Genomic DNA, 56,920 nt, shown 5'->3' on the forward strand with positions numbered 1-56,920 from the left:
ATCACCGACCGCGCAGATGTACACAGGGGGACGTTCTACGCTCATTTTCCGGACAAATTCGCGCTGCTGGAGCAGTCCATTCGTGATAAATTTCGCCATATACTAGAGCGTGAACTTCCAACGGATGCAGGTTGGAATCCCGAGCATTTGCTCATGCTGGTCCGAATAGTACTGGATCACGTTCGCTCACTATACGGTCGGTGCAGCCCGATCGATACGGTAAACCCGCTATTCGAGAGCTCGGTACGTGACGAGCTCTCCGAATTGCTGCAACGCTGGCTACAAAAGCTTCGGGCGGACCAGGCTGAGTGGACAATCCATGTCGACACGATGGCTCTCATGACAAGTTGGTCGATATTCGGCGCCGCGGTACAATGGAGCAAATCTTGTGAAGATATAAGTGTGGACGAAATGACTCACCGCGTCGTAGCCGTGCTGACAGAAGGCGCAGGCCGATTTGCGAATAATGATAAGAAATTGTAATCGCTAGAAAACTGCATGAATGTAATCAGCAGCGTTTTGGAATACTGCGCTTTCAATGAAAAGCGACTGCCGATCAGATTACATGAGCATCCATCAATACTTTTACATAAAAAAAGTAGCCGTTAAGTTAGCGACTACTTTTTTATGTTGCATTAAGCTATTGTCTCCCGTTAACGTAATGTCAGAATCAAATAGTACACTTAATAAACATTGAGTCTGAAAGGTTTGGATTTAATTTCAAAATCAAATTCTTTACCATCTTTATTAATTCTGAATTTTGCTTTTGAAATTACTTCATAGCTTCCTTTCTTTAATAAAAGCTCATTATATTTTGGGGAAACATGTTCACCTTCATCATAGCTATATAAGCCTTTTGGCTTCAAAGTGGTTACATAGCCGATAGAATCTACAAATCGCTCCTTTACATCTTGATGGACAAGCTTACCCTTCGTATCATAAACCTCATAAGTGAACATATCTGCTCCGTGCTCTAACTTCCAAGAACTATTTGAATTATTGCTTAAAGAACTACTAACATCAAAAACCTTATCGTCTTTTAAATCCTTAGGTATATCTACTTTTATACAGAACATCTTGGCTTTTGGTACTGCCTTAGCGTCACTTTGACATCCAACAATTGTAATAAGCATAACTAACAAAACAAGTAGAGCGGAATGTTTCAGAATACAACCCTCCTTCTTGTGGCTATAACATTTTAAATATAGAGACGCATATGGAAATATTTTGTTGCGTATTCGTAACTGCCTTAGTTGAGAAACGCCAGCAGCCGGTCATTATTGACCGGCTACTGCGATGTTCTGATTGAGCTATCGTTCCCCGTTAGCTTAATCTCCAGTTAGCACGAAGAACAAACATACAAAAAAATGTTGGATAATATCTAATTTATGTACCTTCTATTCTAACTAAATATCTAACAGGGATGTTCTCTATGTCAAATAGAAAATATCCCTGTTTTACCATTCTTTCTAGTGCATACGGAGAATGCGCCCAATAATAGGAGTAAAGAATCCCGTATAGATTTTTACCCTCTATGCAATCTGCATAATAACAAGATGTGCAGAATCCGACCTGGTCCCTCCAGCTAATGGGGTAATTGTGAGTGCCGCAGCATTACCTGCAGGATTCCGAACTGTGATCACTGAATTAATGACCGTTGTTTGCACAAGCGCCATTCCTACGATTTGAGAAGTTCCAGTTGCACGCCCAACCACCGTATAAGCTAGGTCAGCGCCATTTAACGTTAAAAGCAATTGACCCGCTTCGTTTACGTTTACCTGAAACAAAACCTGATATGTGCCAATTGCCGCCAAGTTAAATGAGCTCGCATTTAAACGGGTAATTGCTGTCCCGCTAATTGGACCATCTTGCGGAAAACTAACGTCCGTATTAGGAGCCACAGTTGCTGCATTATCAGGAGGCATTAAGGCAAAGAAGTCCGCAAAGCCTAATACTCCACCTGTCGGCCCTACAGGTCCTGCTGGACCAGCTGGTCCAGTTGCTCCTGTTAGACCCGTCACTCCAGCTGCGCCAATAGCTCCTGCAAGCCCCGCCAATCCTTGGGGTCCAAGCGCGCCAATCGCTCCTGCAAGGCCTGCTGCTCCTTGGGGTCCAAGCGCTCCTGCAAGTCCTTCAGGTCCTAGTGAACCGATCGCTCCTACAAGGCCTGCTACTCCTTGGGGTCCAAGTGCTCCTGCGAGTCCTTGGGGTCCAAGTGAGCCAATCGCTCCTGCAAGGCCTGCTGCTCCTTGGGGTCCAAGTGCTCCTGCTAATCCTTCAGGTCCAAGTGCGCCGATTGCTCCCACAAGTCCTGTTAATCCTTGGGGTCCAAGTGCTCCCGCAAGTCCTTGAGGTCCAGCCGTTACAATTGCTTCAGCAAGTTCACTTAATAATTGCTGTCCGTTAAGCGGGGGACACTTTATACAAATATGCTTTTTATGCGGATGACGTTTCTTTTTCTTCCCTTTTGGATGGCATACAATAATGGGTTTCCTTTTGCACCGTTTTTTTGTATCGGGACAACTCAACCATGACACCTCCTATAAAGATTGTACAGTGTACGTGAGTTGTTTTTTTTCAGCATGGACTAATAGCTAACTATGGGCTAGACTAGAAACTATTTATAGAAAAATGGGTTAATGATAGGGAGGTTCATGTAACTATCCTGCCTCTATGGAGAATTGCTTTTCTCTTAAATACTCACGTTTTCTTAGATTTTGACCGAATTTAAGATTCAACAATCAACATTTCACTGGAACGAAGTTGTAGACAAAGAAATTTATGGGGCAATTAAAGTGCAAAAAGGCCTCCACTTAGACCACTCGCTTTAAAAAGTGGATGTTGTGGTAAAGTATGGTTGCACCTTTGGATCTCCACATGAGCTCATGGCGGCTACCCTCCCACATCTCGCAGAGTCTACGCTCCCACATTCCTTCATTCAACCTGTCCATGAGGTGGAGGTCAGATATGCTGCCCGGCAGGATCTTCGTCCGTAGGTTTAGTGCCGTTCCGACTCATCCGTGCTTCTTGTTATCTATCGTCTTGGCTTAGGTCATGCTAGTTGGAAAAGTTCGTTTAAGCTGCTTGCGTTAATTCTACACATCGAGGGATATCCTGCATCATTTTATCTTCACTGAACTCATGTCCCTTTTTCAATATGCCGAATAAGATGCGAATGAGTTTGTTGCATAACGCGATGAGTGACTGCATCTTCTTCAACGGGTTTTTAGCTCGTTTGGTGTAATACTCATGCAACGCTCGGAAGGCTGCATTCTTAGCGACTAACGGCATTATTACCCGAAAAAGCAAGGCTCGAAGACGCTTCCGGCCTCTCTTGGTTATCCGGGTCTGTCCGGTATGTGTGCCGGATGAATTGGTTTTCAAATTCAATCCAGCGAGCTTCGTGATCTGCTTAGGATGACGGTACTTGCGAATGTCCCCCACCTCTGCGAGAAAGCCTGCAATGGTGTCCCTACCAATTCCTTTCATAGCCAACACTTGCTGTACGTGAGGGATCTGCAACAGCAACTCATCTAACTTTGCTCCTAAATCTTCGAGTTTGTTTTGAAGCCATTCGTACTGAGTCAGCAGTAGCTTCAGCTCCATTTTAGCTAGCTCTGAGCCTTGTTGAATACCGACGGAACACATGGCTGCTTCCTTCAACTTCTTAATTCTACCCAGGCCTAGACCTCGCTTCGCAGCTTCTCTCAAGTGCTGCAGCAGCTCCTCATCGGAAATAGAAATCAGCTCATGCGGCAGTAAATTAAGACTTAACATTTGGACGGCGGACTTGCATTCCCAATCTTTGAAGACCGTTAGAAACTCAGGGAAATACCGATCTAGCCAATTATGGACACGCGCTTGCACAACGCATAGATCAGTCGTCAGATGATCGCGAATTTTCATAGCTTCCCGCAATTCGGCATATACTCCCTGGGGAAGGCTAGGTACGGCGTATCTTCCGTCTTTGACTAGCTGTGCAATAACTTTTGCATCCTTGATGTCATTCTTCGTTGGCGAGTTGTCGTCGAGTTCTTTGCTCTTCTTGACGTGCAGTGGATTCACCACACCGTACATAATCTCTTTATTTCGTAGGAATTGAGCAAGGTTCAACCAATAATGACCGGTTGGTTCCATGCCTACAATAACATCTTGGAAGCCTCGTTCCTTTGAGATTTTATGGAACCAGCTAACAAACAACTTAAATCCTTCGTGGTTGTTTTCAAACGTGATCGGCTTCCCGAACTCAACTCCGCGGTAGTCTTGTGCTCGAGCGACGTGTTTGAATTTAGCAATGTCTACACCGACAATTAAGGTAGTAGAAGTAATTTGATTAATGCGTTCATTTTGAGTAGAATTCATCTTGTAGTCTCCTTGATTTGTATTGGGATCCGTTCGCTGGCCAGCATCTGGGACCCATATACATCATATCAGGGAGTCTTTTTGTTCCTCAAATCTCGTATTTCTTCATAATAGGAATAGCTGCCCGTTACTTTAATGAAAACGGCAGCTGACCATCATGTCAGCTGCCGTTGCGTTGTCTTGAACTATCGTTCCCCGCGTAAACGTTTCCTCCACCATAAAGTAAACGATATCATAAGAGCAATTAACCCGGATATTATAGCAGGGAATCGAATGCTGTAACTAAACGGGTCAATAATTGCGAGATAAATGCTAACCAAACCTAAAGAGTTTAGAATCGTTTGCAAAGGTCCATCTCGCTTCCAAAAAACACTGAAGAAATAAATTTGAAATAAAACAAAAATTACATTCCCGAAAATGTTCCCCTACTCCTTCTAAGTAAAATCGACAATCGTGCCTTATAGTCAATATATCTTAGATTAGCATAACTCAACACTTGTAAACATCGGATAATCATTCCATTAAACTGCCCGTTAGCTTAATGAAGTACTGACTGTCGACACTTTATCTTCTCAGCACAAATTGCTCACACAACCCTTAATAGGGTGCTTTTCTTGTCGTTATTCCAGTATAAAGAGATTTTCACGTTTATAAAAAACGACAAGAAATGAAAAAGAACCTTGATTTATCAAGGTTCTAAATCGGGATTATTATGTCGTTGTACTAGCGATATCGATCATTGATTGTCGGATTGAGCTCGAATGGTATATTCTTGTATCAATGTGTATGCTCGCAAGCGAGTTCATAAGGAGGCCTTGTCCATTGAAAATAAAAGTGCTGATCGCGGACGATAATTCGTTTATCCGTGAAGGAATGAAGATTATCCTCACCACGTTCGACGAGTTCGAGGTTGTGGCCACCGTTGGAGACGGAGCGGAGGCAGTCGATTATTGCCGCTCGCACGAAGTGGATGTCGCCCTTCTCGACGTGCGAATGCCGAATATGAACGGCGTCGAGGCAACCCGTCTCCTGACGGAACAGACGAATGCCAAGCCGCTTATCCTTACAACATTCGATGACGATGAATACATTCTCGAAGCGGTTAGGTCGGGCGCCAGAGGGTACCTCCTCAAGAATAACGATCCTGAGAAAATCCGGGACGCCATAAAGAGTGTTTACAATGATCATCACGTTCTCCAGGACGCCGTTCTGAACAAGATCAAATCCAATCTGTTGACGGGCGCGCAAGCGAATCCTCCGGCAACCCGCGAAACAGATAACAATCATGCTGCCGGCTCCGGTTCGGATCGGATTAACCGCAGCTTGTTCACGGAACGGGAGCTCGACATCATGGCGCAGATCGCTAAAGGGTTGTCTAACAAGGAAATCTCAAAAAAGTTATTCATCTCCGAAGGCACGACAGCCAATTACATCACATCCATCCTGAACAAGACGGGTCTTGAACACAGGACGCAAATCGCGATCTATTATTTGACGGGCGAAGTCAAGCCCTCGGAAGATTAAGGAGACGCAGCATGGAATTTTGGATCATCGGCAACAAGGCCGTGTTGCTTGTCTACGTCATCTTCGTCTCGTATTCGGTCGTGCGTGGAGCATCTCCTTGGGAAATACTAGCCTACTTGTCCTACCTGTGCGTGAACATGGCCATTCCGATTCTGAGAAAGCAAAGACGGCTTCAATTGCTCGGATCGGCCCTTTCGGCCGTACTTGTCGTTGTGTTCGCCTTTCGTCTGAATACGGTTTTTATTCTGCTGCTGCCCGTCAATCTTTATGAGATTGTACTGATGTCGGGAGGAAGGAACCGATTCGCCCTGCTGCTTGGACTTGTGCCGCTGTTTCTCATCCCGGAAGATGAGAGCCTGATTTATCTTCTGGCAGCTTCCTTAAGCCTTCTTTTCTACTATAGCTTGCGGGTTCATACGGAGAAGCTCGAGAAGATCGGCGGGGAGAGAGAAACGCTTCGCCTCGATCTGCAGCATTTGAAGCAGTCCCTTAGTATAAATAAGGAGTATATTCGCCAATCCCAGTATACAAGTAAGCTGGAAGAGCGCAATCGGCTGTCGCAGCAGATACACGACGAAGTCGGCCATGCGATGGCGGGTGCCCTCATTCAGATGGAAGCTTCCAGGCGCCTGTTCGGTACGAATCCGGATAAGGCAGCCGAGCTTCTTGGGAACGCGATTACGATCTCCAAAGAAGGGCTGGAGCGGATCCGCCTTACGCTTAAAGACATGAAGCCCCGGTCGGAAGAGCTTGGCATCCACCGGCTTAGGCTGTTTGCGGACGAGTTGTCCGCCAATCACTCGGTGAACGCCACCGTCACGCATGAGGGAGATCTGGATTTGGTCACGCCACTTCAATGGAAGATTATCCATGAGAACGCGACGGAGGCGGTGACGAATTCGCTGAAGTACGGAGAGGCCACCGCCATCGAATTCGAAATTCGCGTGCTGAACCGCATGATCCAGTCCGTCATCGCCGACAACGGCAAGGGTACTGAGAAAATTGTCAAAGGATTGGGCATCGTTGGCATGGAGGAGAGAGCCGCGTCCGCGGGAGGGACCGTCATTGTTGACGGCACAAAGGGCTTCCGCGTGACCACTCTCCTGCCCTTCCAGAAAGGCGGATGAAAGAACTCACGCTTCAACCATGAGATTTCTCATATACAAAGGATGAACTTATGCACTGACATGAGGTCATCCTTTTTTATTAAAATAAAGCCATAAACATTACCGAAAACGGAGTGATACGGATGAACGTATTGGAAATCCGCAACTTGACCAAAACATTCGGCGACTTCATCGCCGTCGATAACATGAATCTCAGCGTTAACGAAGGTGAAATCTTCGGCTTCCTCGGAGCGAACGGCGCAGGCAAGAGCACGACGATCAACATGATCTCCTCTCTGCTGCGGATCACGAAGGGCGAGATCAAGCTTCTCGGCAAAGACATCGTAAAGGATAACAAATTCACCAAAATGAACATCGGCATCGTACCGCAGGATCTCGCGATCTACGAAGAGATGACCGCCTACGAGAATGTTAGCTTCTTCGCCGGATTGTACGGTCTCCGCGGCGCACTGCTTAAGGAACGCACGGAGGAGGCGCTGGAGTTCGTCGGTCTCGGCGATAAGCGCAAGGCTCTGCCGAAGAGCTTCTCCGGAGGCATGAAGCGGCGCCTCAACATCGCCTGCGCCATCGCTCACCACCCAAAGCTGATTATTATGGACGAACCAACGGTAGGTATCGATCCACAGTCGCGCAACTACATTCTAAACTCAGTCAAAAAGCTGAATCAGATGGGCTGCTCGGTCATCTATACGAGTCACTATATGGAAGAGGTTGAAGAGATCTGTACCCGGATCGCGATCGTCGATCACGGAAAGATTATCGCTGAAGGCACGAAGGAGCAGCTCAAGTCGATCATCACCGATACGAAGGAAACTTGGATCGGCGTGAAGAACGCCGAGCGCCTTGATCTGAACGCACTGAAGCAAATCTCCGGCGTCAATTCCGTTCGGTTGGAGGAACAGACGGTCAAGATCGTATCAAAAGGCGAAATCAATAATCTCAACGGGGTTATCCAACTGTTAATTCGAGATCAAGTCGAAATTAGTTCGGTCGAAGAGCAAGCCCCGAATCTGGAGACAGTGTTCCTGACCTTGACCGGCCGGAACCTGAGAGACTAAAGGAGGACGAAGAACGTGAACGTGCTGAACATAGCGTTATTCGAGTTCAAGAAGGACTTGCGGGATAAACGTACGCTTCTCCTGATGCTTGCCTTTCCGATCGTACTCATCCTGATCCTCGGAACAGCTCTCACTAACGCCTTTAATAACGGAGTAGAACTCGATGATATGAATCTGCTGGTTAAAAATACCGCGCAGAGCGCTCAGCTGCAAAGCTATTGGAACGGATTCGCTCAATCGATCGGCAAAGAAGGCGTCGAGTTTACGCCCGCCGAGGGCGGTGTCGACGGCAAGAAAGCCGTTCAGGATAATAAATATACGGCGTATGCGGAGATCGACGACAACGGCATTCACTTCTATGGGAGCAGCCGTCAGACAATCTCAAGCAATATTTTACAAGGCATGCTAACCTCGTTTGCCGACAAATACAACTTGGCCGCGGCAGCTTTGAAAAACAGTCCCGAAGCGGCGGATGCCATCATCGCTGGAGAAGCTTCGGCCGGTTCGTTCATCCAGGAATCCTCGCTTATTCCAGACCGTAAGCCAGGCTCCATCGATTATTACGCAATCGTAGAATCAACCATGATCGCTTTCTATGCCTGCATGTCGGCTAGCTGGCTCATTCGCGGTGAAGTGAAGCGGAAGACAGCGCTGCGACTGGCCGCAGCCCCCGTCGGGAAACTGGAAATTTTCGCGGGTAAGGTAATCGCTAGCACCCTAATTAACTTCTTGTGTATCCTTGTAGTTGTCCTTTTCAGCAAATACGTATTTAACGCCAATTGGGGTAACCACCTGGGCTCCGTGTTCCTCCTGCTGTTCACCGAAGTTCTGCTGGCGGTCAGCTTCGGCCTTGGCATCGCCTTTCTATTCAAAGACGATGCGGTCAACGCAGTGATGATGATCTTCGTTCAGTTGGCATCCATGTTCGGCGGCGCCTACTTCCCTGTCGACGAAGCATCCGGCGTCTTTGCCGGAATTGCGAACGTCTCGCCGCTTCGATGGGCGAACGAAGCATTGATGAAGCTGATCTATAACGACGACTTGCAGGCTGTATTCCCAGTCATGGGGCTTAATACCGCGATTGCGGCAGCATTCCTCGCATTCGTCGCCATTACGATGCGCAAACGGGAGGCGTTCTGATATGAATAACATCCTTTGGATCGTGCGCAAGCAGCTCCTCTCGACCTTCCGCAAGAGATCGAGTTGGATCGTTTACTTCGGATTGCCGGTCGCCGCCATCCTGCTCTCCATGCTAATCTACGGAAGCTCCAGCGGCGGCACCCTAAAGGTCGGTATCCTCAACCAAGAAGGCGACAAAACGTTGACGCAGGATGCGATCCATTTCGTGGAAGGGCTGAACAACGTAAAGATCACGATGGTTGACCAAGCGTCCATGAACAAGGATATCGCTTCCGGCAAGCTGGACAGCGGTCTTATCTTCGAGGAAGGATTCGCGGGCAGCGTCCGGAACGGTCAACCTGCTCATCTTCGGATTGTCTCCGCAAAAGGCGCGGAAGTGACGTCTTACGTGAAGGCATTGCTTGAAGGCTACGTCGGCAATGTCGCCTCCATTGGCCAGTCGACGAAGAACGACGCGGATGCGTTCGACGCCATCTATGCGGATTACAAAAAGTCCAGCTTCAAGTTCGAGTCTGAATCGCTTGAAGATACAGCGAAGTATAAGGACATGACGTATCAAACGATTGGCTTCCTGCTGATGTTCCTTCTCTTCTCCGCAGTCAACATGAGCAACCTTATTCTTAAGGAGAGAGAAAATCGCACCTTTCTCCGTCTGCTGTCCTCGCCGCTCTCGGCCCGAGGATTCGTACTAGGAAACGTGCTGGTTACCTTCATTATCCAAGTATTGCAGATCGTCGTTACCCTGTTGGTCCTAAAGTACGCCATCGGTATCGATTCCGGGATGCCGTTCGGAGAAATGCTAGGCATACTCCTTCTTTTCTCGCTTGTCGCTATCGCCCTTGCCCTGCTGCTCACAGCGTTCTCAAAAAACAGCAAAGGCGCCAGCGCGTTGCAGACGCTAATCATTACGCCAACCTGTCTTCTTGCCGGCTGCTTCTTCCCATCGGAGATTATGCCGGATACCGTTCAGAAAATCTCGAGTTTCCTCCCGCAGCACTGGCTTCTGGATACCATTACGAAGCTGCAGGACGGTCAAGCGATCGGAAGTCTCGCGCTCAACTTGTTCATTCTCCTCGCCTTCGCCGTCGTGTTTACATTGATCGCCATATACCGTTTCAACCGTAACAACGATGTAAAGCAGTTTATCTAAACTCGCAAAAGCGCCCTCTCCCGTTGAAGGAGGGCGCTTTTTTCAGCGTTCTTGTCTATCGGTTAACGGTTGAATGCCGAGAAAGGAATAACGAACCTAGGAAAGCCCTGCGCAGCGCCCAATAACTCGCCTTCGGTGAAGTAAATGACCACTCCGTTATGACTTAAGTAAAAGTCACGATTTGCCTCAATCGTTTTAAAAGGCGTGATCACGTCAAGCTTACGGTCTTTGATTTGTTTTTTAATCTGATCGTTAATGATCGTCACATAGTTTGCCTTACCTTCAGTCACGTCCTTCAAGGAAAGCTCGTTGCCCGTATTCAGATCGAACGTATGAGGGACGAGATTATGGAGGTCATGCGCTCCGCCTGAATCGATGCCGTAATACGTGTAAAGACTTAGTTTTCCTTTCTCGTTATACGTAACTTCGAATTCTCCCTTAAGATTGCTGTTGCTGATAACATCATATTCGTTATGCTGGCTCGCTAAGGCTATAGTCTTCTCAGCCTCTTGCTTCAACAGCGCATTGATTTTGGTCTGTACTTCCGTATTTCCCATGCCGGAGATCACAGGGTAATAAACGAATCGCTTCTTGCCGCCGCTATTATCGCTTAAAGAGTGGGCCTCGATCGTCAGCTTATTCTCAGCAATGGCTTTAATGCCGATTTGCTTGGAAGCCGAGGTGTACGTCACTTCATAGCCCAAGCGTTCTAACAAGAAGCGCAGTGGAAGATATGTCGTATTATCCTGTACAATCACTTGCTGGCCATTAATGAGTTGACCGTTTAACGTCACGGTTTTGTTTTTTAGATCCAGCTTCATGATCCGGTTATGTCCGGTAACAGTAACCGATTGAGTCGTTTTATCGAAATTTGTTCCTAGTCCCAACGCCGTATTTAAGTTTCGCAATGCAATAAAAGTGGAGCCGTTGCTATTGATGGTACCGATGCTGCTCTTAACTCCCTCAATGCTAAAAGACTGATTTGTGATGCTGAATTTTGCGTTGGCAGCAGCCACTTTCGCTTGACCCGCTGGCAGAGATAGGGAGATCGGGGAAACGAGTAAAGCTGCAGCAAGGGCTAGCCCGAGTTTTTTTTGTTGTTTGAATTTCATGTATAACATCCCTTTCATAGAGGGGCATTACCCCTTTATTAATGTTCTTGCAAGTTGAAGTATAAAAGGTTCCTGTGTCCAACATGTGTATTTGAAATGGATATCAGGAGGAGTTTTGTGGACATCGGAAATAATAGTTCATTAATAATAAGGACAAACGAAAAAGAACCTTGATTTATCAAGGTTCCTAATCAGTATTATTTAAACCTGCACTTGCTCGCGCTTGCGGAACTGCTCCGGGGGCATGCCGGCATATTGCTTGAACAGTCTGCTGAAATGAGCCAGATGCTTGAAGCCAAGCCGGAAGCATACCTCCGTAACCGACAGCTCCGGCTGCATCAGGAACAGGATTTTCGCCTCGTTGATCCTTCTTGTATAAATGTAATGAAAGATCGTGACGCCGGTCACTTCTTTGAACAGCTTGGAAAGGTACGACTTGCTTAAATGCAGCCGTTCTTCCAGCAGCTCCATATTCAGGTCCTCGGTATAATTCTCCTCCAGCACCGAAATAATGCGCTGCACCGTCGCTTCCTTCTCGGAGCTGTATTCCTGCCTGTTGCGGTTTAGAAGCGGCTGCTCGCAATGATCAAGGATCATATAGAGCAGATCCACAAACGCAAGCCGGAACCGGTTGTCGCCAACCGCATCGCCGCGTTTTTGATATTCGTCCATCTTGGCCAGAATCCGCTCAACCTCCGCTTTATCCTCTCCCCGAAGCCGCAGCCGGTAATTGTTCAGCTGCTGAAACGGCTGAAGAATGTTGCGGGCATGCGGCAATTCGAGATAGGGCTGCAAGAGCGTTGGTTCAAAGTGGATGATGGACCGGATGTATTCAACCGACGGATCCGCCTTGGCGCAATGCAGCGTCATGCCGTACATGATAATCAAATCGCCTGGAGCAAGCTCATAAATCTGGTCGCCGATCAGATAGTTGCATTTGCCGCCATGGAAATAATAAACCTCGTAATGCATATGGGAGTGAAAAAACGGCTCGATCGGCTGGTCTGACCAGTAAAGCAAATCGAGCATACTAAGCCTCGGCTTGCAGCAGCTCACGCATATATTGAACAAAATGCTTCAACATTTGCTGAGTCTCAGGGAATTGTCCGCTGAAATCCTCAACGCCGAGATAACCGTCGTAACCTACCGCTTTCAAGTCGGCAATAACCTGCTTCCAAGGCACAACGCCTTCCTTGACGCCGCTCCATTCCGACTTCCACTTCACGCTTCCGTCATCAGCCGTGCCGTCCGTTGCGAAGGCAGCGTTCTTCACGTGGACATGGGCGAGGTAAGGACCAAGAATCTCCATCCCCATCCGGTAGTTCTCAAAGCCTTCATGCACCATATTGCCCGGATCGTACAATACGCCGATAAAGGATGGGTCAAGGCCTTCGACAAGGCGGTAAGCGGCCGATGCGCTTGGCGCGATTGTCTGATGGTGAGTTTCTACAAGGCCTTTAATGCCGTATTGGCGGCATAAGCCTTCCGCATCCTTCAAATATTGACGCGTCAAGGCGAACAGCTCGCCGAATGGACGGGAACGATCGTAACCCGGAACGCCAAGGCGAATAAATTGCGCCCCTACACGCTTTGCTTTACGGAGTACATCCTCCGTTGCCTCCAGATCGCCTGCCGTCAAATAAGGCGTTACGCTAATCGAGCTTAAGCCATGCGCAGCCGCGGCTTCGCGGAATTGATCCGCCATTTCTTCGCCGCCGGAAGGAAGCAGCGTGCAGAGGTTATTGCCCCAGAAGGACGGCTTTTGCTCGGACGCATTCTCGGGAGCTTCCTTGTAACGCCATTCAATGCCGTCGATGCCGGCCTCGCTTGCTACGCGTACCAGTTCCTCGGGAGATAGCTCCGGCGTTGCTACTGTAAAGATGGACAGCTTCATATCGGAATCCTTCTTTCGCTTTTAGTTGTTCTATTCGACTTTAACTGCTTGTCTCTGCGCTTCGAGGCATAGCTCGGCCGCCTTAAAAGTATGCTCCTGCGGCATCGCGAGATCCGTGCCGTTCAAGATATCAAGGATTAGTGCGCCAAAGTAAGGGAAGCCGACTTGATCCTTCACTTCGATTTTATGCTCGCCTTCGCCGTTCACGAGGAACAGATGATCACCCGTATTGCTTCTTGCGATATCCACGTATTTGCGGAGCTCAATGTATCCGTTTGTGCCGAGAATCATCGTTCTGCCGTCTCCCCATGTAGATAGGCCGTCCGGCGTGAACCAGTCTACGCGGAAGTAGTTGGTTGCCCCGTTATCGCCGATAAGAGTAGCATCCCCGTAATCCTCAAGCTCCGGATACTGCTTGTTATTATAGTTAGCTACCTTGCTGCTTTGTACTTTAGCATCCTTAGCGCCAGTGTAATACAGGAACTGTTCGATCTGATGGCTGCCGATATCGCAAAGGATGCCGCCGTATTTTTCCTTTTGGAAAAACCACTCCGGGCGCATATGCGCGTTCAGGCGGTGCGGCCCTAAGCCGATCACCTGCAGAACGCGGCCAATCGCGCCGTCTTTAATAAGCTGCCCCGCGAATTCCGCGCTTTCCACGTGAAGGCGCTCGCTGTAATAAACTGAATATTTTTTGCCCGTCTCGGAAGCGGTCTTCTTGGCATCGGCCAATTGATCCAGCGTTGTGAACGGAGCCTTGTCGGTAAAATAATGCTTGCCATGCTGCATAACCTTCACGCCAAGCGGCCCCCGCTCGTTCGTTACGGCTGCCGCCGCAACCAGCTGCACTTCCGGATCCTGAAGAATTTGCTCCTGCGAAAGAGCAATTTGCACTTCCGGATACGCGCGGCAGAATACTTCTACCTTGGCGGGATCCGGATCGTATACCCATTTCAAAGTGCCGCCCGCTTCGCGGAGGCCGTTGCACATTCCGTATATGTGTCCATGGTCAAGCGACATCGCGGCAAAGATAAACTCGCCTTGCGAAACGACTGGACGCGGCTTTCCTTGCGGCGCGTAATTCATTCCGTTTGCTTTCGACATTGTTAAGCCTCCTGATTAGTGCGTGCCGGTAACATCCAGCGTATGGTATTCGTTCGCGTTTTTCTTCGAATCGGATTTGGCGATTTGCTCCTGAAGCTTGTCATAGAACAGATCCTCGTCAATCGGCAGGTCAACCCAATTATCCGTCCAAGTGGACAGCAGCATCGCGTTCGAGATCATGAGGCCCTTGATGCCTTCTTCGCCCGGCGCGATAAGAGCAGTTCCCTTATTGATGGCATCCGCCCAGTTTTGCGTAATTTCCTGATGGCTGCCGCCGCTGCCGGTAATCGGGATTTCGAATTTCCAGCATTCCGGCTGGCCAAAGCCGCCTGTGTAAGTCTCGTTGAATTCGGATTCCAATACGCGCAGACGATGGAAGGTCAGCTTGTTGTCTTCAATTACGATTTTGCCGCGGTCGCCCGAAATCTCAAAACGGTTCGTACCCGGCGATTCAAACGTCGAAGTTACGAATACGCCCGTAGCGCCGTTCTCGTATTCGACATAAGCCGTAACGTCGTTCTCGACTTCGATGTCGCGGTGCTTGCCGAACTGGCAAAATGCGCGGACGCGTTTGGGCATAAGGCCCGTTGTCCACTGCCACAGGTCCAGCTGATGCGGATCCTGGTTAATCAGAACGCCGCCGCCTTCGCCGGCCCAAGTCGCGCGCCAGCCGCCGGAGTTATAGTAGCTTTGCGAACGGTACCAGTCCGTAATAATCCAGTTCGTGCGGCGAATCTCGCCCAGCTCGCCGGAAGCAATAAGCTCTCTCAGCTTCGCGTACAACGGATTCGTGCGCTGGTTGTACATGATGCCGAATACTTTATCGCTCTTCGCGGCAGCTTCGTTCATCTCCCGTACGGTACGAGTATAGACGCCTGCTGGTTTTTCAATCAATACATGAAGTCCTGCGTTTAAAGCAGCGATTGCCTGCTCCGGGTGATCGTAATGCGGCGTACAGATAATTACGCCGTCAACCGTGCCCGATTCGAACATTTCCTGCGGGCTCAAAAACCCTTGAATATGCTCGCCCCACTCTGCTTTTACCTCCGCCAGACGCTCCGGACGAACGTCGGATACTGCTGTCAATTCTGCGCCTTTAACGCCGCCTGTAATCAAATAACGGGCATGCCCCGTTCCCATGTTTCCTAATCCAACGATACCAATACGTACCATGATTACACCCTCTCCATACTTGATGAAATAAGGAATCTCTTTCTCCATTCTAGCACGGGCCATTGTGAAAGCGCTTGATTCTAATGAGCCAATAATGGCGTTCATTTAACTGTGGTTGTTGTGAAGGGCGAACCGGGTGGTGGCGCGGAGAGATGCTGTGGCTTCTCTTGTGCTTCTGAATGAGGTTGAGCTGTGACTTGGAGTACAGCTTGACTCTGGTTGAACCGTATTTAACCGTAGAGTCGCACTGCGAGAAAGCTTGGGCTTCGGCCGCTGTTGTTTTTGAATCTCCTGAATTTGATTGTAGGTGTCGAGATTCAAAAACAAAGGCGGACGCTTACGCTCCTCAGCCTCAAGCTCTCTCTCCGCGCTCTCACCCGGTTCTTGTAAAGGGATAATTATAAGCCGCCTCATTCCACGGCGGCTTTTCTTTTTAAGAGCTCAAAAAATGGGTATGGCCTATCCACACGAATAGCCTCTTATAGGAATATGATTGTTTAGATACGAACCTCCCAGGTTACGAGAGCTTACAAGGAGATGTGTTGAATGACGCAACGCCGGGCGAAAGGTTCCGCACCCGTTCAGCTATATTCCGGTCACGCATACCGGTTTCTTGAAAAACTCGGCTGCAAGCCGAACGATCAATTGCATTTCTTATTGGTCTCCGACTCCAAAGGCAAAAACCGGGGTTATAGCTTTGCTACCGAGCTTCCCGCAATAACCTTGCGTAAGCCTTTTCGATCCCTGGAAAAGCTGGCCCCCCGAATCAAGCTCTTTTCAAGGAGAAACAAACTAGTAAACGTATTGTGGCTTAACAAGAAAGGCTATGCCGTATTTGTGGAGATAAACGGCCGGGAATCGGCGAAGGACAGCCCGTTCAACGCGATCAGGGCACAGTTCATCGATGTAGACTTAAACAAAATTTCAGCGCGCTGCAAAACTAAGGAACAAATCCAGCAAAAGATCGACGCTATTCTCTCCGACCCTTCGGAACAGCTTCAATCCATTACGCTCACGCAAAATAAAAACGGCCAATATCAGCTTTTAGCCCAGCGGACTAGACAAAGAGTAGCCGAGTTGAAAAAACAATTCTTGAACAAACACGGGGAGCAAATCAAGGATACGATGATCGTCGAAACGAAAAACGGTTATCACATCTACTGGATCATGCAAGACGGAAACATAAACAAATTCGTTCCTATTCAAAAAGCGCTAGCCCAAACCTTCGATTCCGATCCGATGATCACCAACTTATCAAGGGTTATGCGCATACCCGGTTTCTACCATATGAAAAATCCCGAAAGCCCCTACATGGTCAAGGTCATCCAATGGGGCAGGGAAAAGCCGTTCACGCAAGAGGAGCTCATTAAACGGTTGGAGTTAAAACCCGCGGTTACGTCGAAGCTCAAGCAAAAGCGCCGCAAGCTCCATGCCCGTAAAACTTCATAAGGCAGAAAACAGTAACCCCTGGCCGCTTCCGGCCAGGGGTTACTCGCGGTTACTCGGTCAATAACCGGCTTTGCAAATTATTAGTCCTTCAATAAGCCTCTGCGGTACATGATCGTCAGGAGTCTAAAGAAATCGCGGGAGCTTCGGTCCGCGGGGGCATCGATAAGTCCCAGCTCAATAGCCCGGTCTACCGCTGGCTTTGCCCAGGAAGGAACCTTCATGTCATGCTGGGCCTCAAGCTCCTCTACACGGTTCACCAATGCTTCGAACTGCTTTCTTTCCGCTTCAGTCATCGGTACATCATCCTTCCCCAAGTGAGCATTCAGCTGATTCCGGACTCCGTCAAGAAAGTTCTCCCAGCCGTTCTTCCGGGCCCGTATAATATGCGGGCAGTTTTTCCCGCTCCAGTGGTTATGCTGGACAACGGCTACGATCGGAAGCTTCAGCTTATACAGCAGATCCCCCACCAGCCTTGAGGCACGGGCCTCGGCTTCCGCGCGATTGCCATCCTCGTTTTCGCAAATTTCAATGCCGATGGCGCTAAGGTTCCCCTCTCCGCGGCTTCCGTCACCCGCATGCCAGCCATGCTCCGTAATCGGCAAATGCTGAACAACCCGCGTATCGTCGACGGTAAAATGCCAGGATACCGGCAAGGCCTCGGCAGCCTCGCCTTTCAAATATTTTGCGTGCATAAGCGCATTCGCGCCTTTTCCCGGATTCGCCGTATCATGCACGGTAATAAAATAAGGGCCGTTAATCGGAGTGCCTGGACGATTATTTCGGCCGGCAGGAATCATATCGACTAGTATCGTCTCGAACATGCGCCTCACTCCTTTGCAGCTAATCTTCCGTATCGTTACATTTATACTAAGAAGAGGCTCAAAAGGTTTGTGTGCCGAAGGATAAAAAAATAAGCCAGGCCAATAGGCCTGACTGCATATATGTATGTGCGTTTTTTACAAGTGGTTCGTTTTTCGTCTTAAAAGACCAAGCAAGCCCCGCTTTCGCTTCTCTTGCTTCTCCTCGAGTATCCTTTTTACGCCATGAAGCAGCAGCTTAGATCTCATTTCGTCCTCGTGGCTGATTTTTCTCATTTCCGCAAAAAACTCTTTGTTCATCCGCTACCCTCTCCGCCGCTATCATCTAGCTGTGTCTAAAGTCCTATATTTATTGTAATACCGCACCGGAGATCTGTCAAAATTTGTCGCATTTAGACGTAAAAATCCCACATATTCCCTTTTATCAAAGGAACATGCGGGACGTTATGCTTATTCAAATCAACAAGCTATTCAAGACAAGACTGAAATTAGAAGCTAGCTGCCACTTTCTCAGCTGTTGCAACGCCTTCGGCAATAATCGATTCCGCTCTGTCGCTGAATTGGTTGTGGCCTTCAACGATAACCGTCTCGAAGTTTGTTACGCCGAAGAAGCCCATAATGTTTTTCACATAGTTCAGGGACATTTCCGCTGCCGCGAATGGACCTTCGGAATATACGCCGCCGCGTGCGTTCAGCAATGCCACTTTTTTGTCGCCTTGCAGACCAACAGGGCCTTCAGCTGTATATTTGAATGTTTTGCCTGCACGGTTCAGATAATCAATGTAAGTGTGCAGAACAGCCGGAATCGTGAAGTTCCACAGCGGGAAGCCGAATACCACTTTATCGGCAGCGATAAATTGATCCAGGTATTTGTCCGCAATGCTTACGGCTGTTTGCTCTTCCGGAGTCAGTTCAAGACCTTGAGCCGCTTTGAAGCCGCCGTTGATCAGGTTCGCGTTCAGGTAAGGAAGCTCCTCTTTGAACAGATCCAGCTCAATTACAGTGTCTTGCGGGTGATTTGCTTTATAGCTAGCGAGGAACGCGTCATACAGCTTTACGCTGACAGCGATATCTCCACGGTCATTTGCTTTTACGAACAGTACAGTACTCATCTTTTTAATTCCCTCCATAAAATAATGTGTAGTAACTTTTTGTAACTGTCTTTATTTTATAGAGTTTTACTTTCTCCAACATCGGCTAATAGGCGGAAAAATGAAGCGGGACTGGTCTTACGACTATAGGCTGAGACCCGCTTAAGCCATCTGCCCCTTATTCTGAAAGAGCGGCGCCGCAAACAGGGCGGCCTGCGTGCGGTCCGATAAATCCAGCTTGCTTAAAATGCTGCTGACATGCGTTTTCACCGTTTTTTCGGCAACGATCAGCGTCTGGGCAATATCTTTATTGCTAAGTCCTTTTGTCAACAGCTCCAGCACTTCAAGCTCCCTTGGCGTCAAAGCTTCCAGCGACTTGTCTTTACTCGAATGCTGGATAACCGGCTCCGGTCTTGGCTCCGGTTCCGTGCGGCTTAACAGGGCACGCGAAATATCCGGATGCAGCTGTATATTTCCCTTATAGGCGCTTCGGATAGCCTCGGCAAGCTGATCCGGTTCCACGTCCTTCAGCATGTAGCCTATAGCCCCTGTTTGCAAGGCGGGGACGATATGACTCTGATCGGCAAAGCTGGTCAACACCAGAACTTTGATATGCGGATGCTGTTCCTTGATCAAGGCGCTGGCTTCGATTCCGTCCATAATCGGCATATTCAAATCCATCAGGACGATATCCGGCTGAAGCTCGCCGGCTTTCTCGACCGCTTCCTTGCCGTTATGAGCCTCTCCGACCAATTCGAAATCCGGCTGCATCGCAAGAAAAAACGATATTCCTTTTAAAACAATCTGATGATCGTCCGCGAGTAAAATTTTGATTTTCATATTAAGTAGTCACCGCTGCTTCCCTTCTCTTCCATGCAATGCGCCTGTACCGATTCAAGCGGAATCGTCGCTCGGACAATGGTTGGTTTGCCCCGTCCGCTCGTAATCGACAGCGAACCGCCAAGCGTCTCCGCCCGCTCCCTCATGGAGCGCATCCCCATGGTCTGGCGGCCTTTTTTCCGGTCAACCTGAAAGCCTGTACCTTCGTCCCTTACCTCCAGAACGGCTGCCCCGTCCTGCTGTTTGTTAAGCCGGATATAGGCCGTCTGCCTGCCGGAATGCTTCCGGACATTGTTCAAGGCTTCCTGGCCAATCCGCCAGAACGCTTCCTCAATCGCGCGCGGCAGCTCCTGCACCCCGTCCGTCCGGTCATAGATCGTCAGGTTGAGGCCTTGCCCGTATTGCTTAAGCGCCGGCAGCAGTCCGTTCTCGAGACCCGCCGGATGCAGCTGCCAGATCAGCGTTCGCATCTCCTTCAGCGCCTCCTGCGACAGCTGCTGAATCTCGCTAAGCGAACGCTGTACGACGGGATCGCGCCCGGCAAGGACGTTCTCCGCCCCTTTGGCCAGGAAGGACAGGGAGAAGACCTTTTGCACGACGGAATCATGAAGGTCACGCGCCATCCGGTTCCGTTCCTCCATCCGGGCCAGCTCGCTCCGGTGCTCGTAAATGCGGAGATTTTCCACGCATAACGTAAAATGATCTCCCAGCGAGTACATAAAGTCCTCGTTCAGGTCGTCGAATTGCCGCTGATCCGGACTGCTGATAAATATGACGCCAATCGTCCGGTTGCGCACGCGAAGCGGAATTGCCGCCGCCGACCGGAACGGAGGAATGCCAACCGAATCCAATTCATTGCCTTCCATGCAGGAAGACTCGATAACAATCCGATTATCCCGGAGCGCGGCCTCAATCGGACCGGCAGCTTCAACCGCAAGCGTCTGCCATTCCTTCATTACTTTCCCGTCGGAATACAAAGCCCGAAGCGATAGCTGCTGTCCGTCATACATCAATAAGGAGACATTCGGCCACCCGAATTCGTCTCCGATATATTGAACGGCCTTGATAGGCAGCTGATTAACGTCCTGAACGCCGTTAATACGCTGGATGACATCGCCCAGCTTGGCGTACAGCATCGCATTGCGCTCTTGCGTCTGGTACAGGCGAATCCGGTTAATCGCCGTTCCGATCTGCAGAGCAACAGCCTGCAGAAGCGCAAGCTCCTCCTCGCTGAAATGCTCCTTGCCCGCCTGCGCGACATTCAGCAGCCCGAACCGGTCCTTGCCGGCTTTAAGAGGGACGGTTGCATGATGGGTAATGCCTTCCGTGTCCCCAAGCTGATGGCTTACCGCATACGTAATGCGTTTGCATTCAATAATATTAACGGCATGGGTAAGCTTGCGCTGGCGGTAGCGCTCCACGCACCAGCAGTCCTCCCCGCACATAAGCGCGTAATTGCCGGCGGTTAAGGCGGGAGGCAGGTTATGATGGGCCGCGCAAGTATTCCCCGGAATATCGTCATCGATCAGGAAAATCCATCCCGTCGTAAAATCCGTTACTTCAAGCAGCTTCGCAAGCACATCGCTGAGCATCTGATCCATATCGTTGGTCGTATTGAGCATCTCCGCGATTTCCTTAAGCGCAGCGAGCTCGCTGACCCGAACTTCCCTTGACATCCGGCTTCCCTCCTTCTCTGCCACCATTATACACTTACTGTTCCCCATGCCTCCAGCAGAGCATCCCGAAAGAGTTGGTCCAGCTGTTCGCCCTTCAAACCTTCCGCCGTGTTCAAATCTTTAGCCGTCTGTGCGAAATAAGCGATCTGCTCTTCCAAATAATCATTGAGCTGCCCGATGCGGGGCTCCGTACGAAGCTCTTCTCCCGCGCGTTTCCGGACTAGAAGGCGTTCAATAATGCCATAGAGCGCACTATCGGCAGGAATTAAATCCTCAACAAGCTCCTCGAAGAGCATCGGCGGCATCGCGTTATATTTCTCAATCCAGCCGCAAGCCAGCAAGGGACGGAGTACGTAAAAATATTTTTTCGCCCGTACTGTCTCACCCTGCAAATATTCGCGGTAGTTGCCCTTGGCCATATGAAGATAATGATACATGCAGGACTTAGGCGAAAAAGTAGCGCCTGACAAGGTGCGGATACGCTCGGCGGTGGAATAAGGCTCCCTGTACTTCATTGGCGATTGCAGCCACTCCAGCAGGGGAGGGTTGGACTTATTAAACAGCGCCAGCGCTTTGCGGAGATCCCAGCCGTTAATGTCCAGCATCTCGCTGATCGGGCGTTCAATCACGTCCCGGCGCTCGCGGATCGACAGATACCATTCCACCGGCCGCACGTACAGGAAGCGGACATCGTAATCGCTGTCCTTCGACGGGAAGCCCCAAGCTCTGGATCCGGACTCGCAGGCGTACAGGATGCGGATATTTTCTTCCGCTTCCATACGCGCCAGCTCGGCTTCTATCTTCAACCGGTATTGCTCATTCATCCTGTTCGCGCCTCCCTATCCTGAACGTTTGCCGCCAAGCAGCTGGTTTAACTGCTCGACCAGATTGCCGCCGCCCGTGAGCGATACGCTGCCGACGTTATCGCAAATTTTTTCCAGGAACTCAAGCTCCTTCAAACGGTACAGCGTGGCGTTCTCGTCCATCAGCTTTGCCGTATTTAGAAGGCTTCTCGTGGAAGCCGTCTCTTCCCGGCGGGTGATGAGGTTAGCTTGCGCTTTTTTCTCGGCCAGAAGCACGGTGTTCATGATGTCTTTCACTTCGCCCGGCAAAATGATATCCTTCACGCCGGCGTTCAGGAACGATACCCCATACTCCCCGCTCCGTGCCGCCAATCGTTCGAGCACAAAAGCACCAATCTCCTGCTTCGTGCGAAGCAGCTCATCCAGCTTCATCGTCCCTACGTATTCCCGCAAAATTAATTGGAGCTGGATGTAGAGCTGCTCTTCAAAGCCCTTGATCTGCAGTGCCTTCAATGGATTATGAAGTACGTATTGGCTGACGAAATTAAGGCGAAGCGTCACTTTATCCTCCGTCATCATTTCCTGCCCGATCAGGTCGAGCTGCTGCCGGCGCATATCCATCGTCTGAATGACAACCGAAACCGGCGTGCGCCAGAACCGGTATTTGCCCGGACCAAGCTCGCGCTGCAGCATGTTATCGTAGAACAGGAAGCCCTTCTCGTGGCCGGCAACTTCAAACGTGTGGTACAAGCCGTTCAGCTTCATCAGATCAGCGGCGTTTAAGGAAGCAGGCAGCTCGAGGCTCCGCGTACTTAATCGGTTGAACGTATGCTTGATGGCCGATTTCCAGTACGCATGCTTACCGGCTTTTAACACGCTGCCGCATCTGCCGTCCTCGTAGTGAAGCACGTATTCGTCATCGGCAACATCAACGACATGGAGCTCCTCAAGCAGCTTGTCGTCATGCAGGAACAAGGCGAGTTCCTTGCCCGGCACCATAAACGGCTTGGTGATATCCATGACGGTTACCGTCGTTTTCGAAAACAATGGAAAGCGGTGTTTGCCAGGTCCCAGCAGCCTTACATAGCTTCCGTCCTTAAACAGCAGCCCGCGTTGATCGTTTTGAATCGTAATTTTGTTTATATATGTAGTCATAGGTATATAACCTCCTTTAATTTAGCGTTGTTTGGCGAAAATGCTCCCTTACCCGCGGCGGAGACCCGCTTAAGAACGGCATCATACCTGCCAGCCGGCCTGCTCCTCCGGCAGCGCAGCAGACTCTTCTTGCTCCCGGTCTGTCTGCAGTGCATTTGGCAGCGGCCTTTCGCGCAGGCTTCTTCCCGTCCGGTATCCGCGGACTGCATAGCTGCGGCGTACGGTGCAGCTGTATAAGCCTGCTGAGCATTTTCCCAAAGCAACTTGAATAATTGGATTGGACTCGATTTGCAGTCGAGTTAAGCTCCACCATGATCGTCTCCGTGAGGACGATGGAGGATTCGAACCTCCACTTGGCGCAAAGTACGTACCAAGTCCGACAGCATACCGCGTACAAAGACTGTACCGGCACTGCGGGAATCCTACCGAAATCCCTGCCCGGTTCGGCCCGGCCGTTGCTTTACATCCTCATTATCTTCGACTTCCCGTTTCCGGAACATGGTAAAAGTATGGCGAAACAAAAAAAGTCCTGTTCAGTTAGTCAGGTAACGTTGCACGAAATACAGTATATTCGCCCATTTGAGCGACGACGAACGCATTATATTGCACAGATTGCAGGATACTGCGCCGATAAGGGGCGAGGGATCAGATCCTGATCAAATCCAACGTACGCCGCATGAAGTACCTGCCATAAAATAAATTGCCACCTATCCTCTTTTACCGGCCCAAGTTACAATAAAGGCAACTACCTCTTCGACAATGAAAGGGGCTTATGAACCGTGGCAAAAGAAAGCTTCGATAAAGAAATCCAGTTTCTGAGGATGCTCGTGCTGACAAGCGGCGCCTATAGCCGGCAGCAATTCGCCGATCGGCTTGGCATCTCCGTACATACCTTCGACAAGACCATCCGGCGCCTCAAGGACATTGCCGGATCCGTCCAGCAAGCCGACGAGCATAACAAAGCAATGACGGATATGCTGCGAACAAGCTATTACGAATCGGCGGACCCCCTGTTGCTCTTCCTGTTCCGCTCCAAATCGCTCAAGGAATCCGAAAGCTACCGCTTATCTCTGCTTATCGCTTCCCTTCAGGAGCAAGCGCTGACACCGCTGGAGCTGCTTAATCTATGCTGCGAAGGAATGCCGGAGGAGCTAGCGCTGCCGGACGAGAAAACGATCCGCTCCGATCTGAAGTATTTGGAGCAGGCCGGCGTCATCCGCCGGCTTCCGGGCGGAAGACCGCAGAAATATACGGCCCACAATGATTTCGTAAGCATGCTCTCCGACGAGGAGCTTTCGGATCTGTATGCTTTTGTGGACGTGATGGCGAATACGCAGGTTCCTTCCGTCCAGGGTTATCTGCTGCGCGACAGCTTGAAAAAAGCGATGAAGCGGCGGCAGCTGCCGGACGGTGCCAGCGACCTCTTCTTATACAAATACCATTATCATTCGCGTATTCTTGACGAAGCGCATCTATACACGATCATGCAGGCGATTGAGTCCAGACGGAAGCTAAGCTTCCACTACTTCACGCCCAAATCGAACCAAAGCTATCATTCCAAAAACACGAATCCGATGTTCGTCAAGCCATCCGAAGGCCGTCTCATCGAGATGCTGCCGCTTAAGGTCGCTTACGATCATCAATACGGAAGATGGTATTTGCTTGGCTATAGCTCGGGCCGGTCCCAAGTCGCGATTTTTCGGATGGAAGGCATCACGCAGCTTGTGGAAAGCGGAGTTGTAACGGAAGACGAGCATGCGGCAAAGCTGGCAGCATTAGAGCGCAATACCAGCTTCAGCTGGCTTGTCGATTTGGGCAGACCTGTCACGGTAAAGGTCAGATTTTTTAATCCGGAAGGCGCAAAAAGAAACTTTATTAAAGACCGTGTGCAGCTGCAGGGGCAATGGGGCGTATTGACGGACGAAGATGACGCTTCATTCCTGTTCGAGATTACGGTGAACGGCACGCAGGAGATCAAGCCTTGGCTGCGCAGCTTTGGATCTAGCTGCGAGGTGCTTGAGCCCGTGTCTTTAAGGCGGGAGTTTATCAAGGAATGGAAGGAGCTGGCGGAATACTATGAACCTGTTCGAAAAAATATTCAATTACCGGATGATGGCACAGCTTGAGGAGCATGGCGCCCTTGCGGTTACGGCTCAGGAACGCCGCTGGCTTCTGATGATGCTGGAGCATCCGGAGGCGGCGGCTGCCCTATCGCCGGATACGCTGGATAAACTCCGGCAATGCCTTGGCGGCTCGGATGAACGCAACGATTCGCTGCGGTCCATTATTGTTGAAAAAGCAGGCAGCGCAGTTCCCTCTCTCTACCACCCGCTGCTGAGAACGCTTAGGCAGATGATTGTGAAGAAATCGGGCATGCAGCTGCGCCATACGCGGAAGGACGGCTTCCTTCTTCCCAGCCAAACCGGCGTTCCGTATAAACTGGAGTATTCGATGGTAAAGCGCGAATGGTATTTGCTCTGGTACAACAGGAGAACGCGCTCCCTGATGACAACGAGACTGCGGAGTATTCATAGCGTGGAAGAAATGCCGGTAAGCGGGGAATTTTTCAATCAGGCGGCTGCAACGCTAGCCCAGCAGCTGGAAAAGCGCATGCAGCACGCCACGATTGAGATTATTCCGGATTACAACAAAGAATTATCCCGGATTTTGTATGCTTTCTCTTGCTTTGACAAGCAGGTTCAATACGATGAGTTATCCGATACTTATACGATCAAGCTGACCTTTCTTGGCGACGAGACGGAATACGTGCTGTCCAAGCTCCGGTTTCTCGGTCTGCGCGTCCGCGTAACGGATCATCCCTATATGAAGTTCCGGATGCGCGAAGCGGCGCAGAAATCGTTAGCCCGTTACGGCTATTCGTCAGCCCTCGAAACGGCTGAGCACGATAACAGCGTTATGTCCGCCGAAGCCGAATGAATTGGAAAGCCCGATGCGAAGCGGAGCAAACTGGGCATTCGTAGGAACATTAGTCAATCCGCATTCCGGATCCAGCTGATCCAGGTTGATGGTTGGCGGCACGATTCCTTCGCGCAGACTTTGCAGGAGGGCAATCGCCTCAACGCCGCCTGCCGCTCCCAGCATATGGCCCAGCATCGACTTGTTCGCCGTTACCGCAATCCGGCTTTCCCCTTCCCCGAACAAACGGGTTATGGCCTGGCCTTCCGAGCGGTCTCCAAGACCCGTGCTTGTGGCATGCGCGCTTATGATATCCACTTCGTCCGGACGGATTCCCGCATCCGCAAGGGCTGTCCTCATCGCGGTGTAGGCACCGGTTCCTTCCGGATGGGTAGCAACAATGTGATAAGCATCCGAGCTTGCCCCGTAACCCAACACCTCGCCGTAAATCCGAGCCTCACGCTTCTTCGCATGAGTCAGAGACTCAAGGACAACGATCCCCGCTCCCTCCGACATGACGAATCCGTCACGGTTCCGGTCGAAAGGCCGGCTGCCCTTCGTTGGCTCATCGTTGCGGGAAGATAAAGCCTGCGCGTTGCCAAAGCTGGCAAGCGACAGTTCATTTACCGTTGCCTCTGCACCGCCCGCGATAACCACATCCGCTATACCAAGGCGGATAAGCCGCATCGCTTCGCCAATGGCCGTATTTCCGATGGAGCAGGCCGTAACCGGAGCAAGCGTAGGACCGGTTAATTGGTACCTGATACTGATTGAAGCTGCCGCCATATTAGCGATCATCATTGGCACCAGCATCGGGCTTACGCGTTCGGGACCGCGGGTGCGCAATATTTCGTCCTGCTCCATCAGCGTGCTTAATCCGCCAATCCCCGAACCGACATAAACGCCGACGCGATCGCGATCCACCACATCCAGCTTAAGTCCGGAATCCGTTATCGCCTGATCCGCGGCGGCAACGGCGAACTGCACGAAACGGTCCATCTTTCTTGCTTCCTTCCGGCCAAACAACGCTTCCGGATCAAAATCCTTCACGCTCCCCGCGATTTTCGTTTTCAGCCTTGCCGTATCGAAAGCATTTATGCTTGAAATACCCGACTCTCCCCGCTTCATCCGGGACCACATTTCATCAACCGATTGTCCAAGCGGCGAAATAACGCCCATTCCCGTAACCACTACTCGTTCCATAGAGATCAGCTCCTAAAAAGAATTATCACCCGAATTGCGGTGTTCGCTATTCATGATGATTTTTGCCTCGTAAGCATTCGCTTAATGTATGTTCACACCTCAAAATTAGTACCTGATATTAAATCATGTTGCCACATGAAGTATCCTATTACAAGTTGTCGTTTATCCTAGTATAATGAGTAACAGGATCACCATTTGGAGGTACTGCTCAATATGAATAACAAAACACGGCTCACCGCGCTTTCAAGCTTTCTGAAAAACCAACGGGCTAAGCTCACGCCCGAGGAGGTTGGTTTTCCCCCTGGCAGCCGGAGAAGAACGCCCGGCCTCAGACGCGAAGAGGTCGCGGCGCTTGCCGGCGTAAGCACCACCTGGTATACCTGGCTGGAGCAAGGACGGGATATTCAAGCTTCGCCAAATGTGCTGGATGCGATTGCGTCCGCCTTGCGTCTGACTCACGACGAACGCAATTATTTGTACGGTCTAGCGATTGAGCCCGGAGCCGGTCCGTCCATCACGGCCGAATTGCCCGCTTACTCGTCGGATGCGGTTAGTCCGCCCCTGCGCAAAATCCTGCAGGAGCTTAGGCAATGCCCATCCATTATCTCGGATCGCCGCTGTCAGATTGTCGGCTGGAACGAAGCAGCCGCCCATGTCTTTGTAGACTTTGCCCAGATCCCCGAGCAGGAGCGGAATATGATTCGCCTCTTGTTCACGCGGAAAGAGCTGCGCCGCCTTGCCGTCAACTGGAAGCAGTTCGCAAGCGGATTTCTGTCAATCTTCCGGGCTTATTACGGCCAATATGTAGAGGATAACTGGTATGATCAATTTCTGAAGGAAATGACGGGGCTGCATCCGGACTTTCAGGAGCTATGGGAGCATAGCGAGGTACGGACGGCGCCAGAGGTTGTGCTGGAATTCCGGCATGCCAAAGCGGGGAAGATGCTCTTCCATCTGACATCCTTGCAGCTGCAGGGCGGCTCGGATCTTCGCTGCAGCGTTTACACCCCTGCTCCGGACAGCGATACGGAAGAGAAATTAAGCAAGCTGATGCGCGGAAAGCCATCTTAGCCTGAACCTCAGGCCAAGACGGCTTTCTTTTTACAATGTCCTATTAAGCTTCCGCAACCATGCGGTTCGTTAGCGCGCCTAGCTTTTCGATCTCGATCGTGACGACATCTCCGTCTTGGAGATACACCTGTTTCTCCGGCGGATAACCCATCACGACGCCTTCCGGCGTACCGGTCAGAATAATGTCTCCGGGTGATAACGTCATGCATTGCGAAATATAGCTGACGATTTCCTTGCAGTTAAAAATCATATCCGACGTATTCGAGTCCTGCCGGACCTCTCCGTTTACCGTGCAGCTGATCCGCAAAGCATTGGGATCGCCTACTTCATCCTTGGATACGAGGTAGGGACCTACCGGAGCGAATTTATCGCAAGACTTGCCCGCCAGCCACTGGCTTGTCCGGGTCTGAAGATCCCGGGCTGACAGATCGTTTGACGCACTGTAACCAAATACGTAATCGAGCGCATCGTCAACCGATACGTTTTTCGCCGTTTGTCCAATGACGATCGCAAGCTCTGCTTCGTAATCAACCTTTTGCGTCGACCGGGGCAGCGGTACATCTTCGCCATGTGCGGCAAGCGCGTTGCTGAATTTGCTGAACAGAATAGGGTATTCCGGCAGCGGCATATTCGTCTCTTCCGCATGCTTCCTGTAATTAAGTCCGATACAAATGATTTTCCCCGGCTCCGGCACGGATGGTCCAAAAACAATCTCCGACTCATCCACAAAACGTTCTTGCCGTTCCTTGGATTCTTCAACGTATTGCCGGAGCTTGCATAATTCCGCCTCTCCGCCCTGCAATAAGTCGTTTAAGGTCACATGGCCGGCATCAAGGATGCCTTTATCCGAACGTACGCCCAAACGGTAAGCAGAAGCCGCTGCCTTTTCCTTGAAATTGACTAATTTCACGAATAAGCCCTCCCAGTTCTCCAATGATCTGCAATAGATTCCTCCTTTATTATACAGTCTTAACCGTATCTCTTCAGCATCCCCAGAAATTTGCTGCCCGTCAGCGTTGGTGTTCCTGCATTGAGGCGGAATACCTCATCGGATCCTGGCTTGTTAATGCCGGGGTGCGTGGTGAAAAATAAAGTGACGCCCGCGTTTTTCTCAATCTGTTTAGCCGTCTTGTTAAACACGCCATACGGGAAAGCGATAAATTGATGCGTATTGCCCAGCTCCTCCTTCAGCCGTTTCTCCTCCAGCCGTGCATCGGCTTCTATGCGGGCTTTATATTCCGCGTTCGTCTCTACCCGGCCTTTGTCAGGCAGATAAATCGGATTGCTCAGCTTTGGTCCGGTTTTATGACCTTTTTCATCAAGCGGGGCATAATCATGTTGGTTATACGTATGGCTATAAAAGCTGAAGCCTTCCGCTTTAAGCTTGCGCATGGTTTCCCAGGTCATATGCTTGGTGTGTACGTTCTGCTTGTCGCTGCTAGCGCCAATGATGAAATGGGCTGCGGTAAAACCATATTTTTTCATAATCGGAACGGCGTATTGGTCAAAGCTCTCATATCCATCGTCAAACGTGATAACAACGGCATTATCGGGCACCTTGCCTTTGCCGCGCATGAAGTCCGCGAACTGCTCGATGCTGATGACATGGTAGCCGTTATCCTTCAGGATCTTCATTTGCGTGCCGAAACGGCTCGGTGATATCGTTGCCCCGCTCTCCGCTGCATCAATATGATGATACATGAGGACAATAACTTTATCATTATAATGCGCGGCGCCGTTGGTAGCAGCGTCAAGCTGGTTGGTCGGCACCGGCCAAGCGATCACGAACGCGATAGCAAGCAAGGCGGCAATCCATTTCCATTTCACTGCGTATTCCCCCTAGAAACGCGATTCATTCTTTACTGTCTTAGTATATGAAGCCGTTATCTCCAAAGCGTTTCCGGATTGTAACGAAACTGCAAACATTCTCGGACAGGGAATCAAAATAAAAAACTCCCCGAGCACCCAACGAAGGCGGCACGGGGAGTTTACGAATGGTGCTTATTTCAATTTCGCTACACCTGTTGCGATCTGCTCGATTTGAGCCTTAGTCAGGCTGTTATCCGCGGAGCTGACGGTAACGTAACGGTCGTCGATTTGGAAGCTCAGCAGAGCGGTTTTGCTTGGCTTGAACCATTTTGCTTTTACCCCGTTTGGCAGCGTAACGGCTGTGCTGTCGTAACCAACCGAGTAATCGCGCGGCGAAATTTGAACGGTCATGTGCTTGAACAAGAAGTTAACGGAATCTCCGCCCGTTACTTTTTGGAAGGCATCATTTTTCGTCATTAAAGATGGAGCGTAAGCTGTTGTATAGCCGTCGAACTTCGCAAACTCGTCTTTAATCGCGTTTGCTTGAGCGGTCGTATACGTTACCTTTGCCAGATCGGATTGGGCAGCGCCTACTTTTGTAACGGTAACGGCTACTTTTTCCAAGCGTGCATGAGTCAGATTAGCGTTTGGCGAACTTAAAGTAACGTAACGGTCATCTACTTTCAGCGTCAGCATGTCTGTACCGTTTAACGTGTACCATTTCGCTGTTGCGCCGTTAGACAGCGTTACCTTTGTGCCTTCGTATTTGAAGGAGTAATCACGCGGCGACACGTTCACCGTCATATTCTCAAAAATGATGTTTACGCCGTCCTCGGTTGCTGCGGTTTTCTTCAGAACATCGCCGTTAACCATCATTTGAGGGGCATAAGCGGCTTCGAAGCCGTCAAAGCCGGCAAATGCTTTTTTGAGCTCATCAAGCTGCGCTGCTGTGTACAAAACCTTTACCAGATCGGATTGAGCAACGCCTACCTTCGTTACGCTTGCCGCCGCTTTTTCTACCTGGGATTTGTTCAGCTTCCCGTTTGGCGAGCTGACCGTTACGTATCGGCCGTCTACTTTAACAGTCAGCGTGTCTTGGCCGCTTACGTTGTACCATTTAGCTGTCGCGCCGTTAGACAGCGTTACGTTTGTACCGTCGTAGTCATGCGAGTAGTCGCGCGGCGATACGTTGACGGTCATATTGGCGAAAAGCAGGTTCACGCCGTCACTTGTTGCCGCTACCTTTTGAAGAGCATCACCTTTGATCATCATTTGCGGAGCGTATGCCTCTTCGAAGCCGTCAAAACCGGCAAATGCTTTTACGATTTGATCAAGCTGGGCAGCCGTGTAATTCGTCAATACCCATTGATCCGTTGTGCTTGTGCCGATATAGATGGTGTTTGTTTTGCTGTCGTATTGGATTGGCGTATTCAGCGCGTTGGACAATGCGCGAACCGGCAAATAAGTCGTGTCATGATACGTGATTGGCGAAAGCTTATTGCCGTTCTCATCCTTAGGAATATACGTGCTGCCGTTGATTTTGAAGCCAATGCCGTGGTTCAGGAACGCATTGATCTTCTCCATGTTTGTTCCGGCGAACGCGCCGGCTGCTCCCGATACCGTCATGCCTGCGATCATCATCGTTGCGACTGTTCTTTTCATGCTTTTGTTCATCTTTATAATCTCCTTTAAGGTTGAATTTGTTTTTTGTTTGAAGCTCCTTACAGACTTCAGTATAGATTCGCGTTATCTCGAAACCATTTCGAGCTTGTAACGAAGCTGTAAACCTTTCTGTCCAAGCCGTACCGATACTTTGGGGACAAAAAAATCCCCGCACAGCTGGGAAGCCGCGCGGGGATTGCAGAAAGAAAAACTTATTTCAGTTTCGCTACGCCTGTTGCGATTTGCTCGATTTGAGCCTTAGTCAGACTATTATCAGCGGAGCTGATAGTTACGTAACGGTCGTCGATTTGGAAGCTCAGCATAGGCGTGCTGCTTGGCGTAAACCATTTTGCTTTTACCCCGTTAGGCAGCGTCACAGCTGTGCTGTCATAACCAACCGAATAGTCGCGCGGCGAGATTTGAACGTTCATGTGCTTGAACCAGAAGTTGACGGAATCTCCGCCCGCTACTTTTTGGAACGCGTCGTCTTTCGCCATTTTTGTTGGGACATAAGCCGCCGTAAAGCCGTCGAATTTCGCAAATTCGTCTTTAATGGCTTTAATTTGAGCCTCCGTATACGCTACGGTTGCCAGATCGGTTTGCACAGCGCCAACTTTAGCTACGCTAACCGCTACTTTTTCCGCTTGCGCTTTGGTCAACGTTTTGTTCGGCGAGCTAACCGTTACGTAACGGTCATCTACTTTCACAGTCAGCATGTCCGTGCCGTTTACGTTGTACCATTTCGCTTTCGCTCCATTAGACAGCGTTACGTTCGTGCCGTCGTATTCGAAGGAGTAATCTCGCGGCGATACGTTTACCGTCATGTTTTTGAAGAGAAGGTTTACGCCGTCAGCGGTAGCTGCCGTTTTTTGCAGCGCATCGCCTTTAACCGTTACTTGCGGCGCGTATGCTGCTTCGAAGCCGTCAAAGTTGGCGAACGCTTTTTTCATTTCATCCAGTTGAGCGGCCGTGTACGATACAGATGCCATATCGGATTGCACGGCGCCAATGCTAGTTACGGCAGCCGCTACTTTTTCCGCTTGCGCTTTGCTCAAGGCTTTGCTTGGCGAGCTAACCGTTACGTAACGGTCATCCACTTTTACGGTAAGCATGTCAGTCCCGTTTACGTTGTACCATTTTGCTTTAGCGCCATTGGATAGCGTTACGTTCGTACCGTCGTATTCGAAGGAGTAATCGCGCGGCGATACGTTTACCGTCATATTCTTGAAGGTAAGGTTTACGCCGTCATTCGTTGCCGCTACTTTTTGCAAAGCGTCGCCTTTGATCAGGATTTGCGGAGCGTAAGCCGTTTCGAACCCTTCAAAGCCGGCGAATGCTTTCTTGATCTCATCGAGCTGTGCCGCCGTGTAGTTTGCCAAGACCCATTGATCGGTTGTGCTTGTACCGATGTAGATTGTGTTCGTTTTGCTGTCGTACTGGATTGGCGTGTTCAGTGCGTTCGAAAGCGCGCGAACCGGAAGGTAAGTGGTGTCATGATAAGTAATTGGCGCAAGCGTTTTGCCGTTCTCGTCTTTTGGAATATAAGTGCTGCCGTTAATTTTAAAGCCGATGCTGTGGTTCAGGAACGCGCTGATTTTTTCCATGCTTGTGCCGGCGTATACGCCTGCTGCTCCGGATACCGTCATACCCGCGATCATCATAGTTGCGACGGTTCTTTTCATGTTTTTGTTCATTTTAATTATCTCCTTTGAATTTGAATTTGTTTTTTATTTCCGAACTTCTAACCTTTTTTCTCTGTCTTTTTATAACCTGTTTCTTTTTGTTTGAAGCTCCTTACTGACTTCAGTATAGAGCGTTGATATCTCCAAAAAATTTCGGGCTTGTAACGAACCTGTAAACAAATTTTTCATCCGCGCTCTCCTTCGCTAGTTCGATGGGCACAAAAAAACCGGATCGTCTGATCCGGTTTTCCTGCACTCCTTACTTATTGAAAATCAATGATATGAGTGACGGGCATATCGTCCTTGCCGGCGACCGATACGCCAAGCCTCGTACCCGAAGGATTCCAGCTTAACGGATATTGCGGAAAATAGCTTGGGCCAATCGGCGAAACCTTGCCCGTTGCCGAGTCGAAAATATAAACGCCGTTCATTCCGCTCTGATTCTCGGTATACAGCGCAGCCGCCAGCTTGGAGGAATCCGGGGACCAAGCGATATACGGAATCAAATCGCCCTTCGCAATGGAGAGCCCTTCCGCGCTTCCGTTCGAGTCGAAAATACGAAGCTCGCTGCCCACCTTCCCGGCTTGCTTCTGGATTTCGACCGCGAGATGCTTGCCGTCCGGCGATACTTGGAACGTGACCGCGTGCTTGACAAGCTCGGTCGGCTTCACAGCATCTGGCGCAAACTGCTTGAGGGTCTGGTTATCATCCGTGTAATAGATGCGACCTTGGCCGACTCCGAAATTCACAAACGGCTGATCCCCAAGTGCCGGGTCATCCAGCTTCAGAAGCGTTACGTTTCCGTCAACGGTAATCTGGCGGATATCGCCAAGCCCGTTCATCGAGCCCGCGGCCAGAACATACGTCGTATCGTTCAGCCAGCCGCCGTTCTCCAAGTAATTGCTTCCCTTGATTTCGGTCATCGTCCCGGTGCTCATTTCCTTGATAAAATTGCGTGCCGTATATTTATCCTTCCACTGCTGAATGAATACATATTTGCCGTCGGGAGACGGCTGTTCCTTCTGGATTAATTGAATGTTCTTCACCGGTTCTTCAGCCGATTTCTGCTCGTTGTTGCTTAAATCAACGCTTGCGGTATGGTATTCAAATTTTGCTTCTTCCGTAGCCGTAGCCTGCTTGACAAGCTTGGTGTACACAAGCTGCACCTGATCATCGGACAGCCATTTATCCATGCTTGCACCCTCAAAGCGATGAATCCGCTCTACCATAACTTCCTGGGTTGGTTTCTTCTCTGGGTTTTTGACAACCGTTAATTCCCCATGTTTATTTGAATTATTGCTGTTATTCGATGGATTACCACTTTGAATAGAGGAACACGCAGCAAGTGCGGCTGCGAGCGACAGCACGGCGCCTAATTTCATGATCTGTTTCATCGTTATCCCCCCGGATTTATACCAGTTTCCATAAGTATAGAAGGCCTCTATGTCGAAAACATATCTGAATTGTATCCAAGTTGTAACAACTTTTTATTAGAATGCCCAAAATAAAAAGCAGCCCGGACTATCCAATGTCCAGGCTTGTTGTTTACTCTTCCGTCTGCTCTATGGCTATAGGCTCACCAGGCAAAGAGATGACGAATCGGGAGCCGTTAGGTCCTGATTCGGCCAGCTTGACGGTACCGTGCTGCTTCTCGGCCAAGCTCCTTACCAAAGCTAAGCCTAGCCCTGTACCGCCGGTTTCCCGGGACCTGTCGTCGCTAACGGTAAAGAACGGGTCGAAGATCCGGTTCTGAAACTCTTCCGGTATGCCGATACCGCTGTCCACGACCTCGATTATGACACGCCGCTGGCCGGAGGCTTCCGTTTCCGAATGATTGGCAAGCCGAACCCATCCGCCGGGGCGGTTATACTTTATCGCGTTGCTGAGCAAATTCGTAACCATATGCATGAGGTTATCCTGATCCGCCCATACGAGGTCATCCTTTAACTCGGAAGAAAGCGAGATCTTTTGTTTTTCCGCCTTCATCTGCAGACGGCTTAGCGCCTCCTCAAGCAGCGGCTTCACCTGGAACCGAGAGGCATTGGTCTCGAAATCGTAAATATCCATCGAAGAAAGCTGGAGCGCCTTCTCGATGAGCGCATACAACCGCTCCGCTTCCTTGCTGATCTGGGTACGGGCATTTTGCAGCAAAACCGGGTCATCGCTATACATGCCAAGCAGATCCGAATATGCCAGAATAGAAGTTAATGGCGTTTTCAGCTCGTGGCTGATATTGCCGATAAACTGCTTTTGCTGCTGCTCCAGCTCCTGCAGCCGCTTGATTGCCGTGAGCAGCTTCTGCTTCTCTTCGTTTAATTCGTCGACATAAGAAGAGATACTGCCGCTCATGTCATAAATGCCTTCCGCAAGCTCGCCGATCTCATCCCGCCTGCGAACGGGAGGCTTGTCCAGATACCGGCCTTCCCCAATATCCTTGGCTGCCTGATTCAGCTTGCCAAGGATAAAAGCTTGCCTCCAGACGTACAAATAACCAAGCAGGAGACCGGCTGCAAGCACGGCAGCCCCCGTCCCGATAAACAAATCGCGAATATGGCGGTAAAACATTTTCTGATCCTGGAGCGAGCCATGAAACTGTACGCTGCCGAGAAATTGATCGGCATTATAAAGCGGTGCCAGATACAACACCTGATTGCCTAGCGTAATATAGGCCTCCTGCCCTTGGGCGGTATGGGCAAGCGCATCCTTCACGTCGGTCACCGGCTGTACCGGCAGCGATGTCCCGGCGAATTGCCCGTCAGCGCTGTACAACGTCACTGCCATGCCGCTTTGTCCGCCAAGATCTACCGCCAGGCTCTGCCCGTTACGCTCCATAAATTCGTCAGGCGACACACGTTCACCGGTTAAATACTCCTCTCGTACGCGTAGATTTGCCGAGCTCGCCAACTGGGAGAAGCTTTGCTCCATCCGTCTCTGCTGATCCTCCCGGATACCCGCAAGCACCAGCATGCTGAGCAGCACCACTACAAAAGCGAGCAGCAGTGCGAGGAAAACGGTGATTTTACCCTTTAAGCCAATCCTTATCTTATGCCGAGAACCGGCAGCTCGGGTCATCCGTTTGTCCTCGTGCTTTTATAGCCGATACCGTAAACGGTTTGTATGAGTCCTTGCCATTCGCCAAGCTTCTTGCGAAGCCTTTGCACATGGATGTCCACGGTACGGGTACCGCCGGCAAAATCCATCTCCCACACCTGCTCAAGCAGCGCTTCCCTGGAATATACCCGGTCCGGATGCTTTGCCAGCAGCGCCAGTAAATCGAATTCCTTTGGCGTAAGGTCGCAGATCTCTCCGTCAACCCTGACCGTGCGGCTTAACAATTCAATCACGATGCCGCCAAGCTCCAATTTGCCCTCTTTATCCGGATCCTGTTCCGGCGCTTCAATCTGGCGCCTTCTGTGAAGAGCCTTCACGCGGGCCACCACTTCCCGGATATCAAACGGCTTGGTCATGTAATCATCGGCGCCAAGCTCAAGCCCAAGTACTTTATCTACAATATCGTTTTTAACAGTAAGCAGCATAATGGCAGGTTTGTTGCCCGCATCCAGCTTCCGGCATACCTCATAGCCGTTCATTTTGGGCATCATGACATCAAGCACCATAACATCCGGCTTAAAGGCAGCAACCTTTTCAAGCGCCTCCAGCCCGTCACCGGCTGTCTCAACCGTAAATCCTTCACGCTGCAGCGCATAAGCTATCGCGCTGGAGATACTGACTTCATCATCTACGACAAGCACTTTAATCATGCGATTTATCACTCCTTGTTCGAACTTTCCTTATCACCCGGCAGATTCCATTATATATGGCTTATTCTTTTCATTATAGCCGCGCTTGTTCCAAAAGACCAAAAGACAAATCCGAATTCGAAAAGAAAACACAAAAAAATCCCTTACGGATGTAAGGGATTGAACTTTTAAGTTATGGTGCGGTAGAGAGGACTCGAACCTCCACGGGCGTACGCCCACTACCCCCTCAAGATAGCGTGTCTGCCATTCCACCACTACCGCACAATTTAATTTCATTCCCTTCATACCATCACTTCGAGGGAGAAGTAAATGGTGAGCCATGAAGGACTCGAACCTTCGACACCCTGATTAAAAGTCAGGTGCTCTACCAACTGAGCTAATGGCTCTCATGCTGTAAAACGAACTCTCGAGAGCCGCTACATTAAAGGAAATGGTGACCCGTAGGGGATTCGAACCCCTGTTACCTCCGTGAAAGGGAGGTGTCTTAACCCCTTGACCAACGGGCCTTGCTTACTTGTTGTTGCTATCGTCATCTCTCTCGAGCGACTTGTCCACCAAGAAAATTATGGCGGAGAGAGAGGGATTCGAACCCTCGCACCACTTACGCAGTCTAACCCCTTAGCAGAGGGTCCCCTTGAGCCACTTGGGTATCTCTCCATGGCTCCCCGAACAGGACTCGAACCTGTGACAACTCGATTAACAGTCGAGTGCTCTACCAACTGAGCTATCAGGGAATACTTGAATCACTTGCTTTTCTTTATCGTTTCAACCGCTTGTTTACCGCGGCGACAAGTAATAATATATCACGGTCATTTCCGAAGGTCAAGCGTTTTTAAAAAAAAGTTTTCCGCGACATTTTCCGCATGCATAGCGGGCCGGATCAAGCCTTCTTTTACGTGGATATTCGGTGCCGCAGCTGAGGCAAACAAGCTTATATTTGTAAGGGGCTGGCGCCTTTGCCGCCCTCTCCGGCAGCGATTTGCAGTAACGGGAACCGCCGACGTAAGCGAGCAATTTTTTGAAATCCTCATCCCTGTGCTGGTACCCTTTCTTCATAATATGAAGATGATAATGGCAAAGCTCATGCTTAATAATTTTTTCGGTTTCTTCTTCGCCAAACGCTACTAACTGATGAGGACTGATCTCGATGTTATGCGATTTCGTAAAATAACGCCCGCCCGTTGCCTTCAAACGCCCGTTAAAGGTCGCCTGATGGATGAAGGGTCGTCCAAAGCTTTCGAGCGATACGCGCTCAACCCACTGCTGCAGCTGGCCGTCTGTCATTTTCATGGTCATAGTATTCTCCCCCAGTACTTGAATTTTAAAGCGTTCATACGCTACACTGTCAAGTAGAAATCATTATAGATGGCCTACGAGGGGAGTTTATTTTCACCATGCCTACAATGCGTTACGTCCTTATGAACGGCAGCAGCCCAATTTTCTTTGTCGAGATGCCGGAAACCCATGCTTACCAGCTCAGCGCGCTGAACCTGCGCCTTCATAAAGAGATTGACAAGCTTACCGCCGACCACGTGCCTCAGCTGCCGTACGCGGTCGCGGAATGCGACAATGTCGAGCTGCATGACAGCTCGATCCGGATCGTCTCCGGTCTGGACTACATTAATGAGCTGGAACGCGATTTCGCAGCCGTTAAGGAATCGGCTTACCCGCTGATTGCCCTGCTCACCGAGATTCGCGCCCTGCAAGCCCAGCTTGAACAATGGTACGAGGATGAAGAACTCTAAAAATGGACCTGCACGGACATTCGCCCTTCTCCATACTGTAGTAGTACATCAGGTATGGCCGGAAGGAGAAGATACGAATGCCGCAATGGCTTTGCAATCAAATGATGCGCGCTTTTCAGAAGAAGGACCTTAGGCAGATTAAACTGCTGAATGAATGCTGGTATTTCTATCGGAGCAAGCAAACAACAAAAAACGAAGACGAAAGCCGTCCCGAAATAACTCTTCATTAAAGTCTTAACAAAAAACTCCCGCCAGCTTGCTGCTGCGGGAGTTTTTGCGTCCGGAATTATTTTACGCTGTTCCAGAACGTGATATCGTCGAGCGGAAGACGTACGGTTGGACGGCCTTCCTCTTTTGCTTTGCCGATCGGCAAAACAAGAAGCGGAAGGTAACGGTCCGGAATTTCGAAGAAAGCTTTCAGCTTATCGCGGTCGTAACCGCCCATCGGTACAGTGTCATACCCTTTGGATTTAGCCGCAAGCATAATTTGCATCGATACAAGACCGGCGTCAAAAGCAACGATCTCCGTCACGCGCTCCTTAGGAATGGAAGGGAACAGGTTTGTGTAATGATCCGTAAAGCGCTGGGCAATCTCTTCCGTCATGTAGCCGGCTTTAACTGCCGCTCCGTTGATTTCGCCAAGCTTGGTGTAGAACTCCAGATCTCCAAGAATGACTACAACGGCCGATGCGTCTACAACCTGTTGCTGGTTGTTCGCAATTGGGAGCAATTGATCTTTCAGCGCTTGGTCCGTGATTACCAGGAAGCGCCAGGATTGCGTATTTGCCGAAGACGGTGCTTTAGTTGCAAGCTCGAGAATTTCTTTGATTTCTTCATCCGAGATTTTGAACGATGGATCATAATGACGAACAGAACGACGGGATGTCAGAACTTCCGTAAAATCCTTGCCAACTTGTGTTTCAATAGCCATTGTTGGTTCCCTCCAATAATTAAATGATCTGTGTGCCAGATTGCTCAGTTAAAATCAAAAAAAGGCATAATAGAATGACGACTGTGAGAAATAAACCACAGATTAAACTGCGAATAATTTTACACAGTTACAAATATGCTTAAGGGCCTTTTATGCTGTAAGTACGCTCGCATCTGTAACAGTTTTGATAACAGTATAAAATCGAGACGGCGGAAAGTCAACTGGGATAGTGTGACTATTTTTCCCGCCGTCATCTTTAACTATTCAAATCCATTCTTGAGTGTGCAAATCCTCTCGGAGAGCTGAGCAATCGTAACCTGCCGCAGCACTTCCAGCGTCCTTCGTTCCACTTCGTCGGTTATCTCCATAAAAGCGACCCGCATCTCCTGACCGAAATCATGGATTCCGGTTGTATCCAGCATTCCGCTGCATAATGGCTCACCTACGCGCAGAGCCAAATAAACATCGGCAAGCGTGATGGTCTCCGGGGCACGCTTTAATCGGTAACCGCCGTCGCGGCCTTCCCTTGTCTCAAGCAGCTGTTCCCTGGCGAGCTTGGCCAGTACGCGCCGCAGCATCGTGGCTTCCGACTTCATATGTCCCGCAAGCTCCGCGCTGGTACAAGCATTGGGTTTGCGGGATAACACAACAAGCGCCTGCAAGGACAAGCCGAACCATTTATGATTCGGAGCGCTGCTGCACCGTTCTTTTTCCGTTTGAATGGAATGGTTATCGGGCTGAATAATGATGTTCATCCTCTCCTTCCTTAGTAGGATCTTAGAGGCACATCTGTATTATAGAGTCCAAAATATGAAGTCAGCAAGCCCGAAATTATGCCTGCTTGCGCATGGTAAGGGACACCCTGCCTTTTTTCAAGTCAACGCCAAGCACCCATACGGTGACATTGTCGCCCACGGATACGACATCCATCGGATGCTTCACGAATTTATCGCTCATCTGCGAAATATGGACAAGGCCGTCGTTCTTGATGCCAATATCGATAAAGGCGCCAAAGTCGATTACGTTCCGTACGGTTCCTTGCAGCTCCATTCCCGGTGTCAAATCTTCGATATTGAGAACATCGGTATGGAAGATCGGCGGCGGCAGCTCCTCGCGCGGGTCGCGCCCCGGACGCAGCAAGCTGTCGATAATGTCCTTCAAGGTCGGCACCCCTACGCCAAGCGAAGGCGCAATGGCTGCGGGATCGATTCCCGACAGCTTCTCCTTCAGCTCCTCGGTGCCAAGCTGATTCTGCTTGAGGCCAAGCTCGGCAAACAGCTTGCCGACAACATCGTAGGATTCCGGGTGAATCGGCGTGCTGTCCAGCGGATTTGCGGCTTCCGGAATGCGCAGGAAGCCGATGCATTGCTCGTAAGATTTCGCGCCAAGCCGCGGCACCTTCTGCAATTGGCCGCGTTTTGCGAACCTGCCGTTCTCCTCCCGGTACTTCACGATATTTTTCGCAATCGTTGCATTAATGCCCGCAACGTAAGAAAGCAGCGACGCGGATGCCGTGTTTACGTCTACGCCAACATGGTTAACCGCGGATTCGACTACGCCGCCAAGGCTTTCGTCGAGCCGCTTCTGGCTGACGTCATGCTGGTATTGCCCAACGCCAATCGCTTTGGGCTCAATCTTCACAAGCTCGGCGAGCGGATCCTGCAGTCTGCGCGCGATGGACACCGCGCTGCGCTCGGCTACGTCGAGATCCGGGAACTCCTCCGCCGCTAGCTTGGATGCGGAATAAACGCTTGCCCCTGCCTCGCTTACGATTATATATTTCAGCTCGCCTTGTCCGGCTGCCTTGCGTTTGCCGATCAAGCCGGCAATAAACTGCTCCGTCTCGCGGGAAGCCGTCCCGTTGCCGATAACGATAAGCGATACGCCGTAACGGTCAATCTGACCGTTAATGATTTTTTCCGCTTCCGCGACCTTATTATTGGGAGGAGTCGGATAAGTGACGGCTACTTCCATCAGCTTGCCCGTATCGTCAATAACGGCGAGCTTGCAGCCTGTCCGGTATGCCGGGTCAACGCCCAATACCACATTGCCGCGCACAGGGGGCTGAAGCAGCAGGTTCCGCAGATTTTCCGAGAAGATGGAGATCGCATGCTCCTCCGCTTTCTCCGTCAGCTCGCCGCGTACTTCACGCTCGATCGAAGGGGAAATGAGCCGTTTGTATGCATCCTCAATAACAGCTGCCAATACATCGCGCACGGCGGGCGCCGTCTGCTGGCGAAGCACTTTGCGCTGAATAAACTCATGAATCCGTTCCGCGGAAAGTTCGAACGAAACGCGAAGAATATCTTCCCGCTCCCCGCGATTGATTGCCAAGACGCGGTGCGGCGGCAGCTTGCGGACCGGCTCCTGATAACTGTAATACATCTCATAGACGGATTCGGCATCCGCGTTTTTCGCTTCGGTCTTAAGCAGCGCCTGGTCAAAGGTATGCTTCCGCACCCAGGAACGGATTGCTGCGTCATCCGCGATATTTTCCGCCAGGATATCCATTGCGCCTTGAAGCGCATCTTCTGCCGACGCTACGCCTTTGTCTTCATTCACATATTTAGCCGCCTCGACAAGCGGTTCGCCCTGGCGGGGCTGAGCCCACAGCCACAAGGCAAGCGGCTCTAACCCGCGTTCCTTCGCTACGCTGGCGCGCGTCTTGCGCTTCTGCCGATAAGGACGGTACAGATCCTCGACTTCCTGCAGCTTGCCCGAACCCTCGATGGAGCGGCGAAGCTCATCGGTCAGCTTGCCCTGCTCATCAATCAGACGGATTACTTCGCGTTTGCGGTCTTCCAGATTGCGCATATATTGCAGCCGTTCTTCAATCGCCCGGAGATCATTCTCGTCAAGCTCGCCGGTCATCTCTTTCCGGTATCGCGCGATAAACGGAATCGTATTGCCTTCATCCAGCAGAGCCACAGCCGACTTCACTTTCGTAATCGGAATCGACAGCTGCGACGCCATGCTTTTTATGATTTGATCATTCTCGGCAGCAACCTGCTCGGTTGTCCGCTTGCCTGTTGCTTCCTCTTCCACTTGCTTTACTTTAGTATCTGCCAAACAACTGCACCGTCCCTTCAAACTTTTCATTTACAAAAAGGCCATAACTATATTGTCTCAGATTTGAAACCGCTTTTCCATATTTCCGGAAACACGAAGCCCAAAAAGCAGCAAACCGCCGGCAGAATCAGCCGGCGGTTCGTCTAAGAAATTATCTCACGTAAGGGTTATTGGCCATTTCAAAGCCAATCGTTGTTTTGGGACCGTGTCCCGGATGAACCTTAACTTCAGGCGGAAGCTTATACAGCTTCAATTGAATCGAATCGAACAAATCCCGCTCCCGGCCGCCCGGCAGATCAGTCCGGCCAACCGATTGCCGGAACAGAACATCTCCCGAGAAAATATCATTCCCGCAAAGGAAGCTTACGCTACCCGGAGAATGACCGGGCGTATGCAGCACTTTAAACGTATGACCGATAAAATTAAGCGTCTGCCCTTCGTCCAGCGCGTATTCGGCAGGACCTGTCGTCAGCGGCGGCGTCACGTCCGACCACCGCATCGAGCCGTTCTTGCGGGCGTCCGTCAGCCAATCCGCCTCAAGATCATGAATGTACACCGGACAGCCCGCAGCGGTTCTTACTTCCTCTACGCCGCCCATGTGATCGAAGTGGGCATGAGTAAGCAGTATCGCTTCAACTTTAACTCCGGCGATCCGGTCCAGCAGCCGCTTCGGCCCCATTCCCGGATCGATAATAATTCCGCGCTCTTCGCCGCTTTGCTCATCTTTTTCCGTCAATAGATAAGCATTGGTTTGCAGCGGGCCAAGCGTAAACGTTTCAATACGCATGTTCGCAATACTCCAATCTAATCCGTTTACACCGATTCAATCAACGCTCTAAGTTCCTGTACAACCAAAGCGTGATAACCGGTGCCTTCGCCGTAACGGCGCATAATTTCTTTCCGCGTTTCCGCAAGTTTGTCCTGGTAGTCCGCTGCTTCGCGGTCCGGGTTTTCTTTCTTGAAGAGCACCATCGGTTCCTGAACGTAGGTTGGTCTTGGTCCCCAAGTGCCGTGTATCGCCTTGCCTTCCGCATCGGTTAAGATAACAACCGGAACGGATCGGCCTCCCATCGTGAGGAACTGATCCATCGTATCGAGATTTTCTTCCATAATAAGAACCTCAACCGGAACCTCTCCCGTCTCCAGCGCACGGAACACAACCGGAATATTGCGGACAACGTCTCCGCACCAATCCGCCATCAGAATAAAGACGCGCAGGTCATTGCGGCTTTTGAGCGATTCGAAAAATTCGCGGTCGCTTTCGTTCGCCCATTCAAATTTATCGTACCAGCCTTGGAATGCTTCCTTGTTCTTCGTCATTCCTTCAACAAACTGCTGCGGGCTAATCCCTCTGTTTAATTTGTCGGCTACGCTTCTGCTCATGTTCATCCCTCTTTCCGTTTTATTATACAGACTTGCCTCTGGAACGAATAAACTTGTATACCACATAGACAATCAGTAAAGCTATAGCAATCAGAATAGCCGGTTGTACGTACTGAGCGGCTTTCTGGTCGACATCTTCCCAATTCTCACCTAATGTTTTGCCCAAATGAACGAATAATATCGTCCAAGGGATGGAGGCGAGCGCCGTAAGCAGCGTAAACAAGCCGAAGTTCATCTTCGCCATTCCTGCCGGAATCGAGATAACCTGGCGCATAACCGGGATAAAACGGGCGGTAAAAACGATACCCGCTCCGTATTTCTTGAACCAGCCTTCCGCGATATCCACATGCTTCATCTTGATCTTAATATATTTGCCGTATTTCTCGACCAAAGGACGGCCGCCGAATCTTCCAATCGCGTACAAAATCCAGTTTTGCCCAACCGCGCCAAGCACGCCGAAAATGATCGCGCCCAGATACGATATTTTCCCTTCCGACACCAAGTACCCGCCGAAACCTAATACTATTTCACTTGGAATCACCTCTATGAGTAATCCAATTAGTATCCCGAAGTAACCAAGGCTTTCAATCCATACTAAAATTTCGTGCAATATATCCTTTATTAAATCCATTCCATCCCGCCTTCCCCAACCTAAATAATAGCAATTGACTGTATTCTACCATACGGAGCGGATAAGCATCTACCCGGCTGAAGTCCGGCTTGTCCATGCGACGAAAGGTGTCATGCCGGGACAGGCCTCCGCATACACTAGCATAACTTCGAAACCGTTCCCCATTAAAAGATTAAGAGGAGGAGTCCCAATGCCGCGTGTATTTATCATTAATAAAAAGCATGTACAGCTATTTGCATTTGCCCTGCTTATCATCCTCCTGGCAGCCGTCTATTTCAGCTGGGACCGTGCGCGCACGGCAAGCAGCCAGCCGACAAAGGTGCAGACCTTCCAGCTTGTTACGGGCGAATTCAGCACAACGACCGAAGACGGCAAAAAGCTGGAGGTATACCGCTGGGATCCGGGCACCGTCAGCCTCCGCAAGGGCGAGCCTGTCGAGCTACGCATCAGCGGCGTTAACGGCAGCAGCCACCCGTTTGTCATTGAAGGCCTCGGCATTAAAGGCGAGGTAAAGAAAGGACAAACCACGGTTGTCCGTTTTACGCCTGAGCAGGCCGGCACCTACCCCATTATATGCCAGGTTCATACCGATATGAACAATGGCGGACCGATGGTCGGCTACATCGAAGTCCATTAACAAACAGTAATACGCGGCTAATGAAGTGACCGTCTCAAACTCGGGCGCATATTTATGAGTTAGAGAGGAGTCGGTTCACGATGAAGTCAACTACCCAGAAGCATACGTCCGGCCTGCCGTCCGCACGAAAAATCCGCCGCGCCTGCAGCAATGAACTGTATCGAACCGTCAAACGGTTGAAGGTATGGGTACCCAAAGAAAAAATGGAGCAGGCCGAAGAATTGTATTACAAAAAGGTCATTATGAACCTGCTCTTTATTGCGGAGAACGAAAAAAACCGCAAGGTTCTGTCCGACTGGTGGGACGAGAACGTTGCCGGCGATATCGCCGAGCTGTGGGACGTGGATATCGTCAAACTCCGCTGGGCATTCCGCGATGCATTCGGGGGATAAAGATAAAAGCTGCCGGGAGACCGCAATGTCATTAAGCCTTAACTTAATGACATTGCAGGAATCCGGCAGCTTTTTCATATTATAAACGATCAATAATAATTGCTGTTCATGATCGGCGCATCCACTTTGTCCTGCAAGGTTGCAAGTCTTAGCAGAACGATACTGATCTGTGCCTTCGTAACCGCGGCGTTCGGGTTAAACTTCCCGTTCTCGGCCGTTAACAGGCCTAGCTTCATCGCAATCGTTACGGCGCCTTTATTTTTGATTTGGGCAGCATCCTTCAGCTTGGTAACATCGGTATCTCCGGACATAAACTCGGACAACTTATCGTATTTGAGCAATTTGGTCAGCCATACCGCCAAGTCGCCGCGCGTTAGAGCCTGCTCGGGATGCAGCTTTTGCGTTGGGGATGCTTTCAGGAAGCCTCTTTGCACCAGGTATTCGACCGCCGAAGCATATTCGCTGTCGACCGGAACGTCTGCAAACCGCTGCTTCTGCGGAGTCGTATAGCTTTGTCCTCCCGTAAAGCCGGCCAGCAGCATATTCACCCAGTCTCCGTTGTTAACGGTCCGGTCCGGGTGAATAAGTCCGTCGGCTGCCGGCTTGATAATGCCATAGTCAAACATGACTTGCAGCGATTTGGACGCCCAATGCTTCTTCGCGTCTGCCGGAATTTCACCCTTCTGCACCGTTGTGCCCGGGAAAATATATTGCTGCTCCAGCTTGCCGGTAACCGCATTGACAATAACTCCCCAGTTGTTGTCGTCGGTTAATTTAGGCATATACACAAGCTTCACTTGCTGCTCTTGGAGCTTGCCATCCACATAGTTGCCTCCGATTGTGCTGTATTGCAGTTCGGCGCTAATCGAGTCCCGGTATAGCTTAAGCGCTTCTTCTTCCGTCAGTTTCGCGGTTAAGGAATCCAGCTTGCTTAGCTTGTCCGCCGGTGTAGTGGAATTATAATAGTTAGTAAGATTCCCTTGTCCATCCAGATTGATTTGAACGGCTGAAGGCTGAATCGGCTTGTCTTTATAGAACTGCTGGAAGCTGTAGATAAAGGCTGTGTCCGGACTATAGGAACCCGTTCCCGAGCGGTCGACCAGCTTTAGGCTGCCGGAGGCATTCGGATATAACGAAGTGACGAGATCCTGGGCTTTTGCCTTTGCTTGCGCTTCCGTAATCGACGGCTTCCCTGCCGTTTGATCCGCGGCGGAGGAATCACCGGTTGGGTATGAAAAAGTCGAATAATCGATTAATTGACCAGTTTTCGCTTCCACTGTTGCATGGGTTTGAATACCGCCAAACGGGCTGCCACTATAAATCGACCAAGTCTTGCGGCCGTCGCGGTCCGTGCTGGTCGATGCTTGTAGGGTTCCTTCCGCGTTTGCCTTACCGGTAATCGCAGTCACAACCGCAATAGCTTCCTCCTTGGTCAATTCCGCTCCCGTATGAGGCTTGAAGGGAGCTGCCGAAGAAGAGATAGCGGAGTAGCTGGTTGCCGGAAAAGAATCGATGGCCTTACCCTGATCATCGAGGAACTTGCCCGACTTCGCATCAATCAAGCCTATCCCGCTAACCGCAACATAACCAAGACGGTAAGCTGATGTATTCGTTTGGTTCGCGTAATAGTCGGCACCCGGAACGTAGGCCAGTTGAAGCTTCAATTCCTTTTTCATTTTTTCGGCGGCTTGTTCCGCGGTCAGGGTTGTATCCGAAGACGGGTAATCTGTACCCGTGCTAAAACCGTAATAACTATTAATATTCCCGTTACCGTCAACAACCACTTGAATTTGATTGCTTGTTGTCGGAATGCCGTTTACTTGAGCCTGATAGCTGAAGCTGTACTGTACCGGGCCAAACAAAGCTTGCGGATAATCGCTCTCGACTGGCTTAAGCTGAAGCTTGTCCGTCGACTTCATGGAAGGAGAAGCAACCAAAATGAACTGCTTGGCGATTTTCTCAGCCTCTGCTCTCGATACTTTTGCCGGATAATAAGCTTCTTCCTTAGGGAGCGAATTATAATAGGTAATGATATCCCCGGTGATTGCGTCAATTCTGGAATCAAATCCATAACTTCCGTTCTCGACGGACACGTTCCACTGTATCGTCCAGACCATTTCGTTGCTTGGCGGATATTGATTCGGATTACCAAGGTCAATGCTTCTCACCTCGGCATCCTTCAGTTCAGGGAACAGCTTCCGGAAACGTTCGACTGCCTCATCCTTCGAAATTTTCGCCAGGCTTTCGTCCAGAACGCCGCCCGGGGCGGTACTTGCTCCCGTGCCCGTGGAGGCAACAGCTGTCGTTGTTACGGAAGAGTCCGCCGCGTAAGCAAGACTTCCAACCGGAAGCAAGCTGAGCGCCAGAACCGTTGCAAGCAGCTTGCCTTTCATTGATGTCTTCACCCCTTTTCCTCACCTTCTCTAATTTAGAAATCACTTCCAAAAATACACCTTAGTATAGACGATAGAAAAGGGACGAAGGTTTCAATTTTTTTACAAATTGTTCATGAGAATGATTTACTATATTTTAAAAAAAAAAGAAAACCGCCAGGCTAACACCTGACGGCTTTCTCCATTCAACCTTATCCTTCTTGCAAACGGTCTACGGCTACCGTCTTGGAATGTCCTCCGACCTGCACGGTCGCTGTACCGCTTGTTTCATCCACATGCTCAATCCATACGGAATTTCCGTCATCAAGATGAACCTTGATCGATTCCTCGGAATTATAAATTTGCTTGGCACGGTTTACGTCCATTCGCTTTAGGGCCTCCTATGCACTTGCCTTTGCAGGTCAGTCTTTTGTCTCAGGAACCATGTAATCGGTAGTTGATTCATCGATTAACCCGTTATGCTCGGACACGGTGCCTCCGCCCAAGCCCTCATTCACCATACGGTCAATATCCATAAAGTAATTGTCGCGGCCTTCATCCCATTTGTCTGCCGGCGGCTTTTCGTTGTTTTCCAAGTCGTCGAATTCCATCATAGTCGGTTCGCTCCTCCCTGCTGCATGCGTTATTGGTTCAAGCAAAATATACCCGAATTGATTGATTCTCATGCATTGCGGGAACAATAAGAGTAAGAGAAGGCATAAAGAAATTCATTTTAGGAGGAGTAACCAGATGCATACGGTGTGGAAAGGCGCAATCAGCTTCGGGCTTGTCCATGTGCCGGTGAAAATGTTCACCGCCACGGAGGATAAAGATATTTCGCTTCGCATGATTCACAAGCCTTGCGGCAGTCCGATCGCCTATGTTCGGCGCTGTCCGAATTGCGATGTAGAAGCGGGATGGGACGATATCATTAAAGGTTACGAGTATGAGAAAGGCCGTTACGTGCTGTTCGAGAAGGATGAATTAGAGCAGCTGGCCGGAGAAAAATCCCACACGATTCAAATTCTTGATTTTGTCGCACTTGAGGAAATCGATCCGGTCTACTTCCAGAAGACGTATTATTTATCCCCGGATCAAGCGGGAAGCAACGCTTACGGCTTATTGCTTCAAGCCATGTCCGATACCGGCAAGATTGGCGTAGCCAAAGTATCGATCCGTTCGAAAAGCAGCCTGGCCGCTATCCGGGTTATTGATAACTGCCTGGCGATGGAAACGATCTATTATCCGGATGAGATCCGCTCGATCTCCCATGTTCCCGGCATTCCCGAATCGTTTACCATTAACGACAAAGAACTGACGATGGCCAAGCTTCTTATCGAGCAGCTGTCCACTCCGTTCGAACCGTCCAAATATACCGATGATTACCGAGCCAACATGCTTCAGGCTATCAATAATAAAGTTGCCGGCCAGGAAATTCGCGTAGCGCCTCAGCAGGAGCAAACGAATGTGCTTGATCTGATGGCCGCCCTGCAAGCTAGCCTTGATGCAGCCAAGCTGCCTCCGGGCGGAGTAGGTCTCGATACCGGTGCAGGCAAGCCTGCGGCTGCAGCTCCTGAAGCTGCATCAGACCAACCGGTTGTAAAGCCGCGCAAACCTAGAACCAAGAAGCCTAAAGCAGAGGAGACCGTCTCTTAATGACGGTCTTTACGCTGCCTGCCGAGCCGATGATTCCTGTCGCGGATGATCATATCCCCAAGGAGTCCGGCTGGATCTACCAGATCAAATGGGACGGCGTCCGAATCGTTGCTACGGTTCACGATGACGGCAGGATTGACTTGTTCTCGCGCAAGCTGCTGAACAAAAATGCCGTTTACCCGGAAATCCACCGGACATTGCAGGAGCAGGCGCAAGCTCTTGGCCCTTGCATGCTGGACGGAGAGATTGTCTATTACGATGGCGAACGTCCGAATTTCCAAATGGTGCTAAGCCGTGAACGCAGCTTTGGCGGGGATCTCTCTTCGTCTTCAAGCAAAGGGAAAGTGCTGTATGTTCTCTTTGACCTGCTGCAGGACGGTGAGGAGGACTTGCGCCCGCTCCCCTATGCGGAGCGGCATAAACGGCTGCTTGCCAAGCTGAGAACCATCCAATCCGACCGGCTTCTTATAGCCGATCTCTATACCGATGCGGATGCTTTATGGAAATGGGTCGATGACCATCAGTGGGAAGGAATCGTCAGCAAGCGGCTGGATAGTGCTTATAAGGAAGGCAAGGCTCATCGCGATTGGCTGAAAAAGAAACGGGCTCTCCTCCTTGACGTTGGCATCGTAGGCGTTAAGCGCCGCGACGGCCGTGCAGCCAGCCTGATCATGTCCGATCAGGGCCGTTTTATCGGCAGCGTCTCGCTTGGCCTCGACGAAGCCATGCGGGATGCGCTTGGCCAAATGCTGCAGCTGCGGAGAAGCGATGCCCCCTCGTGGCCGATGCCTTTCCCGGCTCTGCCGGCTGAGCTTAAGGGCGAGAGCGTGATCTGGCTGCCGTCCCCGCTTCCTTGCCGCGTTACCGGACTTGAGCTGACATCCGCCGGATTATTAAGGCATCCCAAGCTTGTATCCTTTGGTCTAAAACCAGCAGGAGGCCCCTCATGAACAAGACAAGCGCATCTGCCAAGCGGCCCGCAACGGTCATGGTGGAAGGACGGGAAATAACCGTCACCAATCCGGAAAAACCGCTTTGGCCCGAACATGGGATTACCAAGCTGATCTATTTGGAGAAGCTCGCGTTGCTGTCGCCTTTTTTGCTTAAGCATTGCAAGGACCGTTATTTGACGACTATCCGTTATCCGCATGGTTATGCGGGCAAGTCGTTTTATCAGAAAAACTGTCCGGAACCCAAACCGGATTTCGTCCGTATCGCCGAAAACGAAGGGATCTCCTATATTCATCTCGATAACCTTCCGACTCTGCTATGGCTTGGCAACTTGGCTTGCCTGGAATTCCATGCTTCCTTCGACCGGATCAGCAATCCGGACTATCCTACAGAATGGATTCTGGATCTTGACCCTTCCCGCGAGGAGGAACCGCGTATCATCGAAGCGGCCGCGCTTGTCGGGAAGCTGCTGGAATCGCTGAAGATCGGATCCGTTCCAAAGACCTCGGGGGCAACGGGCGTCCAGATTGTCGTACCGATTCAGCAGAAGTATACCTTCGATGAGCTGAGAGGCTTGGGTCAATTTGTCGGAGACTACTTATCCAGCGCCTATCCGCAGCTGTTCACCGTCGAGCGGCTGACCAAAAACCGCGGCGATCTGATCTATGTCGATTATCTTCAGCATTACAAGGGGAAAACCATCTCGGCCCCTTATACGCCAAGAGCTCGCTATGGCGCCCCCGTCTCCACGCCGCTCAAGTGGGAAGAAGTGTACGCCGGAGGCATAAAGCCGGCCGACTTCCATCTTCTGAACATCGGAGAACGTCTGCAGCGTTACGGCGATTTGATCGATCTGGAGCAGCCGCAGGATTTGGAGCATGTGCTCAGCTTTATCCACGCTAAAAAATAAGCCGCTCTTTACAAGAGCGGCGATAACAGCCTGGCAGCGGCTTCCGCTGCCTTTTCCTTTTTCGGTCTTTGCCGAAAGCCTTCCAGATCAAGCTCGCGGCTGTCGAGCAGATCCTGTTCGTAATCCCGCTTCAAATGCATGATCGTCCCGGCGTCGAACATTACCGCATTTTGCTCAAAGTTGCTGTGAAAGCTTCTCATATCCATATTGGCCGTCCCCACTACCGCAAGCAGCTCATCCACGATCATCACTTTAGCGTGAATGAAGCCTTTCTGGTAACGATACACCCGGACACCCGCTTCCAGCATCCGCTCTACAAACGACAAGGTCGCCTTTAGAACGAGCTTCGTGTCGGGAATACCGGGAATGATCAACCGTACGTCTACCCCGCTCTTTGCTGCACTCCCGAGTACGGCCAGCAGACTCTCATCCGGTATAAAATACGGCGTTGATATATAGACGCTTGTGCGGGCCGCTTTCACGGCAGCAAACGCCGTCTCCAGAATTGGCTCTCCGCTGCGGTCCGGCCCGCTGGACACAATTAACACCGGCTCCTGCAAAGCTTCATCCGGATCATGCTCGGGCATATAACCGGCATTCACCGGCAGGCGTTCCTTGACGGCCAGCTCCCAGTCCTTCATGAACAGCTCCTGCAGAAAATAAACCGCATCCCCTTCAAGCCGAAGCTGCGTATCCCGCCAGAAGCCAAGCTTCTTATCCTTGCCCAAATACTCGTCTCCGATATTGATGCCGCCCACGAATCCGACTCTCCCGTCAATCACGACAATCTTGCTATGATTGCGGCTGTTCAGGAGTCGATTGAGCAAAGCCGCCCCCGGCGGTGAAAAACAGCTTGCCTGCACGCCCGACCGCTTGAGCTCCCGGACATACCGCTTGCTCAATTTGACGCTTCCTATTCCGTCATACAATACGCGAACCTCAACGCCTTCCTCGGCTTTGGCGGTCAGGATATCCAGAAATTCACGGCCAATCCCGTCATCGCGAATCGTGTAATAGTCCAGATGAATATGATGACTGGCCTTCTTCATTTCTTCTAATATAGAGGCGAACGTCTCCCTCCCGTTTGTCAGCACCTTCACTTGGTTGCCCAGCGTAACCGGTCTGCCGGAGCTAAAGCGCAGGAGACGAAGCAGCTGTTCCTGCTCCAGCAGGCCGGCTTGCCCAAGCTCGCCCGGACCGGCGGCGCAAATAGATAACCGCTCGGCAGCTTGTTCGTATTCTCTCGAGACGGCTTGTCCTTCCTTGACGCGTCTCGAGCGGCCCACCAACCAATACCCCGCAAATCCAAGAACAGGAACGGCCAGGGAAATGACGATCCATGCGACCGCCTTCGCGGGAAGACGCCTTTCGATCCATACAATGACGGCAGGCTGAGCGCTATACAGGAATAAAAATAGAATTATTGCCGTAAGCCAACCGATCATCCTCTCACCCCATTACTGATATCCCCTGAAATACCCATTCACTTAGTGTGGTCGACCTGTCATAAGCGTATACTTTAAGAACACAAAAACAGCCCATCTGCCGGCAGTTCCGGCAGATAGGCTGTTACCCCCCCATACGAGGGTTGGATAAATAATGAAGAAGCGCTTCCCGCCAGTGCGGAAGCGGCTTAAATCCGTTGCTGCGAATCGCGCCGTGATCCATAACCGAATAATGCGGGCGGGGAGCCGGCCTTGGATACTCTTCCGTCGTACAAGGTTCAATCCTCGTGCCGCTGCCGCTTTCCTCCATAATGGCCTTCGCAAAATCAAACCAGGTGCAGATGCCGCTATTAGAAGCATGATAAATGCCGAAGTAATCGGTTCTTACCAGCTCCAGCAGAAAAATAGCCAAGTCCCTGGTGTATGTCGGGGAACCCCACTGATCCGCTACAACCTTTAGCTGCTCCCGCTCCGAAGCAAGCTTCAGCATCGTTTTTACGAAGTTATTGCCGTAAGCGCCAAATACCCAGGAGGTTCTGACGATAAAATACCGGTCATGAAGGCTCGACACGGCCTGCTCGCCCGCCAGCTTGGACTGACCGTATACGGTCCGGGGATTAGTCTGGTCATGCTCCTTGTACGGAACCGTTCCCGTTCCGTCAAATACGTAATCGGTGCTTACCGCGCATAGCTTGGCGCCAACTTCTCTTGCCGCGACGGCTATATTGCGCGTACCGGCAGCGTTAATCCGGAAGGCTTCATCCGGCTCCGCTTCCGCTTTGTCTACTGCCGTATAGGCCGCGCAGTGAATAACGGCATCCGGACGAAGCCGGGCTAATACGCTGCGGCATTGCTCCAAATCCGTAATATCAAGCTCCGTGCGGCTTAATCCAATGATCTCGAATCGGCCTTCGGTATCTAGCAGGACGAGCTCGCGTCCCAGCTGTCCGTTTGCTCCCGTAACGGCTACCTTCAGCTTCCTTTTCTCCCCCGCTGCGGTCATTTGGACTCCAGCCTTTTCGCATACTGCGTATCGTAATAGTTCCTATACGCACCGGTTACAACCTGCTCGAGCCATTCTTCGTTGCGAAGATACCATTCGATCGTCGATTTAATCCCGTTCTCGAAGCTATGCGACGGTGTCCATCCAAGCTCGCTTTTGATTTTATCCGCATCAATCGCATAACGCCGGTCATGGCCGGGACGGTCCTTCACATGGCGGATTAGCGATTCCGGCTTGCCCAGCTCCTGCAGGATGGTTTTTACCACGTGTAAGTTGGTCCGTTCATTGCTGCCGCCAACGTTGTACACTTCCCCGACACGGCCTTGATGAAGCACCAGATCGATCGCTTTGCAATGATCCTCGACATACAGCCAATCTCTGATCTGAAGACCGTCGCCGTAAACCGGCAGCGGCTTATCCTGCAGCGCATTGAGAATCATCAGAGGAATAAGCTTTTCCGGAAATTGATACGGTCCGTAGTTATTCGAACAGCGCGTAATGACGGCCGGCAGACCGTAAGTCTCGTAATAAGCGCGGACAAGCAGGTCTGCTCCGGCTTTGCTTGCCGAATATGGACTATTAGGCGCAAGCGGCGTATTTTCCGTAAACATTCCCTCTGCGCCAAGCGTACCGTACACTTCATCCGTCGATACCTGCACGTATTTCTTCGCTTGATACGTCCTGGACAAGTCAAGCAGCGTCTGCGTCCCGACGATATTCGCATGCACAAACAGTCCCGGCTGCAAAATACTGCGGTCTACATGGGATTCCGCGGCAAAGTTAATGACAGCGTCAATACCCGATTCAAACAGAGGGGTAAGCGCCGCCTGATCCGCGATATCCGCTTTGACAAACGTATAGTTCGGATGTCCCTCCACCTGCCGCAGATTTTCCGGATTGCCCGCATACGTTAAGGCATCGACATTAATGAGCTCGTAATCGGGATAACGGCTCATCATGTAATGAACGAAGTTGCTCCCGATGAATCCCGCTCCGCCCGTAACTAAAAGTTTCATTGTGGTATGCTCACCCCTCATATACAAAATTGATTTCCGCCTGGGCAAGCACGGGATGCTTGGCGTCTTTATCCGATAAGATCGGCTTCGTCACCGGCCAGTCAATGCCAAGCGCCGGATCATTCCAGGCGATCCCCCTGTCATGCTCCGCAGCGTACAAGGCATCCACCTTATACTGTACCTCGCAGTTCGGCACCAGCGTACAGAAGCCATGGGCAAAGCCTTGCGGAACTAACAGCTGTCTTTTGTTGGCCGCGCTTAAAATAAAGCCCTGCCATTGTCCAAAGGTTGGCGAGCCGCGGCGAATATCCACAACCACATCGTAGATCGCCCCCGCCGTTACCCGGACCAGCTTCGTCTGCGCTTTTGGCTGAAGCTGATAATGCATGCCGCGGAGAACCCCCGCTTCTACCGACAACGAATGATTATCCTGAACGAAAGCATGGAGGATGCCATTCTCGCGTGCCGTCTTTTCGTTATAGCTTTCCGTAAAAAAACCTCTGTGATCGCCGTATACGGGTGGCTCCAGCAGCTTCACTCCCGGCAGCCTTGTATCCATTACGTTCATGCCTCACCATCCTGTTAGATCAAAAATCAACACTATCATTATATTCGACAAACTCGTACTGACCCGTAGGTATACGCCATTTTTCTCCTATAGATCGAAGATAAATCTGGCATGTTTCGAGCTTTGCGAGAATAAAAGTCAATAGAACGTCAAATACCGGCCGAACGGAAGGAGGAGCAGCATCCCCATGTTCAAGGACAACAAGCGCGTTTCATCGACCGATACGTTAATTGGTCTAGGGACGCGTATCGAGGGTAAGCTGATCTGCGAAGCACACCTCCGCATCGAAGGAGAACATAGCGGAGACATTGAATGTCTGGGAGATGTCATTATCGGGGAAAACGGTATGGCACGCTCGAACATAACCGCCAAAGATATCACGATTGCAGGCAAAGTATACGGCGAGGTAACCGCTAAAGGCAGGCTGACCATTACTTCAACAGGTCAACTGACCGGCAGCGTATCCGCCCAAGGCATGATCGTGCAGGACGGCGGCATGCTGAACGGTACCTGCCACATGGAACGTCCAAGCGAACGTACCCGGCCGTTGTCCGAGACAGGCAGCGGAAGCCATACGTCCCCGCCCGCCAAGGAACAAACCCCCGAGAAGGAAAAAGCCCGCCAGGCCGTC

The 56,920-nt window shown here is 50.6% G+C and carries 56 protein-coding genes and 5 tRNA genes (2 of these 61 running past the window's edge); 18 read left to right on the forward strand and 43 right to left on the reverse strand.

The window, feature by feature from the left end; genetic code table 11:
• On the forward strand, positions 1-483 hold the 3' portion of the coding sequence (locus PGL01S_RS16035; RefSeq protein ID WP_127495610.1) for a TetR/AcrR family transcriptional regulator. The gene continues 117 nt to the left of window position 1, outside the view; only the last 483 of its 600 coding nucleotides appear in the window; its start codon lies off the left edge, out of view; it ends in the stop codon at positions 481-483.
• A 200-nt stretch (positions 484-683) separates the two neighbouring features.
• Here the strand turns inward: PGL01S_RS16035 and PGL01S_RS16040 are convergent, their stop codons facing one another.
• The 3 genes from PGL01S_RS16040 to PGL01S_RS16050 all read right to left on the reverse strand — a co-directional run bounded on the left by PGL01S_RS16040 (position 684) and on the right by PGL01S_RS16050 (position 4,362).
• A complete protein-coding gene (locus tag PGL01S_RS16040; RefSeq protein ID WP_127495611.1) occupies positions 684-1,133 on the reverse strand; it encodes a hypothetical protein in 450 nt (149 codons plus the stop codon).
• Between the two features lie 399 nt (positions 1,134-1,532).
• Entirely contained in the window at positions 1,533-2,528 is a 996-nt protein-coding gene (locus PGL01S_RS16045; RefSeq protein ID WP_127495612.1) for a collagen-like protein, read from the reverse strand.
• A gap of 547 nt (positions 2,529-3,075) precedes the next feature.
• Entirely contained in the window at positions 3,076-4,362 is a 1,287-nt protein-coding gene (locus PGL01S_RS16050) for an IS110 family RNA-guided transposase (RefSeq protein WP_127495613.1), read from the reverse strand.
• Between the two features lie 822 nt (positions 4,363-5,184).
• Here PGL01S_RS16050 and PGL01S_RS16055 point away from each other — a divergent pair.
• The 5 genes from PGL01S_RS16055 (at position 5,185) to PGL01S_RS16075 (ending at position 10,361) form a co-directional block, all read left to right on the forward strand.
• The gene (locus PGL01S_RS16055) at positions 5,185-5,886 is read left to right on the forward strand and encodes a response regulator transcription factor (protein WP_127495614.1); all 702 of its coding nucleotides are present in this window, start codon (positions 5,185-5,187) and stop codon (positions 5,884-5,886) included.
• Positions 5,887-5,897: 11 nt separating this feature from the next.
• Positions 5,898-7,013: a sensor histidine kinase gene (locus PGL01S_RS16060; RefSeq protein WP_127495615.1), complete on the forward strand. Its 1,116-nt coding sequence runs from the start codon at positions 5,898-5,900 to the stop codon at positions 7,011-7,013.
• Between the two features lie 122 nt (positions 7,014-7,135).
• On the forward strand, positions 7,136-8,071 hold the full coding sequence (locus PGL01S_RS16065; RefSeq protein WP_127495616.1) for an ABC transporter ATP-binding protein: 936 nt from the start codon (positions 7,136-7,138) through the stop codon (positions 8,069-8,071).
• A gap of 15 nt (positions 8,072-8,086) precedes the next feature.
• A complete protein-coding gene (locus tag PGL01S_RS16070) occupies positions 8,087-9,211 on the forward strand; it encodes an ABC transporter permease (protein ID WP_127495617.1) in 1,125 nt (374 codons plus the stop codon).
• A 1-nt stretch (position 9,212) separates the two neighbouring features.
• On the forward strand, positions 9,213-10,361 hold the full coding sequence (locus PGL01S_RS16075) for an ABC transporter permease (RefSeq protein WP_127495618.1): 1,149 nt from the start codon (positions 9,213-9,215) through the stop codon (positions 10,359-10,361).
• A 62-nt stretch (positions 10,362-10,423) separates the two neighbouring features.
• Here the strand turns inward: PGL01S_RS16075 and PGL01S_RS16080 are convergent, their stop codons facing one another.
• The 5 genes from PGL01S_RS16080 to PGL01S_RS16100 form a co-directional block, all read right to left on the reverse strand.
• Positions 10,424-11,473, reverse strand: a complete 1,050-nt coding sequence (locus PGL01S_RS16080) for a stalk domain-containing protein (protein WP_164775492.1) — start codon at positions 11,471-11,473, stop codon at positions 10,424-10,426.
• A gap of 201 nt (positions 11,474-11,674) precedes the next feature.
• On the reverse strand, positions 11,675-12,502 hold the full coding sequence (locus tag PGL01S_RS16085; protein ID WP_127495620.1) for an AraC family transcriptional regulator: 828 nt from the start codon (positions 12,500-12,502) through the stop codon (positions 11,675-11,677).
• 1 nt (position 12,503) lies between these two features.
• Positions 12,504-13,367, reverse strand: a complete 864-nt coding sequence (locus tag PGL01S_RS16090) for a sugar phosphate isomerase/epimerase family protein (RefSeq protein ID WP_127495621.1) — start codon at positions 13,365-13,367, stop codon at positions 12,504-12,506.
• 30 nt (positions 13,368-13,397) lie between these two features.
• The gene (locus PGL01S_RS16095; RefSeq protein ID WP_127495622.1) at positions 13,398-14,471 is read right to left on the reverse strand and encodes a Gfo/Idh/MocA family protein; all 1,074 of its coding nucleotides are present in this window, start codon (positions 14,469-14,471) and stop codon (positions 13,398-13,400) included.
• A 15-nt stretch (positions 14,472-14,486) separates the two neighbouring features.
• Entirely contained in the window at positions 14,487-15,644 is a 1,158-nt protein-coding gene (locus PGL01S_RS16100; protein ID WP_127495623.1) for a Gfo/Idh/MocA family protein, read from the reverse strand.
• Positions 15,645-16,190: 546 nt separating this feature from the next.
• Between PGL01S_RS16100 and PGL01S_RS16105 the strand changes: the two genes are divergently transcribed.
• Positions 16,191-17,093 carry a DNA-primase RepB domain-containing protein gene (locus PGL01S_RS16105; protein ID WP_127495624.1) on the forward strand — a complete coding sequence of 301 codons (903 nt, stop codon included), beginning with the start codon at positions 16,191-16,193 and terminating at the stop codon, positions 17,091-17,093.
• 80 nt (positions 17,094-17,173) lie between these two features.
• On the opposite strand, the gene PGL01S_RS16110 is transcribed toward PGL01S_RS16105, so the two are convergent.
• From PGL01S_RS16110 to PGL01S_RS30860, 8 genes are all read right to left on the reverse strand, one after another.
• Entirely contained in the window at positions 17,174-17,914 is a 741-nt protein-coding gene (locus PGL01S_RS16110) for a peptidoglycan recognition protein family protein (protein ID WP_127495625.1), read from the reverse strand.
• Between the two features lie 135 nt (positions 17,915-18,049).
• Positions 18,050-18,211, reverse strand: coding sequence for a hypothetical protein (locus tag PGL01S_RS30855; RefSeq protein ID WP_164775493.1), 162 nt, complete (start codon positions 18,209-18,211; stop codon positions 18,050-18,052).
• Between the two features lie 188 nt (positions 18,212-18,399).
• Entirely contained in the window at positions 18,400-19,023 is a 624-nt protein-coding gene (locus tag PGL01S_RS16115; protein ID WP_127495626.1) for an FMN-dependent NADH-azoreductase, read from the reverse strand.
• A gap of 141 nt (positions 19,024-19,164) precedes the next feature.
• Complete coding sequence (locus tag PGL01S_RS16120) at positions 19,165-19,842, reverse strand: response regulator (RefSeq protein ID WP_127495627.1); 678 nt, start codon at positions 19,840-19,842, stop codon at positions 19,165-19,167.
• Complete coding sequence (locus tag PGL01S_RS16125; protein WP_127495628.1) at positions 19,839-21,518, reverse strand: GAF domain-containing sensor histidine kinase; 1,680 nt, start codon at positions 21,516-21,518, stop codon at positions 19,839-19,841. The genes PGL01S_RS16120 and PGL01S_RS16125 overlap by 4 nt, the downstream gene beginning before the upstream one ends.
• 26 nt (positions 21,519-21,544) lie before the next feature.
• Complete coding sequence (locus PGL01S_RS16130) at positions 21,545-22,342, reverse strand: nucleotidyltransferase domain-containing protein (RefSeq protein ID WP_127495629.1); 798 nt, start codon at positions 22,340-22,342, stop codon at positions 21,545-21,547.
• A gap of 15 nt (positions 22,343-22,357) precedes the next feature.
• On the reverse strand, positions 22,358-23,476 hold the full coding sequence (locus tag PGL01S_RS16135) for a slipin family protein (protein WP_127495630.1): 1,119 nt from the start codon (positions 23,474-23,476) through the stop codon (positions 22,358-22,360).
• An 81-nt stretch (positions 23,477-23,557) separates the two neighbouring features.
• Positions 23,558-23,734, reverse strand: a complete 177-nt coding sequence (locus tag PGL01S_RS30860; protein WP_164775494.1) for a hypothetical protein — start codon at positions 23,732-23,734, stop codon at positions 23,558-23,560.
• Positions 23,735-24,255: 521 nt separating this feature from the next.
• Here PGL01S_RS30860 and PGL01S_RS16140 point away from each other — a divergent pair.
• Together PGL01S_RS16140 and PGL01S_RS16145 are read left to right on the forward strand one after the other, a co-directional pair.
• Positions 24,256-25,602: a helix-turn-helix transcriptional regulator gene (locus PGL01S_RS16140; protein WP_127495631.1), complete on the forward strand. Its 1,347-nt coding sequence runs from the start codon at positions 24,256-24,258 to the stop codon at positions 25,600-25,602.
• The gene (locus PGL01S_RS16145) at positions 25,553-26,413 is read left to right on the forward strand and encodes a WYL domain-containing protein (RefSeq protein ID WP_127495632.1); all 861 of its coding nucleotides are present in this window, start codon (positions 25,553-25,555) and stop codon (positions 26,411-26,413) included. The genes PGL01S_RS16140 and PGL01S_RS16145 overlap by 50 nt, the downstream gene beginning before the upstream one ends.
• Here the strand turns inward: PGL01S_RS16145 and fabF are convergent.
• Positions 26,357-27,595: a beta-ketoacyl-ACP synthase II gene (gene fabF, locus PGL01S_RS16150; protein ID WP_127495633.1), complete on the reverse strand. Its 1,239-nt coding sequence runs from the start codon at positions 27,593-27,595 to the stop codon at positions 26,357-26,359. The genes PGL01S_RS16145 and fabF overlap by 57 nt on opposite strands.
• A 213-nt stretch (positions 27,596-27,808) precedes the next feature.
• Here fabF and PGL01S_RS16155 point away from each other — a divergent pair, with 213 nt between their 5' ends.
• Positions 27,809-28,666 carry a helix-turn-helix transcriptional regulator gene (locus PGL01S_RS16155; protein ID WP_127495634.1) on the forward strand — a complete coding sequence of 286 codons (858 nt, stop codon included), beginning with the start codon at positions 27,809-27,811 and terminating at the stop codon, positions 28,664-28,666.
• 43 nt (positions 28,667-28,709) lie between these two features.
• On the opposite strand, the gene PGL01S_RS16160 is transcribed toward PGL01S_RS16155, so the two are convergent.
• The 13 genes from PGL01S_RS16160 to PGL01S_RS16220 all read right to left on the reverse strand — a co-directional run bounded on the left by PGL01S_RS16160 (position 28,710) and on the right by PGL01S_RS16220 (position 38,864).
• Entirely contained in the window at positions 28,710-29,576 is an 867-nt protein-coding gene (locus PGL01S_RS16160; RefSeq protein ID WP_127495635.1) for a fumarylacetoacetate hydrolase family protein, read from the reverse strand.
• 59 nt (positions 29,577-29,635) lie between these two features.
• Entirely contained in the window at positions 29,636-30,493 is an 858-nt protein-coding gene (locus PGL01S_RS16165; protein WP_127495636.1) for a polysaccharide deacetylase family protein, read from the reverse strand.
• Positions 30,494-30,667: 174 nt separating this feature from the next.
• Entirely contained in the window at positions 30,668-32,149 is a 1,482-nt protein-coding gene (locus PGL01S_RS16170; RefSeq protein WP_127495637.1) for a stalk domain-containing protein, read from the reverse strand.
• 200 nt (positions 32,150-32,349) lie between these two features.
• The gene (locus PGL01S_RS16175; protein ID WP_127495638.1) at positions 32,350-33,831 is read right to left on the reverse strand and encodes a stalk domain-containing protein; all 1,482 of its coding nucleotides are present in this window, start codon (positions 33,829-33,831) and stop codon (positions 32,350-32,352) included.
• Positions 33,832-34,082: 251 nt separating this feature from the next.
• Entirely contained in the window at positions 34,083-35,213 is a 1,131-nt protein-coding gene (locus tag PGL01S_RS16180) for a hypothetical protein (RefSeq protein WP_127495639.1), read from the reverse strand.
• A 151-nt stretch (positions 35,214-35,364) separates the two neighbouring features.
• Positions 35,365-36,891: a HAMP domain-containing sensor histidine kinase gene (locus tag PGL01S_RS16185; RefSeq protein WP_127495640.1), complete on the reverse strand. Its 1,527-nt coding sequence runs from the start codon at positions 36,889-36,891 to the stop codon at positions 35,365-35,367.
• Entirely contained in the window at positions 36,888-37,580 is a 693-nt protein-coding gene (locus PGL01S_RS16190; RefSeq protein WP_127495641.1) for a response regulator transcription factor, read from the reverse strand. The genes PGL01S_RS16185 and PGL01S_RS16190 overlap by 4 nt, the downstream gene beginning before the upstream one ends.
• Before the next feature lie 175 nt (positions 37,581-37,755).
• Positions 37,756-37,841: transfer RNA gene (locus PGL01S_RS16195), tRNA-Leu, on the reverse strand.
• A 49-nt stretch (positions 37,842-37,890) separates the two neighbouring features.
• Positions 37,891-37,966, reverse strand: a tRNA-Lys gene (locus tag PGL01S_RS16200).
• Between the two features lie 45 nt (positions 37,967-38,011).
• Positions 38,012-38,086, reverse strand: a tRNA-Glu gene (locus PGL01S_RS16205).
• A 60-nt stretch (positions 38,087-38,146) separates the two neighbouring features.
• Positions 38,147-38,237 (reverse strand) — tRNA-Ser (locus PGL01S_RS16210).
• A gap of 1 nt (position 38,238) precedes the next feature.
• Positions 38,239-38,314, reverse strand: a tRNA-Asn gene (locus PGL01S_RS16215).
• A gap of 88 nt (positions 38,315-38,402) precedes the next feature.
• Positions 38,403-38,864: a SprT family protein gene (locus PGL01S_RS16220; protein WP_127495672.1), complete on the reverse strand. Its 462-nt coding sequence runs from the start codon at positions 38,862-38,864 to the stop codon at positions 38,403-38,405.
• Between the two features lie 110 nt (positions 38,865-38,974).
• Here PGL01S_RS16220 and PGL01S_RS16225 point away from each other — a divergent pair, with 110 nt between their 5' ends.
• Entirely contained in the window at positions 38,975-39,325 is a 351-nt protein-coding gene (locus PGL01S_RS16225; protein ID WP_127495642.1) for a hydrolase/acyltransferase, read from the forward strand.
• Between the two features lie 77 nt (positions 39,326-39,402).
• Complete coding sequence (gene cmpA, locus PGL01S_RS16230) at positions 39,403-39,555, forward strand: cortex morphogenetic protein CmpA (RefSeq protein WP_015846520.1); 153 nt, start codon at positions 39,403-39,405, stop codon at positions 39,553-39,555.
• Between the two features lie 56 nt (positions 39,556-39,611).
• On the opposite strand, the gene PGL01S_RS16235 is transcribed toward cmpA, so the two are convergent.
• The 6 genes from PGL01S_RS16235 to uptA form a co-directional block, all read right to left on the reverse strand.
• Entirely contained in the window at positions 39,612-40,256 is a 645-nt protein-coding gene (locus PGL01S_RS16235) for a nitroreductase family protein (RefSeq protein WP_127495643.1), read from the reverse strand.
• Positions 40,257-40,516: 260 nt separating this feature from the next.
• Entirely contained in the window at positions 40,517-41,011 is a 495-nt protein-coding gene (locus tag PGL01S_RS16240) for an Rrf2 family transcriptional regulator (protein ID WP_244935617.1), read from the reverse strand.
• 76 nt (positions 41,012-41,087) lie between these two features.
• Positions 41,088-43,325, reverse strand: coding sequence for a Tex family protein (locus PGL01S_RS16245; RefSeq protein WP_127495644.1), 2,238 nt, complete (start codon positions 43,323-43,325; stop codon positions 41,088-41,090).
• Between the two features lie 151 nt (positions 43,326-43,476).
• Positions 43,477-44,112, reverse strand: a complete 636-nt coding sequence (locus tag PGL01S_RS16250) for an MBL fold metallo-hydrolase (protein ID WP_127495645.1) — start codon at positions 44,110-44,112, stop codon at positions 43,477-43,479.
• A 26-nt stretch (positions 44,113-44,138) separates the two neighbouring features.
• Positions 44,139-44,708, reverse strand: coding sequence for a thioredoxin family protein (locus PGL01S_RS16255; RefSeq protein ID WP_127495646.1), 570 nt, complete (start codon positions 44,706-44,708; stop codon positions 44,139-44,141).
• Positions 44,709-44,730: 22 nt separating this feature from the next.
• Positions 44,731-45,339 carry an undecaprenyl phosphate transporter UptA gene (gene uptA / locus PGL01S_RS16260; protein ID WP_127495647.1) on the reverse strand — a complete coding sequence of 203 codons (609 nt, stop codon included), beginning with the start codon at positions 45,337-45,339 and terminating at the stop codon, positions 44,731-44,733.
• A gap of 190 nt (positions 45,340-45,529) precedes the next feature.
• On the opposite strand from uptA, the gene PGL01S_RS16265 reads away from it, so the two are divergent.
• Together PGL01S_RS16265 and PGL01S_RS16270 are read left to right on the forward strand one after the other, a co-directional pair.
• Positions 45,530-45,976: a cupredoxin domain-containing protein gene (locus tag PGL01S_RS16265; RefSeq protein ID WP_127495648.1), complete on the forward strand. Its 447-nt coding sequence runs from the start codon at positions 45,530-45,532 to the stop codon at positions 45,974-45,976.
• Positions 45,977-46,056: 80 nt separating this feature from the next.
• A complete protein-coding gene (locus PGL01S_RS16270) occupies positions 46,057-46,368 on the forward strand; it encodes a dehydrogenase (RefSeq protein WP_127495649.1) in 312 nt (103 codons plus the stop codon).
• 89 nt (positions 46,369-46,457) lie between these two features.
• On the opposite strand, the gene PGL01S_RS16275 is transcribed toward PGL01S_RS16270, so the two are convergent.
• The 3 genes from PGL01S_RS16275 to PGL01S_RS16285 all read right to left on the reverse strand — a co-directional run bounded on the left by PGL01S_RS16275 (position 46,458) and on the right by PGL01S_RS16285 (position 49,351).
• Positions 46,458-48,773, reverse strand: a complete 2,316-nt coding sequence (locus PGL01S_RS16275; RefSeq protein ID WP_127495650.1) for a YcdB/YcdC domain-containing protein — start codon at positions 48,771-48,773, stop codon at positions 46,458-46,460.
• A gap of 179 nt (positions 48,774-48,952) precedes the next feature.
• Positions 48,953-49,126 (reverse strand): H-type small acid-soluble spore protein, encoded by a 174-nt coding sequence (locus PGL01S_RS16280; protein WP_127495651.1) that lies wholly within the window; start codon positions 49,124-49,126, stop codon positions 48,953-48,955.
• Positions 49,127-49,162: 36 nt separating this feature from the next.
• Positions 49,163-49,351, reverse strand: coding sequence for a hypothetical protein (locus PGL01S_RS16285; protein WP_127495674.1), 189 nt, complete (start codon positions 49,349-49,351; stop codon positions 49,163-49,165).
• Positions 49,352-49,490: 139 nt separating this feature from the next.
• Here PGL01S_RS16285 and ku point away from each other — a divergent pair, with 139 nt between their 5' ends.
• From ku to ligD, 3 genes are read left to right on the forward strand one after another with little or no spacing between them, the layout of a single operon-like run.
• Positions 49,491-50,396, forward strand: a complete 906-nt coding sequence (ku, locus tag PGL01S_RS16290) for a non-homologous end joining protein Ku (RefSeq protein WP_127495652.1) — start codon at positions 49,491-49,493, stop codon at positions 50,394-50,396.
• Entirely contained in the window at positions 50,396-51,346 is a 951-nt protein-coding gene (locus PGL01S_RS16295) for an ATP-dependent DNA ligase (RefSeq protein ID WP_127495653.1), read from the forward strand. The genes ku and PGL01S_RS16295 overlap by 1 nt, the downstream gene beginning before the upstream one ends.
• The gene (ligD, locus tag PGL01S_RS16300; RefSeq protein ID WP_127495654.1) at positions 51,343-52,257 is read left to right on the forward strand and encodes a non-homologous end-joining DNA ligase; all 915 of its coding nucleotides are present in this window, start codon (positions 51,343-51,345) and stop codon (positions 52,255-52,257) included. The genes PGL01S_RS16295 and ligD overlap by 4 nt, the downstream gene beginning before the upstream one ends.
• Before the next feature lie 8 nt (positions 52,258-52,265).
• Here ligD and cls read toward each other — a convergent pair whose 3' ends face one another.
• The 4 genes from cls to rfbC all read right to left on the reverse strand — a co-directional run bounded on the left by cls (position 52,266) and on the right by rfbC (position 56,289).
• Entirely contained in the window at positions 52,266-53,702 is a 1,437-nt protein-coding gene (gene cls / locus PGL01S_RS16305) for a cardiolipin synthase (protein ID WP_127495655.1), read from the reverse strand.
• A 124-nt stretch (positions 53,703-53,826) separates the two neighbouring features.
• The gene (gene rfbD / locus PGL01S_RS16310; protein ID WP_127495675.1) at positions 53,827-54,678 is read right to left on the reverse strand and encodes a dTDP-4-dehydrorhamnose reductase; all 852 of its coding nucleotides are present in this window, start codon (positions 54,676-54,678) and stop codon (positions 53,827-53,829) included.
• 23 nt (positions 54,679-54,701) lie between these two features.
• Positions 54,702-55,721 carry a dTDP-glucose 4,6-dehydratase gene (gene rfbB / locus PGL01S_RS16315; protein ID WP_127495656.1) on the reverse strand — a complete coding sequence of 340 codons (1,020 nt, stop codon included), beginning with the start codon at positions 55,719-55,721 and terminating at the stop codon, positions 54,702-54,704.
• A gap of 10 nt (positions 55,722-55,731) precedes the next feature.
• Entirely contained in the window at positions 55,732-56,289 is a 558-nt protein-coding gene (rfbC, locus tag PGL01S_RS16320; RefSeq protein ID WP_127495657.1) for a dTDP-4-dehydrorhamnose 3,5-epimerase, read from the reverse strand.
• Positions 56,290-56,476: 187 nt separating this feature from the next.
• Here rfbC and PGL01S_RS16325 point away from each other — a divergent pair, with 187 nt between their 5' ends.
• Positions 56,477-56,920, forward strand: the 5' portion of a protein-coding gene (locus tag PGL01S_RS16325; protein WP_127495658.1) for a bactofilin family protein. Its footprint extends 3 nt past the window's final position; only the first 444 of its 447 coding nucleotides appear in the window; the start codon lies at positions 56,477-56,479; the stop codon falls past the right edge of the window.

Origin of the sequence: Paenibacillus glycanilyticus NBRC 16618, assembly GCF_004000805.1 — a bacterium.
Lineage (GTDB): Bacteria > Bacillota > Bacilli > Paenibacillales > Paenibacillaceae > Pristimantibacillus > Pristimantibacillus glycanilyticus.

Bases quoted from the DNA above. Each gene is read 5' to 3' on its own strand.
- PGL01S_RS16040 (WP_127495611.1), bottom strand. From the start codon at position 1,133: ATGCTTATTACAATTGTTGGATGTCAAAGTGACGCTAAGGCAGTACCA.
- PGL01S_RS16050 (WP_127495613.1), bottom strand. From the start codon at position 4,362: ATGAATTCTACTCAAAATGAACGCATTAATCAAATTACTTCTACTACC.
- PGL01S_RS16060 (WP_127495615.1), top strand. From the start codon at position 5,898: ATGGAATTTTGGATCATCGGCAACAAGGCCGTGTTGCTTGTCTACGTC.
- PGL01S_RS16065 (WP_127495616.1), top strand. From the start codon at position 7,136: ATGAACGTATTGGAAATCCGCAACTTGACCAAAACATTCGGCGACTTC.
- PGL01S_RS16075 (WP_127495618.1), top strand. From the start codon at position 9,213: ATGAATAACATCCTTTGGATCGTGCGCAAGCAGCTCCTCTCGACCTTC.
- PGL01S_RS16080 (WP_164775492.1), bottom strand. From the start codon at position 11,473: ATGAAATTCAAACAACAAAAAAAACTCGGGCTAGCCCTTGCTGCAGCT.
- PGL01S_RS16085 (WP_127495620.1), bottom strand. From the start codon at position 12,502: ATGCTCGATTTGCTTTACTGGTCAGACCAGCCGATCGAGCCGTTTTTT.
- PGL01S_RS16090 (WP_127495621.1), bottom strand. From the start codon at position 13,367: ATGAAGCTGTCCATCTTTACAGTAGCAACGCCGGAGCTATCTCCCGAG.
- PGL01S_RS16095 (WP_127495622.1), bottom strand. From the start codon at position 14,471: ATGTCGAAAGCAAACGGAATGAATTACGCGCCGCAAGGAAAGCCGCGT.
- PGL01S_RS16100 (WP_127495623.1), bottom strand. From the start codon at position 15,644: ATGGTACGTATTGGTATCGTTGGATTAGGAAACATGGGAACGGGGCAT.
- PGL01S_RS16105 (WP_127495624.1), top strand. From the start codon at position 16,191: ATGACGCAACGCCGGGCGAAAGGTTCCGCACCCGTTCAGCTATATTCC.
- PGL01S_RS16110 (WP_127495625.1), bottom strand. From the start codon at position 17,914: ATGTTCGAGACGATACTAGTCGATATGATTCCTGCCGGCCGAAATAAT.
- PGL01S_RS30855 (WP_164775493.1), bottom strand. From the start codon at position 18,211: ATGAACAAAGAGTTTTTTGCGGAAATGAGAAAAATCAGCCACGAGGAC.
- PGL01S_RS16115 (WP_127495626.1), bottom strand. From the start codon at position 19,023: ATGAGTACTGTACTGTTCGTAAAAGCAAATGACCGTGGAGATATCGCT.
- PGL01S_RS16120 (WP_127495627.1), bottom strand. From the start codon at position 19,842: ATGAAAATCAAAATTTTACTCGCGGACGATCATCAGATTGTTTTAAAA.
- PGL01S_RS16125 (WP_127495628.1), bottom strand. From the start codon at position 21,518: ATGTCAAGGGAAGTTCGGGTCAGCGAGCTCGCTGCGCTTAAGGAAATC.
- PGL01S_RS16130 (WP_127495629.1), bottom strand. From the start codon at position 22,342: ATGAATGAGCAATACCGGTTGAAGATAGAAGCCGAGCTGGCGCGTATG.
- PGL01S_RS16135 (WP_127495630.1), bottom strand. From the start codon at position 23,476: ATGACTACATATATAAACAAAATTACGATTCAAAACGATCAACGCGGG.
- PGL01S_RS16145 (WP_127495632.1), top strand. From the start codon at position 25,553: ATGAACCTGTTCGAAAAAATATTCAATTACCGGATGATGGCACAGCTT.
- fabF (WP_127495633.1), bottom strand. From the start codon at position 27,595: ATGGAACGAGTAGTGGTTACGGGAATGGGCGTTATTTCGCCGCTTGGA.
- PGL01S_RS16155 (WP_127495634.1), top strand. From the start codon at position 27,809: ATGAATAACAAAACACGGCTCACCGCGCTTTCAAGCTTTCTGAAAAAC.
- PGL01S_RS16170 (WP_127495637.1), bottom strand. From the start codon at position 32,149: ATGAACAAAAGCATGAAAAGAACAGTCGCAACGATGATGATCGCAGGC.
- PGL01S_RS16175 (WP_127495638.1), bottom strand. From the start codon at position 33,831: ATGAACAAAAACATGAAAAGAACCGTCGCAACTATGATGATCGCGGGT.
- PGL01S_RS16180 (WP_127495639.1), bottom strand. From the start codon at position 35,213: ATGAAACAGATCATGAAATTAGGCGCCGTGCTGTCGCTCGCAGCCGCA.
- PGL01S_RS16185 (WP_127495640.1), bottom strand. From the start codon at position 36,891: ATGACCCGAGCTGCCGGTTCTCGGCATAAGATAAGGATTGGCTTAAAG.
- PGL01S_RS16190 (WP_127495641.1), bottom strand. From the start codon at position 37,580: ATGATTAAAGTGCTTGTCGTAGATGATGAAGTCAGTATCTCCAGCGCG.
- PGL01S_RS16220 (WP_127495672.1), bottom strand. From the start codon at position 38,864: ATGACAGACGGCCAGCTGCAGCAGTGGGTTGAGCGCGTATCGCTCGAA.
- PGL01S_RS16225 (WP_127495642.1), top strand. From the start codon at position 38,975: ATGCCTACAATGCGTTACGTCCTTATGAACGGCAGCAGCCCAATTTTC.
- cmpA (WP_015846520.1), top strand. From the start codon at position 39,403: ATGCCGCAATGGCTTTGCAATCAAATGATGCGCGCTTTTCAGAAGAAG.
- PGL01S_RS16235 (WP_127495643.1), bottom strand. From the start codon at position 40,256: ATGGCTATTGAAACACAAGTTGGCAAGGATTTTACGGAAGTTCTGACA.
- PGL01S_RS16240 (WP_244935617.1), bottom strand. From the start codon at position 41,011: ATGAACATCATTATTCAGCCCGATAACCATTCCATTCAAACGGAAAAA.
- PGL01S_RS16250 (WP_127495645.1), bottom strand. From the start codon at position 44,112: ATGCGTATTGAAACGTTTACGCTTGGCCCGCTGCAAACCAATGCTTAT.
- PGL01S_RS16255 (WP_127495646.1), bottom strand. From the start codon at position 44,708: ATGAGCAGAAGCGTAGCCGACAAATTAAACAGAGGGATTAGCCCGCAG.
- uptA (WP_127495647.1), bottom strand. From the start codon at position 45,339: ATGGATTTAATAAAGGATATATTGCACGAAATTTTAGTATGGATTGAA.
- PGL01S_RS16265 (WP_127495648.1), top strand. From the start codon at position 45,530: ATGCCGCGTGTATTTATCATTAATAAAAAGCATGTACAGCTATTTGCA.
- PGL01S_RS16270 (WP_127495649.1), top strand. From the start codon at position 46,057: ATGAAGTCAACTACCCAGAAGCATACGTCCGGCCTGCCGTCCGCACGA.
- PGL01S_RS16280 (WP_127495651.1), bottom strand. From the start codon at position 49,126: ATGGACGTAAACCGTGCCAAGCAAATTTATAATTCCGAGGAATCGATC.
- PGL01S_RS16285 (WP_127495674.1), bottom strand. From the start codon at position 49,351: ATGGAATTCGACGACTTGGAAAACAACGAAAAGCCGCCGGCAGACAAA.
- ku (WP_127495652.1), top strand. From the start codon at position 49,491: ATGCATACGGTGTGGAAAGGCGCAATCAGCTTCGGGCTTGTCCATGTG.
- PGL01S_RS16295 (WP_127495653.1), top strand. From the start codon at position 50,396: ATGACGGTCTTTACGCTGCCTGCCGAGCCGATGATTCCTGTCGCGGAT.
- ligD (WP_127495654.1), top strand. From the start codon at position 51,343: ATGAACAAGACAAGCGCATCTGCCAAGCGGCCCGCAACGGTCATGGTG.
- cls (WP_127495655.1), bottom strand. From the start codon at position 53,702: ATGATCGGTTGGCTTACGGCAATAATTCTATTTTTATTCCTGTATAGC.
- rfbB (WP_127495656.1), bottom strand. From the start codon at position 55,721: ATGAAACTTTTAGTTACGGGCGGAGCGGGATTCATCGGGAGCAACTTC.
- rfbC (WP_127495657.1), bottom strand. From the start codon at position 56,289: ATGAACGTAATGGATACAAGGCTGCCGGGAGTGAAGCTGCTGGAGCCA.